Source organism: Brevibacillus sp. BC25 (assembly GCF_000282075.1).
Classification (GTDB): Bacteria; Bacillota; Bacilli; order Brevibacillales; family Brevibacillaceae; genus Brevibacillus.
The window spans coordinates 1-42,829 of the sequence record NZ_AKIX01000083.1 but is presented as its reverse complement, the minus strand read 5'-3'; the positions used below and the strand labels follow the sequence as shown (position 1 = coordinate 42,829).

Genomic DNA, 42,829 nt, shown 5'->3' with positions numbered 1-42,829 from the left:
GGCTACCACTTTTGCGTTTCCCCGCGAATCCCTTCGGAGCGGACAGTCTCATCCCTCAGCGGGACGGAGCCTGGAGCCTAGACTGGAAATATTCTTCTCTTCACCGCGGCCACATTCTATGTTGCACCTAAGTAAAAAAGCCATCCGCATAACGGATAGCTTTTATAATTAACATCTTTATTATTCTGGCATCGTGCCAATGTAATTGGATTGCGGGCGAATAATGCGGTTTTTGCCTGCCTGCTCCAGAATGTGCGCACTCCAACCGACCACACGGCTCACGGCAAATGTCGGTGTAAACAAATTGTCGTCCAAGCCCACCGCGCGCATGACAGCTGCGGCAAAAAACTCTACGTTTGTATTCAGCTTGCGGCCTGGTTTGTACTCTTCCAGTAGCTGCAAGCCTACTTTTTCTACATGTGTCGCCAGATCGAACCACGGATCGTTGGACGACAGCTCGGATGCAACAACACGCAGAGCAGTTGCACGCGGATCAATCGTTTTATAGACACGGTGTCCGAAGCCCATCAAACGTCCGCCGCTCTCCAGCTTGTTGCGCAGCCACGGCTCTGCATTTTCCTTCGTGCCGATAGCCTCGATCATCTCCGTCACTTCTGATGGTGCTCCGCCATGCAAAGGACCTTTCAGGGTTCCGATTGCCGCCGTAATGGAAGAAATCAGATCGGATTCAGTCGAGCTGACAACACGCCCGGAGAATGTGGATGCATTCATGCCATGCTCCTGCGTCAAAATCAGGTACGCATCCAGTGCACGTACGTGTGCCGCTTTCGGCTTTTCGCCCTTGAGCATATACAGATAGTTCGCTGTATGATCCAGCTCTGGATTTGGCGCCAACGGCTCGCGGCCCTCCAGACAAGCGAAGCGATACGCGACGATTGTCGGCATCTTGGCAGCCAGCGAAATCACTTCATCAATAGTCGGCGGGAAGCCGTGCGAGGAACTGCCCAGCGCCGAAACACCTGTACGCAGTACACTCATCATATCTACATCTGCCGGGATCAGCTTCAGGATTCCCTTTACATGCTCCGGTAGCTCACGGTTTGCTTTGAACTTATCTTTCAAATCAGTCAACTCCTGCTCGCTAGGCAAATGTCCGAACCATAGCAGGTGTGCCACTTCCTCAAATGTGTGGTGAATAGCCAAATCACGTGCCCAATGACCGCGATACACCAGCAGTCCATTAATTCCATCCACCAAACTAAGGTCTGTTTCTGCTACGGCGATACCATCCAAGCCGATAGCCAAAGGATGTTGTTTTGTCATCATCACCACTCCATTTTCATCTCTTTTCTCTCCAGTATATCGATTCATAATCGCGAAGGGAAATAAAAGAAAAGCGGGGTATTGATCACATTTTACAATCAGTTAGCAGCAGCTGGAACCATCTTCTTTTTACGTCCGTACGTCAGGAAACGCCACAGCTTTTCCATCGGCCCTCGATTAAAACGCTTCAGCCACAGCCAGCTTACGAGTAATTGAAACGCATAGATTGGCAACGCGAGCAAAAACCAAGAAGAGAGCGGCATTGCTGTAATACCGAACAAAGGAATCAGAATGGTCATGATGACTGTCTGACCCAAATAAGTCGTTAACCCCATTTGACCCGTGTAAGCAAACGGCTGGAGAATTTTCCTTGCCGGCTCACGATCCAGTAACAGAAACAAGCTGGCGATAAAGCACAGCGCCATAGGCAGCGTACTCAGATCAACCAATATTTTATTCACCTGTTCAAGTTTTAGACCAAAGACAACACCGCTCGCCCACACAATCCCTGCTGCGATCGGAAGACTGATTACAAGAGTAGTAGCAGCGATTCGTTTCAACAACGGCTTATGCTCGCGAATTTGAGCAATCAAACCTCGTTTTCCCGCATACAAACCAAACAGGAACATCACAAAGATCGGTATCAGTGTTGTCTGGAGTGATGCTACAAACGAATAGACTTCTTGACCATTGAGTGTCTGTACAAGTGCCACGCCTTGAGTGAGCATGTACACTCCTCCCAGACTGGCTGCCCATGCTAGAATCGTAGAAGACTTTCTTCTATAAAAAGGCATCAGTAAAAAGCCGAGGAGTGCGTACACCGTCAAAATATCTCCAAACCACAAAATGACGTGAATCACACCAATGAAAAACATCGCGAACAACCGTCTGCTGAAGAGACGAAATACTTTTTGTCCACGCTGTTCAGCCCGTGACATGAAAATGTAAAAACCTAAGCCAAACAGAAACGAAAAGATCCCAAAAAATTTCGTCTGAATAAATAAATCATAGCTCAAGCGAATCCATGCATCGATCCCTGCCTCTATTGGCATACGAACGTCTTCCGAATACATGATGAAGCTTGGTAAGTTCACCAGCAAAATCCCGAACAATGCCAATCCCCTTACAATATCAATAGAATAAATCCGATCCTTCTGTGTGATTGGTTCAGCCTGCATATTCGTCATTCCCTCCTGCTGTCTCTAAGCAGGGTTCAGTGTAGCATACATATGCTCATCAAAATTATCGATTCACCTTACCTCTACCTTACAGGCTTGTTATCTTCTATGTCCGTCCCCCTGATAGAACAAGCGGCATCGGTGGATACAAGGAATGTAAGATTTCCATAAAATGCTGCGCTGGCTCGCTAATTCCAGCTTTAGGTACCAGCAAATAAGAAGCGACCTTCGGCAAAACAAGTCCAGGTGTGGGCAGTTCAATAAAGCGGTTTTCAAACAAATCCCGATCGACAGCCGTCCGAGGCAAAAAGGAAACGCCTAATCCATCCTCGATGAATCGCTTTGTAATGTCTACCTGCGAAACAGCCATCGTACGCAAGGAAAGCCCCCTCTGACGCAAAAGCAACAGCACCTCATCCCAGTAACCCGGGTGGTTGTGGGTCAACAAACGGTTTGCTTGCACCTCTTGCTCCCAATCAGGCAAGGGCGCCTCCATATCTCCGCCACTGTGAGGGACTGCAAAAACGACAGGATCTTCGTACAAAAGATAAGTAGACAACTGGAATTCTCCCGGCACCATCCGGGTTAAGCCCAGATCAGCTTGTCCATTTTGAACCAGCGGGCCAATTTCCACGGAGTCGACAATTTTAATCGAGATATCTACATCGGGATAGAGCTTGGTGTAACGATGCAACAAATGGGAAAAACGAGCACGGGCAATAATCGGTGAAACAGCTAGTTGCAGCTTTTCCCGATAGCCCTGTCTCCAAGCCTGCAAATCCTCCATACTGTTATGCCACTGTTGAAGGAGTCCTTTTGCATGTGGCAAGTAACGTTTGCCCGCAGCCGTTAACCGAACACGTTTGCCAACCCGTTCAAACAGCTTGATCCCCAATTCCTTTTCCAATTGTCGTATATGTTGGCTGACAGTAGGCTGCGCAATGAACAACGCTTCTGCTGTCTGATGAAAATTTTCTGTCGTGGCCGCCACCATAAACGTTTGCAGCACGCGAAAATCCACGTGATCTCCCCCCTGCTGTCGCTTTTTCTTTGTTCTATATGCATACAAAAGTAGGAAGAATGCAACTTTTTGGGTCTTTCTTCCTCTTTTTTGAAGAAATTTACTGGAAATCGTTCCCCTTCATTCTCCTTATGGTACAATACAAAATCGAGTGCGCAAAATCATTACGCACATGGTAATAACCAAAGAGAGAGAGCAAAAAGGGGAGAGAACAGATGGAAACTGCAACAAACGTGAACCCACCGCGCAAAAGCAAGAAAAAAGTATGGTTGATCGCGGGGGCAGCGGCTGTCGTTGTGCTGGGTGGTTTAGGAACCGCCTATGCCAAGTACGATTTGTTTAAGAGCGCAAAAACGATTTACCTGCAAGCGGAAGCGGAGAGCATGATGAAATTTTCTAGCGACGTTTCCAAAGCTTACGGGGAATACCAAGACTACATGAAGCCATACCTGGAAAAACCAGTTCACTCCACCACTGAGTTGAGTGAGATTGCCCTAGATGCAACGATCCCAGACCCGCAAGCACAAAAAATTCTCGACATGCTGGGCAAAGCGAAGCTCGTGATGCAAAGCAACATCGATGAACAGAAAAATCAACAATCAGGGAACCTGGAAGTTCACCTACAAGATAAAAAGCTGGCTACTCTTGAGTACTTCATGAATGATTCCGTGATGGGCTTCAAGCTGCCAGAGTTTTACTCCAAATACGCTTATATGGACCTGAAAGATCGCGATGCACTTAAGCAAAAGCTGGGCGAGGAACTGCCGAAGCGCTTCGTAAGCTATAGCGATTTGCATGAAGCGATCAATTTTAACCAAGATGAACTCAAAACAGTAATGACTCCGTATGCCCTGCTGTACGCTGACAGCATCAAAGACAGCCAGGTAAGCATCAAGAAAGACGTCTCCTTCTCCGAAGAAGGACTCAAGGCAGATGCACGTGAGATCACGATTACTTTTAACGACGCAGAAGGCGCGGCTCTGACGAAGCAAATTGCAGAGAAGGCAAAAGCAGACCAAAAGCTGTTTGACCTGATCTACAGCCGCTACCACAATGTAGCTACGCTGATGCTCGACAGCGGCTACAAAGTAGAAGAAATCAGCAAAGAAGAATTCAAGAAAAATTACGAGCAAGCCTTCGATGACATCATCAAGGATACAGAAGATACAGACGCCAAATCAACTGACCAATTGAGAATGGTCGTGCTCGTGGATAGCGATCATCAAATCTTGTCCCGCAAGCTCTTGATCGATGAAAAAGAGAAAAAAGATCAGCTGGTCTACAGCAGTGTTTCCTATGATAAAGGTGCAGAATCGTACTACCGTTACTCCCTGCACAACCTGTCTGATCAGAAAAATGGCGAAATGTCCTTCACCTACAAAGCGACAGAAGAAAAAGACAAGACAAAGGGCAAGTTCAGCATCCTGATGAAAGAGACCGACCAGCCAATTCTGGACCTCTCGACTACTTTCGAGACAACCAAGCAAGACAAGAAAACAACCGGGAACTATGACTTTGCACTCGTAGTGGCAGACGAATATTCCTCCAACCCTGTTGCTCTGACCGGTAATGTTTCCGTGAACGAGACGAAGACGGACAATGGTGTAGATTCTGACGGCACGGTAAAAGTGAACTTCTCGAACCCTACTCCAGATATGCCAAAAGGCTTTAGCTTCAAGCTGAAGTCCAAAGCAGAATTCGGCAAAGCACTGGAAATTCCAGCTATGACTGCTGACAACTCCATCAATTTCGCTACAGTGACTGACCAACAAATGATGGAAGCGCAACAAGAAGTCATGCAAAACGCAGATAAGTTCATGACTGAAAACGCTGAACTCGTGCAACAGTTCATGATGCCTTAATTGTTTCGTGATAAGAAGAATCCGCTCATAAAAGTTACTAGTAAGCTGACATCGGCATAAACCGGTGTCAGCTTTTTTATTAAAATCACGATTTGTTCCAAATATTCAGATTCCGTTCAATAGGGGGACCTCCTGAGGGGAGGTCCTTTCTCAATGTCCCATTCCTTTTACTGATAACCTTTGATCACAATATACACAATCGCTACATAAAACACGATTCGATCTACAGTCCGATACATCGACTTGGACACCCGAATGCCGAGCCATCCCACTCGCAACGGCCACAATAACTGAATGCGTCCCACCAGCATATCGCTGATCAGATGGGACAAAATCCCCCACAGCGCTGCCATTGCAGCCGGAGAATCACCGAATAGCAGAAATGGAAGGAACAATATTACCCATGAATGTGTCACTGTACGATGACCGAATCCTTTTTGCAGCAATTTGGATACAGGTCCCATCAAGTTTCCGAGCTTGCTATTTGCTTGATCGATATCAGGTACGAGTGCCATCGTCGCGCCAATGACGCTCCCCTTCCATGACGGATAGGCGCAGTAGCCTGCGATGGCACCGAGTGCCATATGTGTTTTCCAATTCATTCGCCTTTCACACCGTCTTTCTGGGATAGTCTAATGAGCTTATGTACGGTTGGTGGAATGGCAAACCCATCATACATACAAATACTAGGTCTCCAACAAGGACATAAAGCTCTCCGGATCGAGTCCATCGCCTTCGATCACGATTGCCGTCATTCCGGTTTCACTGCCTGATTCGTGCCCTTCTCCTGTGATCCAGAATGCCGCCTGACCACTCTGAATCGGGATGCGCTCTGTACCTTCACCGCGTACCCAGCCTTCACCGCTCACGACAAGGAAGAGTTGGGGACAAGTTGCCGGATGATAGCCAACTATCCCACCAGCCTCCAAATGGATACACCCAATCGTAACCGAATCAGGTGTGCGTATAACACGAGAAATCGTCGCATGGACAGAATTATAGCGATCAATCGTTTTGCCTACTTGCTGATCAAATCGGAATCGTTTCATAATTTCCCCTCCGCCTTTTGACGAGTAAGCCTTATATAGCCCAACTAGAGGCGCTGTGACAGACTCATCTTCCACGATTACGGCCAAAACCAAATATTTTTGTAGTCGACAAGACCAAGCGCATTCAATGAGACACCGGCCAGATCCGAATGGTAAGCAGAATGCTGACACCTCTACCGAAGAGCTTTGGCAGCTTGATCTGGTTACTTGAACCGCTTTATGGTAGGATAACTTCTGCTCGTTAGTTTGTAGGTTTTGTTCCAGCGTGCAAGAAATTAATTGAACACAAATCGACTACACCCCAATGTTTTCGAGATGAGTACGGCTTGCTCCTGATTTTTACGGAACATCGCGATTCACCTCCCCACAAGAACAGTTTACCACAACAAGAACGTACGTTCTAAAAAAATATTGAGAAATAAACACCCCTCAGAATCTTTCTGTCGATTCTAAGGGGTGTTTCTTGTGGCGAAGCTTTATACCTTGAAATGGCCTATCAGTTTTTCCAAATCATCCGCGAGACTCGCCAGCGATGCAGCCGAGGAGTAGATCTCTTCCATCGAAGCAAGCTGTTCTTCTGTAGCAGACGAGACTCCCACCGAGTGAGAGACAGCCGATTGCGCTACAGTGGCAATCATCTGCATCGATTGTCCGACCCTGCCTGTACTTTCCGTAAGGGTATGTGCAGCAATCGATACTTCTTGAATTTCATTCGTCACGCCCACAACAGCATCGCGAATTTGAGAGAACGCTTCTCCTGCTCTTGCGACGCCTCCCATTCCATCTGATACTTCTTGAGATCCTTTTTCCATCGTGAGGACCGCTTCATTCGTCTCCATCTGGATCGACGCTACCAGCTGGGAAATTTCTTGTGCCGATGCTGATGCCTGCTCCGCCAGCTTTCGCACTTCATCCGCCACGACAGCAAAGCCTCTGCCATGCTCGCCCGCCCTCGCCGCTTCGATGGCGGCATTCAATGCTAATAGATTTGTCTGACCTGAAATTTGCGTAATGACTTCGACGATTTGACCGATTTGCTCGGAGCGTTTTCCCAAGCCACCTACCAGTGCAGTCAAATTCTCCATCGTTTCTCCGATCCCGTTCATCTGGGAAACCGACTGCTGGATGGTTCGATCCCCCTCTGTCGCCAGCTCTGAGGTACTGGCAGCCGCAGCAGACACGCTTTCCGCACGTGCCGCAATTTTTTCTATTCCTGCTGATATTTCTTCGACTTCCTGCTGACTCTCCTCTACGTTTTGGGATTGCCTGTCCGTTCCTTCCGTCATTTCCTGGACCGTGATCGCGATCTGTTCCGTAGCTTGGCTCGTTTGCTTCGAGCTCGCTGTCAGTTGTTCAGCTGCGGCTGCAACCTGCTGGGCATGCCCGCGAACCTGAGAAATCAGCTCTCGTAAATTGGCTAGCATCCTGTTGAATGAGCCTGCCAACTGTCCAATCTCGTCTTTTGAAAAGACGGTCAACTCTTGAGTTAAATCCCCTTTTCCTTCTGCGATATCATGAAGCTGTTTGTTCACCCGATGCAGCGGTGCCACAATCGAGCGAATCAGAAGACCGCCAACCACAATCGCGACGAGAATTCCCACTGCATTAAAAAACAACTGGATTATGGACGAAATTCCTTCGTTCTCCGCCAACTCCTGTTGATCTACTTCGATTTCATTGCGCACCTCTTCGACCAATCCACTCACAACCGAATCCAGTTCTATTCTCGATTGCCGCTCCTTGCCGAAATGATGCGCGATGGCTTCTTCATGTAACCCATTATCCTGTGCCTCTACCGCTTTACCACTCGACTCCAGAAAGGACTTGTACAGTCCCATTGCCTCCTCCATTTTTTCACGATGGTGAGAAGACTCTAGAGAGCTGTTCATTTTGGCAAACAGGCTGTCCACCTTTGCTGCCTTTCCCTTCAATTCCTTCCGAAATTCTTCATCGCCTGTTAATAAGTAGGCTCGTTCGTCATTATTTCGACCTGTCATGATAAACTGCATTTCACGCAGGTCCGTCAATAATTTTTCCTCTTCGATAATCTGGGTATAGGATGCCTTCATTGCTAGCATTTGCAGGTGCATATACGTACCTGAACCGAACATGACAGCCAATATGACACCAAAAGCCAGGATGATTTTTGTTCTGATTTTCACAAGATGTGCCTCCCGTCATCTGATACTTTTGTTCATACCCGACTCCTCCTTCCTTCAAACACTTTGATGTGCAAACAAAAAACCGCCAGATTAAATTCAGTTAATTTTGGTATTTTTCAAAAAATATATTGAACAAACAATCAAGAAATAGCAGAATGCAAGCGAAGTATATACCATAATCAGGGACATGAGTTAATGTTAGGTAATTTGTCTAAGATAATTACACCTCTTGCACTTTCAATGTCATTGCTCACTGTTCCAAGTATGGCTTTTGCTGAAAAAGTTGATGCAAAATACGAGAAAGCAGTAAAACAAGAAAAGCTTGAAAAACTTAACGAAAAATTAGATTACTTACGAGAGCAAGTAAGAAAAACGAAAGATTTTGATAAGGCAATGAAAATAACAATAGAAAAATACAGTAATTTGAAGGTATAAATTCAGATGGTGAAAATGGAAAACCGATCAAGGCATTATCTAACGAGGAAGGCTGGATTACGTTTACTGATAGAATTGTTTACGATGATGAAAGTGATCAATATGTGTTTGTTGGATATTGGGAGTGGGATGAAAATGAAGGTTTTGTCGGACGTGATCCATACGATTTCGTAGGTGTTTATACAGATAATAAAAGAAGTATGCCAATTGACGTAGATGGGGTTGTCATCCAAGGTTGGAATGGCTTGGGTGATGAAGAAGCTTACTTCGATACAAGAACTGATAAAAAACGTGGTAAGGTGGCGTTAGCAAAACGTGCTACGGACGCAGGTGTTGGCTTTTGGATTAATGATCGATATGTTACAAATGGCACGATAACCGCTGTACTAGAAAAAGTTACAACAAACAAAAATGAGCGAGTCTATTTACAATATGACCATTCTTGGACAAGCACTTCAATTACTGGGATAGGTGGTAACGTATCAGGTGGCGGTGGAGGTTTTAATATAACTTGGAACACGGGTGTGAAGTATTTAAATCCACTCACCTCTACAGGTGAATATTGGAAAGGGTAATGTTAAAATTTAGGTGTCCCCCTTTATGGTGGGCACCTGTTTTCTTGGTGAAGTAAGAAAATTCAGCATTTATTATATAATTAAATGAAAGGGCGGTAATAATGAAAAAGATACTAATCATGCTATCCTTGATTCTAGTGTTGACCTCTGGATGCAATAAGGATGCAGCCGATATCAGTGAAGATGAAATCCGAATGCTTGCATACACCTACTCAGAAAATGTATTTAATAACTACAGATACGTAGGATCTATTAGTGATTTTTTAGGTAATGCTAATGGAAAAGAAATCACATTGGAATCACTTCAAATGTATGTTAGTGGGTATAAACAAGGGAATAGCAGGATGAAAATTTATGAAAGTGTAGAAAATATCATCTCGCTCTATCTTGCAAAACACTACAATGAACAAACCATCGCAAAATTATTTGACGCGAATCGCAAATTCTCCCAACTAACAAGGCAGCTTAATGATTTGTTGACAGAAGAACATATAGCGGCAAAACTTACCGCAAATGAAATCATTGAGCTAAGAGAACGAATTGACGATCTACTCATCTATGTATACCCTGAGCAAGAGCAGGATGAGACAGGTATAAATCTATACACATTAATTACGAAACCTGAGAAATTACTTGAAAAGCATACCGTTACGGATATCGATATCTTTTTTATGAATGTTAACAACGCTATGGAGCAATTGAACAACTTCCTGGAACAAATCGATAAAACTTAATCCTTAAAACACGTTCGTGTGCAGAAAAAAACGTCAGGCAAACTCCCTGACGGTTTAAACATTCGGTACGCTAAACTCCGAGCTTCGCAGCCACTTTATCCTCTATGCTGTAGTCAATTCCTTGCAAAATGTTCTCGGGAGGATGATCAATCTCCCATGCAATCGTACGTCGCATAGACTCCTCTGCGGTAGCTTGCTCGGTATACCCCAGCTCACGCCTGATTTTTGCAGAATCCAGCTGAATATGCTGCTTCGATTCGATCTGCGGGACCCACTCATTTGGCAACTCAGTAGAAGGCCCTGTAATCACTATGCCATTCCAACCGTAAACGCTGCCGATTCGTTCAATCCACTCTCGCATCGTCAAGCATTGCTCTTCTGCTACGTGGTAAATCTGATTTTTTGCTCGATCGTCGGTAGCCACCAGACAAATGGCATGCGCGATGTCTTCTACGTAGCCGCGTGCCCACCGCCAAGAAGCAAAGCCTTCTTCGAGCAAAATTAACGGACGCCCGTCACGCATCTGCTGAAGGTACGGATAGACGCGATGCTGGTAATCATGCGGGCCATACACCATCGGCAGGCGCAAAATCGTGCCTGGCAGACTCTGCTGCCCCATCACGACTCCCTCCACGAGTACCTTGTCATAATATTCGCGATCTGGTCTGGCCCCGCGGAACGGATAGCGATTCTCGCAAAGCGGAGACTGCTCCGTAAGCGGCTCGGTCGTAATCGGACCGGATTCAATCTTGTTCACCCGTCCGAACGCCTGGTACACGTCACAACTGCTGATCGCCACGACACGACTTGCTATATCCTGAAACGTTTCTATCAGCAGGCGGGCATCTGCTTCTGTGTACGGAAACAGATCAATAACGACATCCGGTGCAAAGGAGCGAAAAGTCTCTCGGTATTCACCCAGGCGGGCACGATCTCCCGTAATAGAGACGACACCTTGTGGAAGAGAGGCTGCGCCGAGGGAAAGCCCCCTATTAAATACAGCAACCTCATGACCTGCTTCTGCCAAGCGCTTCACTGCATGTGGACCGATAAAACGCGTTCCCCCCAAAAATAGGATCTTCACCCCGGCACCCCCAGCTCTACAATTTTTCGATCACTTTATCAATCAAACCGTATTCGAGCGCCTCTGCGGCGGTAAGGAAATAGTCGCGGTCTGCATCTTTTTCGATTTGCTCGACTGTCTTTCCCGTACGCTCCGCGATGATCGTATACAGCATGTTGCGATGTCGCATAATACGGTCTGCTGCGATCTTGATATCGCTCGCCTGTCCTTGACTGCCTCCCCATGGCTGGTGGAGCATGACTTCTGCATTGGGCAGCGCGTACCTTTTGCCCGGCGCTCCTGCTACAAGAAGCATCGCTCCCATGGACGCTGCCATCCCCGTGCAGATCGTGGACACATCAGGCGCAATGAAACTCATCGTATCAATAATCGCCATCCCTGCGGTGACAGAGCCTCCGGGCGAATTGATATAAAGGTGAATGTCTTTTTTCGGGTCCTCTGCTGCCAGGAACAGCAACTGAGCTACGACCGCATTGGCTACCTGATCATCGATGGCACTCCCGAGAAAAATGATGCGATCCTTCAACAACCGGGAGTAAATGTCATAGGACCTCTCTCCATAACTCGTTTGCTCGACTACTACCGGAATGAGATTCATGAAAAACCCTCCTTCGCTTGTTTACGCTCGACTTTTTACGCGGCCATACGCATGCTGGTTGCTTGTGGTACTGCCACTGATTTTTTGTTAAATCCAGATGAAACCTGCGTCACGACTGCCGGATTACTCGCCGGACCCACTGACCATGTCTGAACAGCTGCTTCTCTTTCGACCGCAACTCCATTTCCGTTTCGAGCTGGCATGGCAATGATCTGATCAGAATGTGGCTGGATACGATTTTCCCAAACGATTACGGGTTTGGACTTGTTTGACTCCACAGCTTGTGCCTTCATGCCTCGTCTCCTCCTTGTTTTGGATAAACCGCGAGAACCACCTGATACGTTTCTTGTCCCTTTTCTTTTGGCTGATACTTCGCCACAAGCTGATTCACCAGTTGGACGTATTCCTCTACAAAAGCACTGCGCTGTTCCGCACTGGCAAGCTGAATACTCGCATTCAGTGAGGCGCTCGGAACCTCCACCTCTTGATCGGAGCGCTCCAGCAAGAGCATGGCATCCCGCTTGATTCGTTCTGCTGTCTGGACCAGATGAGACAACGATCCTTGATCCTTCATTTGCTGAACAGTATCGTTGCCCCAGTTCAGTCCTTCCGAGAGCACATACGTCCGCGCAATCGCCAAATAAAGCACCTCGACGAGATTACGTACCTGTCGACTCCCAACCCGCCTGACCAATCCGACCTTTTCCAAGGCCTTCAAGTGATAATTGACACGCTGCGGGATTTCATTGATACCACGTGCGACTTCTGCTGCTGAAGCAGGCTCTGCCAAACGGCTTAATATCTCGGCACGGAGCGGGTTCAATAGTGCCATCGCCTGTTCCGGCTTCTCGACTACATATGTTTCCAGTTGTTCGTGCGCCACAACAACACCTCATGACATTAATCATTTACGTAAAAATAGTTTATTACGTTCATTTTTGTTTGTCAAATGATGGATAAGCCCTTTTTTCGACAACGTCAAAAAGCCCCGCTATCCTGCGGAGCTTTGTTTTTCATTACTATTCAGTTCACTCATGAAAAAGAGATGATTTCGCCATCCTTCGGAACATGCACGCGACCGGACAACTTTACCTCCTCCAAACATTCATTCAATTCCAGGCGACTGAGCAAGCAATGGTTCCATGTCTCCATATGAGCTACGAGGATACGGCTGTCGGGCGCGGCATTTGCGACATGGACGATATCCTCCTTCGTCATCGTGATCGGGTCTCCCGTCAAGAACCGGGCCGCACCTGCGAAAACGACGATCGCATCTGGACGATACGCTGCAACAGCCTGCTCCATTTCCTCACACCAAATCGTATCCCCCGCCACATACAACGTCGGCTCACCAGCTTGCTTCAAGACAAAGCCAGATACGGGCCCCATCTGCTGTCCGATTTCCCCTGTTCCGTGCTGACCACCTGTCCGATACAGGTGAACCCCTTGCCATGTATACTCCGCTTCGATGGCAACGACTTGTTCGAAGCCATGCTGCACCAGCTTATCCAGATCCGGTGGCTGGCAAAATACAGGCAAATGCTTCGGGAGAAGGCGTATGGCCGCTTCATCCAGATGATCGAAATGGGTATGCGTCACCAAGAGAGCGTCCACGCCAGCGAGTACCTCCTCCACGGATATGGGCAATTCTACTCCTGGATTCGGGCGCTGATTCGGCGTATTTGGTACTGCTGGCATTTCACCCTTGGAGCTAAACATCGGATCAACCAAAAACGTCAGCCCTGCATATTCCACACGCAAGGTAGCATGTCGTACAAGCTGAATCTGCATGTCATTTCTTCCTTTCCTCGTTATCGTTATAATGGATGTACATTTATTGTATAAGGTCCTGAACGGTTGCCGCGAAACGATTGTTGGCTACCGACTTTCGCCGTGAAAGGAGATACACATGCTAGACCAAATTGATCTCTCCATCCTTGCCTTGCTACGCAAAAACAGCCGATTGCAGTGGAAGGACATTGGCGAACAGGTCCATCTAAGCGGTCAAGCCGTCGGAAACCGCATTAGACGAATGGAGGAGCAAGGCATTATTCAAGGCTATACAACACTCATTGATGAAGCCAAAATCGCCCCAGTCCTCACTGCTCTGGTTACCATGTTCATGACCACTACTGATCATTCTCTCTTCACTCGTTTTATCAAAAGTCGCAGCGAGATCGTCGAGGCGCACCGCATCAGCGGAGAAGGCTGCTATACCATGGTGGTACATGTTCCAGATCAAGAGGCTCTCAATCATTTTTTAGATGCCCTGCTTCCTTTTGGGAACTACCGTGTCAACCTATCGATTAACAAATTGAAATAATTGGAGGTTTGGCAATGTATCCGTTCTCATGATTTTTCGGGGTTGCACGATTTTGTGAACAAAAGTAGAATGATGAATACGAAGGGAGGAGAGTCGCCATGGAAGATATGCTATTGCTGCTGTTTTCGCTGGAGGATTTCTTCGCCTTGGTCGCGCTTTTTGTAGGATGCTTCACTTCTGCTTTTTGTCTCAGACAGTGTTGCCTGCAAAACCGGGCTCTACATCAGAACGTCACAGATACGTACCGACCTTCCATTAACACGTTGTTGGTTGAAACTTATCCTATGGCGGCAAGGCAACCGCAGCGCCTTCGCTTATTCAGGCGCATACAGCATACAGACGGCGAAATGGATACATATGATTCCTTTGTTTTGGATCGCGTAGCGTAACGAATATCCAAAAGGAGGTTGATCATATGATCGCCAAATATATCGGAGAAGCTTTGTTGTTTGTTGTGGGTCTGCCTATTTTCGCTTATCAAACATTCGAAGGAATGCACGCATTGGCAGATATCTTCGCACAAATGTCCGATTTCACCAATTTCAAATAAGCTTGACGCAAATAAAAGCCTGACCGCTTCTTTTGACGGTCAGGCTTTCTTTAATCTGCTTGGATGCGGTCTCCTCTTGTTGTCGGCTGTGAGATCACAAGAAACTCCACATCCTCTGCTCCCTCGTTTTTCATCTGATGTTTGACTCCTGGAGGCACTTCTACCCCTTCCTGCCTGCCCAACACATGACGAACGCCATCCACTTCCAGCATAGCCTGTCCTGATAGCACGAAGAAAAACTGACGCGACCGCTCGTGATAGTGGCGCACTTCTGCGGTATTTCCGGGCATCCGCTCATGAATGACGCTGAGCTCTTGGCCTTTGACCAGATGCCAGCCATCGCATTGATCGCCCCAATGATAATGCTCTGCATTCTCTTTGCTGATTTTCGCCATGCCTGCTCCTCCTCCGATTTTTGCCCTATTTTCACACGCTGCGGAGCATTTGTCACCAAGTGTTTACTTTTTCTACCCCGTATGTTAAAATATTTGTGTATTGTAAGTGAATATTTGATTCGTTACTGGAGGAGCCTGTCATCATAGGGTTCTTTTTGTCTTTTTTTAGCCGACAAAAAGAACTCTGTGATCGCGGGCTCTTTTTTATTTCGTAAAAAGGGGGAAACCACATGCTTATTTTTCAGCTGGCTGTCATTTTGATCGCCTCCAAAATCGCTGGTGACATCAGCGTGCGGCTGGGACAGCCATCCGTTTTGGGGAAACTGCTCATCGGTATCGTTTTAGGCCCTACCGTTCTCGGGCTGGTCACAGACACAGAAATCCTCAAGGAAATTAGCCAAATCGGGGTTATCCTGCTCATGTTTATCGCGGGCTTGGAGACCGATATTGATGAGTTCAAACGCACCGCCAAGTCTTCAACCAGCGTAGGGGTCGCTGGGATTGTCATGCCCCTTGCACTCGGTTATGGTGCCGGGATTGCGATTGGTCTCTCCAACATCGAATCGATCTTCCTGGGCCTGTTGCTCTCTGCTACCAGCGTGAGTATTTCCGTACAAACGTTGAAGGAATTGGGCAAGTTAAAGTCAAGAGAAGGCGCAACGATCATGGGAGCCGCTGTTATTGATGACGTTTTGGTCATCTTGGCGCTCGCTTTCTTGATGAGCTTTGCTGGCGGCGACGTAAATCTCGGCATGGTGGTTTTGAAAAAGGTCGCGTTTTTTGCCATCGTCATCGTTCTCTCCTGGAAGGTTGTCCCGTGGATTTTGAAAAAATTCGCTCCGTTGCAGGTTACAGAATCGGTTATTTCCGCAGCACTCATTATCTGTTTCCTGTTCGCTTATTTTGCTGAATATACAGGGGTGGCCGCGATCATCGGTTCCTACATCGCCGGTGTTGCCATCAGCTTGACCAATTACAAGCAAGAAGTGACGCACAAGGTCGAGACCATCAGCTACGCGGTTTTCGTACCAGTCTTCTTCACCTCGATCGGAGTAACGGCACAGTTCTCTGGCATCTTGGAAAACCTCGGACTGATTGTGCTCCTGAGCGTTATCGCGGTTGTTTCCAAGCTCATCGGTGGTGCTTTTGGTGCAAAAATCACAGGCTTCCCGTGGAAAAACTCGATGGCCATTGGTGCAGCGATGGTATCCCGTGGGGAAGTGGCACTCATTATCGCCGCCATTGGTCTGGAGAACAATTTGCTCACTCAAGACATGTTTGCCGTCCTGATTGTCGTCGTACTCTTAACCACCATCGTCACTCCACCAATGATGAAATGGTTCTTCTCGAAAACGGCACAGCCAGAAGAAATGGCTTTGAAAAAGAACGCCTAATACAACCAAGACTGTTTCTCGCCTAGACGCGGGGGACAGTCTTTTTTATTATGGAAAAAATACCCTCTTTCCTGATAGGAGGAACACCGTCATGAAAATTGTAATCGCTCCGGACTCTTTTAAAGGTAGTCTAACTGCCAAACAAGTAGGCGAAGCCATTCGCTCAGGGATTCAACGCGCAATCCCGCAAAGTGAGCTCATCGTGAAACCGATGGCTGACGGCGGTGAAGGTACCATGCAATGCCTGGTCGATGCCACAGATGGCAAAATACTGACCACCACCGTAAAAAACCCGCTCGGACAGGACATTTCTGCTGAATTCGGCATTTTGGGTGACGGTGTAACCTGTGTGATCGAAATGGCTACTGCCTCTGGTCTTTACTTGATTTCTGCCATAGATCGCAACCCGCTTGTCACGACGACCTATGGCTTTGGTCAATTGATTACGGCCGGACTGGATCAAGGCTGCCGCAAGTTCATTCTGGGACTGGGTGGCAGTGCTACCAATGACGGAGGCGCTGGCATGCTCCAAGCTCTCGGATATGTGCTTCTCGATCAAGACGATCAGCCACTCTCTTTTGGAGGTGGTGAATTATCACGACTGAGCCATATTGATACGGGACAGGTTGATAAGCGGTTGGCTGACTGTCACTTCGTCATTGCGTGTGATGTTACCAATCCATTTGTTGGACCCAATGGCGCTTCTCACGTTTTCGGCCCACAAAAAGGAGCCACACCGGAAATGGTGCGGCAATTGGATGATCATTTGCGCCATTTCGCTGACTTGATCGAAAAGACCCGCGGCATCGCCATTCACGATTTGCCTGGGACAGGTGCTGCGGGTGGTATCGCTGGTGCCCTTCTCGCTTTTTTAAATGGTCAGTTGCGTTCCGGAATTGAGATTGTGATCGAGACGACCGGACTCACGGAAGCCATGGACAAAGCCAATCTTGTGATCACAGGTGAGGGACAAGTCGACTTCCAGACGGCCCAAGGAAAGACGCCATGTGGAGTTGCCCAAGTCGCACAACGATACAGCATTCCCGTCATCGTCCTCGCTGGTTCCATTGGAAATGGCATCGACGCCCTTTATGAAAAAGGCGTTTCTGCCGTTATCAGCATCACCAACAAACCGATGACGCTGGATCAATCGATGCGCGAAGCTGCCTCGCTCTTGGAGCAGACAGCCGAACAAGTTATGCGGATTTATAGCCTGAAATCCTGATCGGCCACTTCCTTTATTATTGTGCTACTACTCCTCATCAGCATTGTGATGACCGTATATGAGTGCATCGACAAGCCTTTGATACCCAATATCAGAGAAGAACTCGAAAGTGACTTCGGCGGGATCGTCACTCCCATCGGACTCGTCATCATTTTCGGTACGCAGATCGGCAAGATTTTGGAAATCTCGAGTGCTAAAACAGCTCAACCCAGATCGACTGCCGCTCTCTTCATTACCTTCCCCATTGTCAGGCCCCTCTTGCCGTCGCTCGGGCTGAACGCCAGGCTGGGTACCGTGCCGATCTGGCAAATCTTGATGGTCAGGGCTATCGGCAACGTTGCAATGGTCGTCAATCATGTTAACGCCACGTATTTCGGGGTTGTATCCCACTTCTCCACCATGAACTTGACCACCGCGTATCGTGTCCAGAAATTGGCCTAACTTGTGGAAGGTATAGTTGTGGTTGCCTTTTTGGGGCTCCTCCTGTTGTAAAGCTTTTTCAGACTCGTAAATCTGGTTAAGTCTAGCAGCTGTGGCACTCCAACTAAACTTTTCCAAGGCAATTTCACGAGCTTCTTGCTTCATTTTCAAATACAGGGGCTTATTCATGATCAGTGAACAAATCGCATCGGCGAAGGCTTGCGGATTTTTATATTGTTTGATCAGCAATCCAGAACGGCCATGCTCAATGATTTCTTTTATGCCACCGTTTTTCGAGGCTACGACTGGCAATCCGGAGGACATCGCTTCGACGTTAACAAGGCCGAACGATTCATGTTTTTGCGAAGGACAAATAAACAGATCGGCTTTTCTAAAAACGCGGTGGATACTACGATGGGGGACCGTACCTAGAAATTCGGCATGTACGCCAAATTTACGAGAGAGCGACTGCAATTGCCTTGCATATTTGCTTGTTGGTGATCCTCCTGCAATCATTACTTTGACAGGTTGGGCTATCTGCCTTTTCACAAGCTTAGCTGCTTGAAGCAATACGGGAATGCCTTTACGTGGAATAAGCCTGCCCGCGAACAATAAGGTGAAGGCACGGGGATGAGAGGTTTTTTGAATAGGGGAAAAGCGAGATGTATCGACGCCAAGCCATGCAACCCGGATTTTTCTCGACATGCTAGGAAAACGAGCAGAAAGCCGACTTTCAAGCGATGAACTGTTGGTGATAATCAAGTCCGCTTTTCGTAATCCGGCCAAGGTCTCTGCCCGGCTGGTATGGGGAGAATTGACAAAAGTCAGCGAGTGAAGATACAAGGATACGGTCGCTTTCGGAAACATCGATTTAATCTGCCTAACGAACTCCGGTCGATTATCGATTTGCAAAACGTCAAATCGGCGTTTTATTAGGATTTTTTTCACATGGGTCAAATATTTCGCAGAACTGCCGGTAGGAACGCGATAAATGTGCACCCCATCTATAAAAGAATACTTCGGATAACGAGGATGCGCTCTGCTGATAATCGAGACCGAATGCCATTTACTCAATTCCTTGGCAATCGCCAGAATCGTAATCTCGACGGACCCCCCAAGAATGGGGGGGACGGGGATTTGCTCGGGGGCGATGATGACGATTTTCATACCGAACACTCTCCTGTTTAAGAGCTATGACTGGCAGCGTACTCATCAAGTTCCTGCAAAAAAGGGCCGATTCTCCTCTCTGAATCAAGTGCCCATCGTAACCGCTTCATGGTAAACGGGATTCTTTTGAATGGGGACAGTACTAAAAATGTCGAGAACGGAAATCGCAGCCAGGCACAAATCAGTTTATATTCGCTTTTGTTTAGTGTGGTAACCTGACGATAACCATCCAGAATAGCTTTGGCAATGGAAAAATCCCATTGATAATCTTTGCATGAATTATAAATGATGCGATATAAATCATAAGCTCGCAGATCGACATGCAAGGTTTCAAAGTCGATCAAGTAGGTACCTTCATCATTGAGAATAAAATTGCTCGGTCCCCCATCACCATGACATAGGACTCCATGTTTACGCGGATTGCGACGGCAATTGTTATATTCGCTGCTATTCAATAATGCTTCCGCTTGTCTGGAGTAACGCATGATTTCCACCCGGTGCTTTTTGAGAAAACGGTTAATAGGCAGGCTAAAGCCATTTCTCTTCGCTTTTGCCATCTTGTTCTGTATATATCGGTGCCTGTTACGTAAAGTGGCGTACCATGTCCCAATCTGACTGTAAGCAAAATTCCCAATGAGAGCTGTACGTCCAGCCTCATGAAAACGTGCCAACGCGGCACCGCATCCCCTCATATCCGCTAAATTGCGCGGCGAGGGTTTCCTCCCCAAAATCCAGGGAGTTAGTACAAAAACCTCTCCTTTTCTCGAGAGTTGATAGGTATTGCGGCCCTCTGGCATCTTGGGGTTGCGCCACGCCAAAAGCGATCCTTCCCGCCGGACCTGTATCAGCATCCGGTCAACCCACTGTATTCGAGCCACTCCTTTTGGCATCCGCTTTAAGCTGAACGAACGGCCCCCTGGCGTTACAATCCGATAGATTCCTCCTCGAATTTTCTTTTGTTGGCGTACCCGAACCCCAAACTGTTTGGCTATACCGGTAATGGCTTGTTTGCTCATTGTCATTCCGCCTTGTTCAGGTTTGTAAACAATGATTGATATTGAAGCGCAATCGAAGACCAATTATATCGTGCGGCAGTTGACTGGGCATTGCGTACTCTATTTTCCGCTAGGTCAGGATTTTTCCAAAATGCTTTAACGGCTCGAGCTATCCTGGTGCTATTGACTGTGGAAATAATTTGGGCATTTTGATCGTTTACAAATTCCTTTAATCCTCCCGACAAGGTCGAAATAAGTGGTACACCATTTGCCATCGCTTCCAATGCAACCAAGCAAAACGATTCTTTTTTACTTGGAACAATAACGGCACCGTAAGAAGCGTACATCTGTTGCACGGCTCCGTATTTGCTCTGTTTGACCCAGCGAATTCTCTTTGTAACGCCAACTCGTCTTGTAAGGGCTTTGAGTTTTCTTTGATAGCTGGCATTTCCGCTTCCTACAATGGTCAAATGTACCCGTTTATGTTCTCGTGACAGGAGGCCAATGGCTTTTATTAAGGCATCGATCCCTTTGGAAGGAATCAGTCTACCTACGTACAGCAATTTAGTCGGGGCAGATTTTGACTGCTTGGTTATCGGTTTCACACCGTGCGGGATAACAGAAAATTTATGGATAGTTGTACGAGGATAACGTCTCCTTGTTGCACCTATTAGCCACCTGCTCGGCACAATGATTTGACTTGCACTCTGAATCAATTTTGTCTGGTTTTTCCCAAACGGCGAATAGATACCTTGAGAGGCTAGAGAGTGGCATGAATAGACAACTGGAACATGGAACCGGGCTTTGGCTATTTTGGAAGTATCCGCAAATTCCGTACTATGCACATGAATGATATCAGGTTTGACATATCCCGCTTTGGACATCGCGTACAAGACGGATTTCGCTTTGAAAGATTGTTTTGTGCGATTAAAGTAACGAGGAGCTTTTGGAAATCGAAGAATGCACAAATTTTCGTTCGGCTTTGATATCGTCAATCGATTGGATTTTCCGGTGCATAGAACCGTTACCTCCACATCATTCCTACTCAATGCTCTAGACAAGTGAGTAGCGACGATCCCTAGCCCTCCGATTATTTTGGGCAGATACTCATTCGTCATGACCAACACTTTCAGCTTGTTTTCGTTCTCCAAATAGTACCCTCCTCGTATACTCGCTCTTAACGCATCGCGCATCCGGGAAGAATTCATCATTCGATAGACACAAATATATTTTATGTCCGGTTGATAATAAGGTGTTGGGCACGGTACCTATGGTCTTCAGACATTTTTTGAAATCACTTTGTTTCCCTATGAAGGGTATAGCGCTTTAGGCGCGGGGAGTATTTTTTTAGTTCCAATCGCTCGGGATGATTCCGCTTATTTTTGGATGTGATATAGTTGCGATCTCCTGTTTCAGTGCATTGCAGGGTAACGTTCACACGCATGGATGTCAGCCTCCTCTTTTGTGGTTACACTGTCGTCTCGATTACAGCATCTGCTGTCGGGAGTGGGTCGGGCAGCTTACTCCAGTCCGCCTCGTATTCCTCATCGTTCAGGAGACATGCATCGAGATGCTTCACGATTTGCTCCTGGTTCAGATCAATACCGATAAAGACGAGCTCTGTAGTTCGATCCCCATGTACGGGATGCCATGTTTGCTGCCAGTCCGGCTCTTCTACCAGAATGGCTTGTTGCTCTTCTGCCGATAACGCTGCTGTCCAATAGCCAGCTGTTCCGATTTCGATGGATGGCCCTGCCTGACTGAGTGACATCGCCACGTCATTTCGTGTCGCCAACCAGAAAAACCCTTTAGCACGCACGACCTCCTCTGGCCAATCCTCCAACCACTTTTCAAAACGAGCTGGATGAAACGGCCTGCGACCGCGATAAACGAAGGAGGAAATTCCGTACTCGTCCGTCTCAGGTGTATGCACTTCCTTTTGCAGCTCAGCAATCCATCCCGCTGATTGACTGGCAGTCTCGAAGTCGAACAAATTGGTATTCAAAATTTCTTGCGGGTCTACCTGCCCACGAACAGCGCGGATGAAGCGAGCATTTGGCTGTAGCTTGCGCAGAACGGCTTCCAGCTGTATCAAATCATCTGGAGCGACACGATCGCATTTGTTCAGAATCAACACATCACAGAATTCAATCTGGTCGATCAAAAGATCCGCGACCTCACGGGTATCCTCTTCGCCAACTGCCTGCCCTCTGTCCAAAAGGTTTTCCCCGGACGAAAAGTCATGCCAGAAGCGGTATGCATCCACTACGGTCACCATCGTGTCCAAGCGGCACAACGCCGATAAATTGATGCCATTTTCTTCGTCTACGTATGTGAAAGTCTGGGCGACAGGAACCGGCTCACCTACTCCCGTCGATTCAATCAGTATGTAGTCATACCGTCCTTCCAAAGCCAGACGCTCTACCTCCGTCAGCAAATCCTCTCGCAAGGTGCAGCAAATGCAGCCATTCGACAGCTCCACGACCTTTTCGTCCACGTGTGAAAGACCACTGCCCGAGAGAATAAGAGAGGCGTCTACGTTTACTTCGCTCAAGTCGTTCACGATTACGGCGACTCTTAGCCCTTCCCGATTGTTCAGGACATGGTTCAGTAGCGTCGTTTTGCCCGCTCCCAAGTACCCGCTCAGGACTGTGACGGGGATTTTATTTTCGATCATGTTCATGCTAGGTTCTCCTTTTCGGTTTTCTCAAAACGTAATAATTACGATTTGTTGGTTATCATAACGTATCGAAATATCCAAAGTCAATATAAAACGTAATTATTACGATTTAACAAACTGAAGAAAATCAGCCAGATTTCACTCTGACTGATTTCCTCCACGTCTGCTCCACTATTGTTTTTTCGCCTTGTTCATTCCAACCGCTTCACCATAAACCCCAATGACTGGTTGGTACGCCTGACGATCATTCAATTTCCCCTGCTCGACCACGGGCTGCGGGCGATTTTCTTTCCACGTAAGCTGACTGTACACATGACCTGTCGCAGTCGGCATTGTGACGAGAATATCTTTTACCTGATCGGCATTGCCATCCGTGATAGCGAGCTTCGGAAGAATACCACTGTCGCGTTTACCTACAGAGATAAACGTCTGCTGATTATCCTTCCCTTCGCGAACCACGACACGCAGGTTATGGGCCGTCTGATTCATCGATACGCCCATCTTATCGCCTACAAGCAAAATAAGATCCTTGATGTTGTCTCCGGTCACGTCTGCATACTTCGTATCAAGGACAAAGGTACTATCGCTGTCCATACTGAAGCCACTATTGATCGTCACATCTGGTGACGGCATATTGTCCCAGTCTGCTTTTTGAACCGTTACCTGTAAAAGCTGCGGCTGTTTATTGACGACGTTCCACACACTGGTCGCCACCGCCAGGCGATCCTGCGTATTCAGCCCATACAAGGTTTGCTTGCCCATGTAACTCAGATTGCCTTTCGCATCCCGGAATGGTACCAACTCCACCAGCTTTTGCGTATATCCATTGGTTGCCTTTTGCAGCTTTCCATTGGCATGATAAATTCCTTGCTTCACGTACGTAGCCTTATTGTCCGATATATCTACTGTACTCGTCGCTTTTGTCTTTGTATTCGTTACTTTTGCCACAAATCCATCGACAAATTGTATCATAAACGGGATATTTTGCTCTGGTTGTAATAAGACTACCGGCGCGTACGCTTGCGATTGGGTGCTGTTCGCTTGAACCGAGTCAGCCCCAACGCTCGAAGCCATGAGAACTGCGCCGCTGCAAAGAACTGCCGCCATCGTTTTGTGCCATGCTTTCATCCTTTTCTCCTCCTTCGTATAGATAACATCCAACTCCTATCCTACATTTTTAAACGAAATTGCTAGGCCAATTGTTGCTAGTAAAATATGCCCTGTTCTCTCGCACTTTTTTCCTGTATAAGGAAGCTTAGAACACGTTCGCTTGTTCTTGAAAAGCTCGAAAACGGGTTTTTTTACCGTTTTGCAACAATTTTGCGGGATGGGCAAGCTACAATATAGTCAAATGGATGCAGCAACAGAAAGGAACATTTGAAATGAAAAAGGCTTGGCTCGTAACGACAGCACTCTGCGCCTCGCTTGTTAGCGGTTGCGGACTCACAGATACACCCAATGAATTGATGCGCGCCCCATCAGCAGACGGCGATCAAAAATCGATCAATCAGGCCGTCATGCAATTTTTGCCGGCTGGGTCACAATTATCTGTTCCTCTTCATCCCGCAGAAGCCAGTGCCGTCTCCCTACAGGATCTAAACGGGGATGGGGTTGCAGAGGTCGTCGCTTTTTACAAAACCGAAAAAACCGATTATGAAATCGGTGTGCTTGTGCTTACCCAAAAGCAAGGAAACTGGGAAAAGCTCTCCTCCTTTACTGGTGTCGGCAGCGAATTGGATTACGTCTCCTTTCAAGATCTCACTGGGGACAAAATTCCGGAAATGCTGATTGGAATGGGGGGCGGCGAAGATTTGAACAAGGAGCTCTCCGTTTATTCGCTAGCGAACAATATGACCCAGGAATTGATGAAGCAGCCCTATTCCATTATGGCAGTAGGCGATTTGACAGGAGATGATCACGCGGATCTCGCTCTCGTTGTTCTCGATAAAAATAACTTCACATCCAAAGCCGAGCTGTATGGGGCAGGGAACGGCACAATCGCAAAAAAGACGGAGATAGCCCTTGACGGATATGTGAATGGTTACTATCAGGCTATCATCGGAAAAGCATCGCCAACCCGAAACGGACTATTTATTGATGCTGGATTAGGGGCTCACTCTGCTTCCACTGAACTACTCCTCTGGGACAATGGACAACTGTCCAACCCTTTGGCAAAAATAGAAGGAGAGATGGACCTGACCTTCAAGCCGTATTCTTTGGAAAGTGAAGATATCAATGGTGATGGCATCATCGAGATCGGTACGAAGATACAACCCGCTGGGACAGAGGATTTAGCCATGGCAGAAATCCCTTGGGTCTCCTCCTACTTCCAATGGGACGGGAAAACGGGCTTGAAACATATCGAAGATCATTATCAAAATTACACACAAGGCTTTGACCTCAAGATTCCGGCAAAATGGGGCGAAAAATACACCATCTCCATCAACCATGATACGAATCCACTCCTAGTCCGATTCCATTATTACGGTGCGAATGGAAAAAATAAGGCAGAATTACTAACGCTGCAAAGCATTCCACAAAACGAATGGATCAAATTTGAAAGCGGATTGAAGCAAAAGCAAGTTCCCTACATTTTGCTGAAGGAAGAGGGAAAACAAGTCTTGATCGCCATTTTACCGCAAACGACACCTACCCTTGGAAAAGCTGCTCTCGCGGAATATCGATCAATGCAGCTTACCGCAGAGGAGGTTCGTCAGCTCTACAAACCGATGACGAACCGGGAATAAAGTGAAATAGTAAATCCTTATCAAGGAGATTTGCCCTATGAAGGTTCTATTACTGGAAGATGAGAAATCCATCCGAGATTTTGTGCGCATCAATCTCAAGCGCGAAGGTTATGAGGTAATTGAGGCTGGGACCGGAGAAGAGGCACTTGATCTCGCAGATCAACAATCGGACATCGTCATTGCGATTCTCGACGTCATGCTCCCCGGCATTGATGGCTTCGAAGTATGCGGGCAGCTGCGAAAAAAATATCCGCGCCTCGGGATCATTATGTTGACGGCCAAAAGCCAGGAGCTGGACAAAGTCATGGGTCTCGAATTCGGAGCAGACGATTACGTCTCCAAGCCGTTTAGCCCTGCGGAACTGTTGGCCCGTGTCAAAGCGTTGCACCGGAGATTGACACCCATTCCTGAGGCTGAAGACAAAAATGAAATTAACATTGCCCCCTTCACGCTGTTGCTCGATGAACGCAAGCTGATTCGGGTGGATCAAGAAATTGACCTCACGCCAAAAGAATTTGCCATCATCAAATTACTCGCTGAAAATGCGAACAAAGCCATCAGTCGGGACGAGATTTTGACAGCAGTTTGGGGTCAATTTTTTATCGGGGACTTAAAAATTGTTGATGTGAATATCCGCCGAATAAGGCAAAAAATCGAGGACGATCCGGCTCATCCAGCTTTCTTGGAGACCGTCTGGGGGTATGGCTACCTGTGGCGAAAGGACGTCCCAGATGAAAGGCATTAAGAGTAGGCTGGTTCTTCATTTCGGCCTAATCCTCCTTCTGATCGTACTGCTCTTGGAAGGACTGTTTTACTGGGCCGTTCATACGTATTATATCGGGACTGCGACCGAAGCTTTAGTGACCCGCAGCACGACCTTCACCAATTTTATTAACAAGTACGCCACTGGCTATCGGTTAAAAGACAAAGCACGCTACATTTTGGAGAATGTTTCGAATCAGGAATACGCCAAAATTGAGGTCTTGGACCCAGGAGGAAAAGTCATTCTCAACTCCTATGGCTTTCAGACCAGCGAGATCATCAATACACCTGACGTCATGGATGCTATCAAAGGGCAAAGTGGTTTGTACATCGGGAAAAGTCCACAGTCGCGGGAGCGTGTCATCGCGGTGTCCAACCCGCTTACGTACAGTGGAGAATTTGTTGGCGTTCTGCGGTACACGATCTCCGCTGAACCGCTCTATCAAGCAGTAAATCGCATTGCCTTGTACGGGGCTGGCGTTGGGACAGGCGTAGTCGTCCTTGCTTTTGCTCTCAGCCTGCTCATGGCAAAACGAATCGTCGACCCTATCGAAGATTTAACGAATGCGGCCAAACAAATGGCGGAAGGAAATTTTGCTGTCCGGGCGCCAAAACGATTCGATGATGAGGTAGGAACCCTCGCAGATACTTTCAATTACATGGCAGCGGAGATCGGGAAAAACGAAAAGCTGAAAAATGACTTCATCTCCTCTGTCTCCCATGAGTTGCGTACCCCACTTACGTCGATTAAGGGATGGGGCGAAACGCTCATTTCGGGTGGTCTGGAAGAGCCTGAAGAGACGCTGCTTGGTCTGGAAGTCATCTCCAAGGAGACAGATCGTTTGATCGGGCTCGTCGAGGAATTGCTCGATTTCTCGAAGTTTCAATCTGGTGAGATGAAATTGTCTCGCGAACGCATGGATGTCCGGGATCTTCTCCATGATTTGCACCTTCAATTTTCAGTACGTGCCAATGCGAAACAAATCGAGTTAAAGCTGGAGACTCCCCCTACCCCACTCATGGTTATGGGAGACCCGAATCGTCTGAAGCAAGTATTTGTGAATCTATTAGACAACGCATTGAAATTCACGCCACAAAACGGCTCGATCGTCATCGCAGCTTCCTTGTCAGGCGATAGGCTCCTTATCACCGTAACGGATACAGGTGAAGGCATTAACCCGGAAGACCTGCCGCATGTCACAGAAAAGTTTTTCAAGGGACGCTCCAAGCTCTCCGGCAGTGGTCTGGGATTGGCGATCTGCAAAGAGATCATTCAACTCCATGCCGGGCGGTTTTCGGTTAGCAGCGCCCTTGGTCAAGGAACATCGATTATGGTAGATTTACCGTTGTTGGCGAATCAATAAGGCAGGAAGAGCGAATAGCTCTCCTGGAGAAGAAATTACAAAAAAACTCACCCTTGCCGCATTAATATGAGGCGTGGATGAGTTTTTTGCTGTTGGAACACGATATTAGAAGCTGTTTTGAATGACCAATTCATCCAGACCAAAACGGGAAGTCGAATAGGCTTGCACGCTTGCTTTCCCCAAAGTCAGCATGAGTGTTGGCAAATAGCGGGATGGGATGTTCAGCTCTTTAATGAGCGCATCACGGTTGTAGCCACCCATCGGGCACGTGTCGTATCCTTTTGCTTTTGCCGCCAGCATGAGTTGCATCGCTGCATAGGACGAGTTACGGATTGCTTCATCACGCGCGATTTCCGGGTTGTTATTGTAAGCCCCTTCGATTTGCGCGATCATGGTCTCACGTACTTGCTCTGTAACGTAACCTTTTGCCATTGCTTCATCATAAACAGGGCGAGCAGACTTATAAGCCTCCAGATCGCCGAGAATGATGATGGTAGCGTAAGCATCCACTACCTGCTGCTGATTGTATGCGATTGGGAGCAGTTTTTCTTTGATAGCAGGATCGGTCACGACGAGAAAACGCCAATGCTGCAAATTCCAGGACGATGGAGCACTTGCTGCAAGACGCAGGATTTCGTTCAGCTCGCCTTGTGGAATTTTTTCATTCGGATCGTATTTACGCACGCTGTGACGGGCTTCCATTACCTGTTCAGCGGTAATTTTCAGTTCTGTATTCATGGTTGAATCTCCTCCATACTGTATAGTACGCTGTTAAAAGATACTACTTACTTTATTATCGTTACAAACATTTTGCAATTACTTTTTACATTTCGCTTCATACCCTATTGTTTGGAGGCACTCTCGATGAAATACACGGATAACATTGTCATCGTCACTGGCGGTGGCCAAGGCATCGGACGGGCTGTTGCCACCATGTATGCTGCCGAAGGAGCACATGTCGTCATCGCCGAGTACAATCGCGCAGCGGGAGAAGAAACGGCATCGCTAATCAACACGACAGAAGCTGTGAAAGGCACAGCACACTTCGAGCACATCGACGTCAGCGTGCCAGCGCAGATCGAACAATTGATGAGAACCGTCGATGAACGCTGGGGGCGGCTCGATGTTTTGATCAACAACGCGGGCTTGTCCGAATGGGAATCTCCCTATGAACTGACCGTCGAAGCGTGGGACCATATCTTGAACACGAATTTGCGCAGTGTCTTTCTCGCATCGAGAGAAGCAGCCAAAATCATGCGTCGCCACGGGGGAGGCGCTATCCTTAATCTTTGTTCGACGCGGGCGCACATGTCCGAGCCACACTCAGAGGCATACGCGGCTTCCAAAGGAGGCATTTTATCCTTAACACATGCGCTTGGTGTCTCACTCGGCCCCGATGGGATTCGAGTCAACGCGATCTCTCCCGGCTGGATTGAACACCGCGATTATGCCGCTCTTCGTCCCGGGGATCATTCCCAGCATCCGGCAGGTCGCGTAGGTACACCCGATGATATTGCCCGTGCCTGCCTATTTTTGACGCAAAAAGACAATGATTTCATCACAGGTACTGAGCTAATTGTAGATGGTGGTATGACCCGCAAGATGATATACGAGCCATAAGCTAAACCAATGTCCTCCCTCTTGAATATGTTGTGCTAACAAGAGAAAAAGGAGGAGTTGTATGCCATTTGAAGAGGAAGACCTCAGAATTCTCGCCCTATGGCTTTTGGCAATCGGGTATCTGATTCTTGCCTTTACCGAATTGGCAGCGCTAGATTTATTTTAAAAAAGGAGAGCCGCTCGCTTCCAAACGGAATGAGCGGCTTTTTTCGTACGTATCGTCTTACCAAGTCACAAAAGGCGGCGAGCCTGGTGCCTGGTGCTGAATTTGTTGCAAAATCGGATAACCGTAGGCGAGAATAATCAGGAAGGCGACCAATCCGATCCAAACTGGCCAGCGTTCCAAAATTTTTGGAACTTCTTGCGTCGTTTCTGTTTCGGCAATCGGATATTCCGTATTTCCCTTTGGTGCGTAGAAAGTGAGATACAGCAAGATGGCGATCAAGAGAATCGCGGATACGAACAGCAGTCCGCCACCAAACGCCATTACACGTTGATAATCCATCCAGCCCAAAGCTAACGGGTGGTCCATATACGTCGTGTAATCTGTGCGGCGCGGAGCCCCTTGCAAGCCCATTGCGTGCATGGCGAGCGACATCAGAAACATTCCTACTGCCCAGAATACCGTTTGTACCATTCCCATGCGATTCGCAGTCTTGGTCAACTGACGTCCAGTCAATGCAGGTATCAGCCAAAAACTGACGCCGAAGAAAGTGAGCGCCACCGCAGCTCCTACGGTGATGTGGAAGTGACCCGTAACCCAAATCGTATTGTGAACGACCGCGTTAATCTGGTTACTTGCGTTAATAATTCCCCCAGCTCCGCCAGGAATGAAGAACAGCATCCCAACAAATGGAGCGAAAAAGCGTACATCTGTCCACGGCAGTTTTTTCAACCATCCGAAAAGACCAACACCACCTCTTTTACGTCCGGTCGTTTCAAAAACCGCAAACATCGAGAAGGCTGTCATCAACGACGGGATAACGACGATCAGCGTCAATGTCACGTGTATCATTTTCCATGCTGGCGAAATTCCTGGCTCCATCAATTGATGGTGGAACCCGACTGGGATGGAGAACAAGAGCAAGCAGAGAAAGGCAAGTCGACTGAGCGAATCACTGAAGACGTGACCGCCAATGATTCTTGGTAAGCATACATACCACGCCATATAAGCAGGCAGTAGCCAGAAATAAACGAGTGGATGACCGAAAAACCAGAACAGCGTACGGCTGAGCATGACGTTAATCGTTGGAACCAGCCCGAGTGACCACGGGATAAGTTGGAACAGAACCTCAATCGCTACAGGAATTGTCGCTGTAATCCACAAGACATAGGTAGTTACACCCATGAAGACGAACAACGGGGACATTTTCCCTTTATTTTCGCGTTTCCATTTGCGATAGCTGGCAAAAACCCCGAATCCCGCTAGCCAGCTACCTACTACGAGCAAGGCAGAACCAATGTAAAAGTACGGAGATGCTTTCAGTGGTGCGTAAAACGTATAAAGGACAGAGGCTTCATTCAGCAGAATGGTGACAACAGCCATCAATGTCCCTACCGTCATGAGAATCCAGCCTGCCCATCCAAATTTCAGAGCGGCTCCGTGCAAGGAACCGCCTGTCGTGCGGGCGACTCCTGAGAAAATAAATCCGACGATGAAGTACGTGGTAAAAATAAGTGCCATCAACACGCCATGGGCGGTCAAAATTTGATAGTAATTTGTCCAGCTCGGTAGCTCCATGATTCCACCGCGAACCATGCCCTGTACCATCCCTGCCACAGCTGCCAATCCGAATGCAATATAAGCTACCCACACATAGGCCAAACTAAGCCTTGCCGCAGAACGCTGAACCGGAACATGGGGGAGTGTATCGTCGATCTTCCGTGCGATTACCATAGGATTCACCTACCTTTATTTCACAATAATCGTGGTCGCCATTACCTGATGACCTGCGCCACAGTATTCGTTACAAAGGATCAAATACTCGCCTGGCTCGTCAAACGTGTGTGTCGCCGAGCTGATGTGTCCAGGCAGAACCATGAAGTTAATGTTGGTCTCTGGAATCTGGAATCCGTGAATAACGTCTGGACTCGTGACGTGGAAATTCACCGTTGCGCCAACTGGTATTTCCATCTTGGTTGGAGCGAAGCCGAACGCAAAAGCTGTCATGTAAGCGTCGTATTCGTTGTCTCCTACCTGTTTCAAACCTGGTTTATCAAAAGGAGGCGTCTCCGTAACCTTCTCCGGATCAATCATTTCCATATTACTTGGCGGAGCCATCCCCATGGCAAACGCATTGACGCACAACAATACAATAAATAAGGCCAAACCTCCTGCGCCAAGCATCAACCAGATTTTTTCATATCGATGCAAATGCATAAGTACCCTCCTTTACTTCCTTATTACGCCCTATCCAGGAAAAGCCCGAATACACCCAACCAACCGACTAGAATGATACCTCCGACGATCAGAACCGCGACAAACGTTCCCTTCAAGTCTTCCTGGCCCGTTTGCAGCTTGCTGGATTTTGATTTCTTGTCTTTCGCCGCTTTGTCTACTTGCGTCTCCATCGCGCTCTTCTCCTTTCCTACGTGCCTCAAGGGCGCGGTGTAGTTTTCACGCCTTCATTCTACCGCTGGAACCCCTTGGAAGTAATTCGGGGAAATCCCCTAAAATGTTCCGGGAAACCCCTGATTTCGACCGTTTTATGACCATTTTCGGTCACAAGTTCGACACAAAAAAAGACGACCCCGTATTGGGATCGTCCTTACTCAAAATCCAGCCAGCCCTTCTTAATCGCATACCGCACCAAATCAGGCCGCGTACGCAGGTGGAGCTTTTCCATAATATGCGCTTTATGCGATTCTACCGTCTTGACGGAAACAGTGAGCTGCTCGGCAATTTCCTTGTTGCTAAAGCCCTTGGCAATCAAGACCAGCACTTCTTTTTCCCGATCAGTCAGGATGTCGTACTTGGCCTGCTCCTCACCGTTCTTGACCATTTGCAGAAATTCCTCGATCAGAGATTTCGTCGCAGATGGATACAAATAGGCCATGCCCTGATTGACCGAACGGATCGCCGTGATCAAATCGAGGTCAGGGGCGCTTTTTAAAATATAGCCGGCAGCACCTGCTTGCAGTACCCGAAACAAGTATTCCTCGTCATCATGCATCGTAAGCACAAGCACCTGAATGTCTGGTGCCGTTTCCTTCAGTCTGGCAGTTGCCGTCAAGCCGTTTTCCCCAGGCGGCATGCTCAAATCCATCAGGACGACGTTGGGCCGGACTTCCCATGCTTTTTCACATGCCTCTTTTCCGTCAGCTGCATAACCGACGACTTCCATGTCCTCCTGGGCGTTGATCAGCATCCCCAGCCCAGAGCGTACAATCGCATGATCATCAGCGATCAAGACGCGAATGGTCATCCTCTACCCCCTCCTTCGGCACCGGAATTCGGACGATCACCGTCGTTCCTTCCTCGGGTGCGGAGCGAATATCAACGGTACCACCAAGCAGCTGGGCACGCTCCTTCATGCCAAACACACCGAGACCTTTGCCGATTTTCAATGTTTTCTCTACTTCAAACCCTACGCCGTCATCCACAATCGTGACGACAATTTCCTTCTCCCTATTCTCGAACATGATTCCCAGATGGCTCGCCTTTGCGTATTTTGCCGTATTGGTCATGGCTTCCTGTACAATCCGGTACAGTGCTGTTTCCATCGCAGCGGAGTATCTGCGTTTTTCCCCCTGAACATGCAGCTCCACCTGGATATGAAACGTCTTTTCCACTCGTTTCATCAACGAACGTAACGCAGGCAGTAAACCGAGATCATCCAGTGCAGACGGACGTAGCTCCAGCGCCATGCGCTTTACTTCCTCCATCGCCTTGGAAGTCATATTCACCAATTCCGTGACATGCTGCATAACCGGCTCGCTCAACTCTCGTTGTCTGACTACGTTTAGTCCCACTAAAATACTATAAAGCGCCTGCCCTACGCCATCATGCAGCTCCCGGGCGATGCGCTTTCGTTCTTCTTCTTGTGCTTGGATCGCAAAATTCGTCAGCTTGTACTGGTAGCGCTCTTTTTCCACTCGCTGTTGCGCAGACATATCACGCATAATCATGACCAGCTTCCCCTGCGATTCCTCCTCTAGTCTCGCAGAGCTGGCAGCGACAGGGTAATCCACACCTGATTTCGTTCGTAGCCTCATCTCGAATGAAGGCATTTGCACGCGCTTAAAAAAGCAATCCGTGCAGCTCGTTTCTTCCATACACGTTGCCATTCCGAGACACAGCTCGCAAATATGTTTATCTCGAATCAGCTCTTCTTCTGTCCAGCCCGTCATCTGCTCCAACGCAGCATTGGCCTTTACGATTCGTCCCTCCTGATCAATTACCAGGATCGCATCACTGACGTTGGCAAAGATGGACTGCATTAGGGAAAGCACTTCACTCGACGTACCCATGCGCTCCTCCTTTTGAGACAATCATTCTAACGTTATTGTAAAGTTTCCATAAAAGAAAGTGTATCAGGGAATTCCCTTATCATCATGCAGATTGACTTTTTATAAAATTAGAATATCATCTAATTAGATTAATGACAAATTCATTGAAAGGAGCTTTTGACATGCCCAGCACTACTCCCTTCCCAGCCCATAGCGCTCGATTGGTTTTTCATCCCGTCACGGAACACGATTTCCCTGAACTGCTAGCGGTGTACAATTCAAACCCCGATTATATGGAGTTTGCCTTTGGACAACGGGTCGTCACTTTGCAGACAGTAGCTGATGACCATCAAGATAATCTGGCGTTTGCGGACTCCTACAGCTTTTCGATAAGAGAAGTACACGGTGCCGAGATCATCGGGATCGCCCAGTTCATTTTGCGTAATCCGCGAGATGGCCACCCTTGGCTCGGCCTCATCATGCTGCACAGCGCTTACCAGAGTCACGGGTACGCTAGAGAATTCCTGGATACGTTAATCGCCTGGTACCGGGAAAACGGCTACACCTCTCTGCATCTGGCCGTTTTGGAGAAGAATAGCCGGGTCGTGCCTTTTTACGAAAAATATGGTTTTGTTCTCTACGAGGAAAGAGAGACGGAAAAACACGGTCGCGTCATCTGTATGAAATACACAATCTAGTCATGAACGCAAAAAACGGGACAGCAAATGCCATCCCGTTCTTTCTCTTACTCTACTACGATTTTCTCAGCAGTACCGATAGGCGGCAGGCTTTTCGTCATCATTGGGCCGTAGAAGGCAACGACTTGCATATCCTCTTTCAGCTCAGCTGGCGAGAGTACTTTGTTGTCTCGCGCATTGATGATCACCGTTTTCTCAGTAATGTTCAAGTTGATTTTTTCTTGGGAGGTTTTGGTAATGCCGCGACCCTCTACGAGCATTTTGTAGTTGCCATCTTTGTCAGCGGCGATGCTCGCTACTTTTCCCGCTGTTCCCAGGACGTCCTGAGTCTCCAGGCTGCCTTTTACCGTGATGCTGAGCACACTCGTTTGTGGCGGCATGCTCATCGCCATGAATTTTTCGGTTGTCGCATCTACGGCCATACCCAGCTTCAAGTCTTCTGGCTTCAGCACTTTACCAGCTTCATCCGTAATTTTGGTGTCTGCTGTCAGGTGCAGGATGATGCCAGACTCATAGATGTTCAGTGTAACCGAGTAGCCTTTATCGGATTTGTTGATGTTCGTAATAGTACCTGTGCGCATAGGAGCGATTTCGTCCTCCACTACTGTCACTGTATCATCGGTTACATTCACGTCTGCTTGCAGGATTTCGTCTACGAATTTAACTGGCACATAGGTACTGCCATTCAGTACGCGAGGCTCTGCTCCCAGCGTTTTGTACATTTTTGCGAAAGGATAGCGATCCTCTCCTTCTTTTGCGTAGCTGGTAATCGCGCCTCTTTGCACTTCTGCTGCTTTTTCCTTGTCGTTCCAGCTTACTTTGAAACCGAGGGCTTCAGCAACAGGACGAAGTGGAACCAGTACGGTTTGTTGACCTTTATCGAAGATCGCATCTTGTGCGATTGCTTGACCGTTTATGTTAACAGACAGTTCTTTTACTGGTTCGGAGGTTGCAGATACCACGCTAGTTCCCAAAACGGCCAGTGCCGCGATTGTCATCATACCTGTACGGATTGTTTTCATATTGTTTATGCCTCCAATGTTCTTGCTTGTTTTTGTGTGTCTCTATTCATTGGACGGCACCATTTCAGAAACGTTTCAAATAAATTTTCATAGATGTGTAAATCGTTTGCGTATAAGCGAAAAACATCACGGCTGGCTTGGGTTCGTGTTGCTTGGGACTTGGTTCGTTCGCGGCATCGGCACATCGGGCTTCCCGGATGGATTATCGTACAAATAGGTTGGCACTTTGCCGACGATCAGCGCCTCGGAGACCGGGATTTCCGTGGTGACTGTTTGCTGTTTGGTTGCAAACGGAATAATGACCCGCAGATCGACTTCCACATAAATGTAGACCGTCACCAGCACCATGTTGATTCCCGCTTGCTTTAGCTTCGTTTCCAGCTTGGTTTTGACCGCGCCAATCGGAACGAACGACACCGGAATATCAGGCCCAAAGTGCTCCAGAAAGACGTTTTTGGTAGCCAAGCCTAGTGGTATGGTTGTCTTGACGTGCTCCTGCTCGAATTCCTTCAAGCGATTTTGAATACGGGCTGTCGTTTCCCCCACAATCCGGGAATACTCTTTGAAATTAAAATTCACCGCTTTGATGCTGCCATTCTCGTCTTTCTCCATAATGACAACTTCGTTGACGTCGACACCCTGCTGGGACATGCGTTTGGTGACTGCATCGGTAATGGCGAGCTTGGCGATCTGCTCTGCCTTGGCCTGGGCGATCAACATCAACGTCGGCTCTACCCTGCGTTCCACGACGATAAACAAAACGATAAATACCACAATAATCAGTAGGAGCCCAGCGAAAATTCTCCTTCTACGTCTTTTCCATCCTCCCCTTCTCAAGCGCACGATGGCTCCCTCTCCCCTTTGGTGGCTCGATTAGTCAGGACGAACCGTACGCATAGCTGGACGTTTTTCTTTGCTTGTGCGCTGTCTGCCACTGGTAAGCACCCCACCGATTCCCGCGACAAACGTAGGAACTCCTGCCGCGACCAAAATTAATGCCCAATCGCGCAGATTCAGATCTGTTGTTTTGAAGATCGGCTGGAGTGTCTCCATGTATACGACACCGATCACGAGCACGATCGACGAAAGCACGGCCCAGACGAGGTACTTATTTTCAAAAACATTGCGGTGAAAAACGCTATATTGACTCCGGCAATCGAAAACGTGAATCAGCTGCGCCATAACCAACGTAACGAAAGCAACAGTCTGGGCATGCACCAAGTCATTCGGATTCTCTTTGAGCGTCAGCCAGAATGCCAAGAGGGTCATCGCCCCGATTAGGAAACCACGGCTAATAATTTTCCAGCCCAACCCTCGGCTGAATATGTTCTCTGCCTTGTTGCGCGGCTTCTGATACATCGTATCTTTCTCCGCCTGATCGACGCCCAGCGCCATGGCCGGTAAGCCATCCGTCACCAGATTGACCCACAAGATCTGGATCGGCACCAAAGGCAAAGGAAGCCCGAGGAGCATCGCAAAAAACATGACGAGAATCTCGCCTACGTTGGACGCGAGCAAATAACGGATGAATTTTCGAATGTTGTCATAGATGTTACGCCCTTCCTCGACGGCGGCGACAATCGTGGCAAAGTTATCGTCGCGCAGCACGAGATCGGCCGCTTCCTTCGTCACATCTGTACCGGTAATCCCCATCGCGATCCCAATGTCTGAGGTCTTGATCGCAGGAGCATCATTGACACCGTCTCCGGTCATAGCAACAACATGTCCTTGGCTTTGCAGGGCACGGACGATCCGCAGCTTGTGCTCAGGAGACACACGGGCATAGACGGTGACGCGCTCCGCATACTCTGCGAGCTGCTCATCTGACATGCCATCCAGCTCCCGCCCCTCCAATACTTCTCCGTAGCCACGCATCAAACCAATCTGCCGGGCGATTGCTTCTGCTGTTACCTTGTGGTCACCTGTAATCATGACCGTCTTGATTCCTGCTTGATGGCACAGATTGATCGCTGGACGCACCTCTTCACGCGGTGGATCGATCATCCCTGCCATTCCGACAAAGACAAGATTGTTTTCCAGGGAGCCGATTGGCTGTCCCGGGCGGTAGCCTTGCAGCGTCTTATACGCGAAGCCCAGGACGCGCAGCGCTTTGCCTGCCATCCGTTCCGTTTGCTCCAGTACTTGGTGACGAAGCGTCGCGGAGAGTGGAATGAGCTCTCCCTTCCACAAAATGTGCGTCGATCTCGCCAACAATGCCTCCGCCGCGCCTTTGGTCAGCAGGGAATATACACCGTCCGTTCCCTTTTCGACGACCGACATCATTTTGCGATCAGAATCAAAAGGGAGCTCCTCCACACGCTGTCCCTGATTCTTCTGGTTGCTACGCTCCGTATTGCCGCCCAATGCCTTTGCGGCAAGTACCTTGAGAGCACCTTCTGTCGGGTCGCCTACGACTTGCCAAAAGCGTGACGTCTTGCCCATCCCGAGTAGATTGCGCGTGCTTTGCTCCTCGCATGTCAAACGGGCGTTGTTGCATCTGTCTGCGATTCGGATCATTTGCGAGAGCGCTCCGTCACGGGCGGGAGATACCATTTTCCCTAGATAGTGAAAGGCTCCCTCTGGTGCATAGCCGCTGCCGCTCACCTCATACGTGGAATCGCTGTGCCACACTTGGGTAACGGTCATTTTATTTTGAGTCAGGGTCCCTGTTTTATCGGAGCAAATGACAGAGGCGCAGCCCAATGTCTCGACTGATGGGAGCTTGCGTACGATCGCATTACGCCGGATCATCCGCTGGACGCCAAGCGCTAGCGCGACAGTCACAATCGCCGGCAAGCCTTCCGGAATCGCTGCCACTGCGAGACTCACCCCGGCGAGGAACATCGTAAACAGCTCATGACCATGCCAGACACCAGCAGCAATGACCACAATCGTTAACAGCAGTGCGACGACCACGAGAATTTTGCCCATTTGCTCCAAGCGCAGCTGCAATGGGGTTTCTGCTTCTTCCGCTGTATTCATCAAGTGCGCGATTTTCCCGATTTCCGTGCTCATCCCTGTCGCTACGACGATGCCGCTCCCTGTTCCTCCGGTCACCATCGTGCCCATGAACGCGAGATTTTTTTGGTCGCCAAGCGGTACAGTAGATGCCTGGGCTGTCTCCAGTCTTTTCACGTTTTTTCCGACGGGGACAGACTCCCCTGTCAACGCCGACTCCTCTACCTCTAGCCGATTGGCTAAAAGCAACCGCAAATCTGCGGGAATACGGTCCCCGGCCTCCAATTGCACCAGATCACCAGGTACCAGCCGCGAAGCCGGTATCATGGAAATGTTCCCGCCCCGGATGACGCGCGCCATCGGGGATGCCAGCTCCTTTAGCGCTTGCAAGGATCGCTCAGCCTTGGCCTCCTGAATAAAACCGAGGATGCCGTTAATGAGGATAATCGCGATGATCGCAATCGCATCCAAGTACTCTCCGAGAAAGTACGAGATCAGTGTTGCGATGAACAGGATGAGCACCATAAAATCCTTGAACTGATCAACAAAGACCGAGTAGAGAGGCTTTCGCTTTTGTTCAGCCAACTGGTTGGCACCTTGTTTAGCCAGTCGCCGCTCCGCCTCCTGCTGAGTCAACCCTTGCGCAGCATCACTATGAAGGGCTTCGGTCACGTCGGCCGCCGCCAGCGTGTACCATTTTCGAATTGGCTGTGTATCCACCTACATCTCCTCCATCCACTTCTCACTCATTTTCATGTGTATGCAGACGAGCTAGAAAATAAAACAACCCGTCCATTTATCTGGACGGGTTGTCATTTTCGTGTAAGCTAGCCTACGATTTTCACCGCATTCTCTTTGATCTGTGAAATCAACTCGATAAATTTCTTTTGTTTTGCCCCATCAAAAAGCTTGATAAAGCTCGATGGCTTATCAAAAGGTGGCTTCATAAGTTCAGACACATTTTCAATATAGCCATTCGAAACGACATAATCGACAACTTTTTTTACAAAAACGATTTGCGCTTGGCTCAGCGATTGATCATTAATAAACGCAGAGAACACCTCAAGTGCTGCATCGTACTCCAGCTTCGCTATTTTGCGCACCAGTAACCCAAAAGGTGTGTCTTGAAATTCTCGCTCATAATCATCAACGGTACCAAGCTCGCCTGTAAAAATACTCTCCAAGCTATCATAATCAGAAGCCGTCAACGGAATATTATTGCGAAGCTTATGAATAGCCAGATGATCACGGTTGTTATCAATATAGCGATTAACTTTCAACTTATAATCTTCAAAATCATACGCCTGATACAAGACCTCCCCCTCTTTGACGGTAAGAATCTCATCCGCAAGGTTGGTGTAGACCGGGCTTTTTCCACCTTCATCGATGATCAATTTCATTAAACTCCGAAGTTCCAATCGTACGTTCTCGAAGGAATGAATATCTGGACTCTGCCAAAACTCATCGGTTCCAATCGTATGAATAAGCGCTAGCTTCGCTTTAATCTGAGGAATCGTAGCCCGCTTTAAAAGTTCAAAAGATACTTCCATAAGCTGCTTCTTCCCTTTTTTGTATTGGGGCATTCCCTCAATCTTGGCGATCATGATTCCATACATAAAATTATCAAAGCGCTTGGCATATTCATCACTATCATCCATATAAACAATCGGAGCCACATAGGTACTCAGGTTGTGCTTATCTGTATCTGACAGACAGATAAAGGCTTCTTTACTTTTATACTTTTCAATATATTGCAGTTGCATTTTCACCGATATGAGTTCTGTATTCAAGGCATTGATCTGGTGGTGTACCGTATCGATCATACCTGTTCGAATCACCTGATAGGAATCATCCACAAAAGTAGCATGCTGCATCTGATGGATCAAGCGCACTCGTTTTGAAAAAATAGCTTCTGACAAACTTTGCGTTTCGTTTCCCATCAACCCTTCCTGATTGGCACGGAAGAATTCGAAGTTTCCTAAGTAGTCAAAGATGACGAAGTGTGTTTTATCCTGCTCTTCTCCAAACAGATTTTTGCGTAGTCTCGTACCACGCCCGATCATTTGCCAGAACTTTGCTTTCGAACGAATACGCTTGAAAAATACGAGATTCACAATTTCCGGTACATCAATACCCGTATCCAGCATATCCACCGACACAGCAATATGAGGTTCTTTCTCGGGAACTTTAAAGTCTTCAATAATCGATTGTGCATACTTATCTTCAGAAATGATCAGTTGGGCAAAAGTCCCACGATACCGAGGGTACAGCTCGTTAAAACGCTTCTCTATGTATTTTGCATGCTTCTTATTTTGAGCAAAAATGATCGTTTTCCCCAGCCTATCACCACCAGCGACTCTGATCCCCTTGGTCATCAAATCCTCTAGTACCATATCCACTGTCGCTTGATTGAAAATGTACTCGTTAACGGCAGGAGAGGGGATAAATTCAGGCATCACGCCGTCTTCGTCACTAAAGTCTTCTTCATAGCGAGCTTTGTCTTCTGCCGATAAGTCCTCGTAAGCAATTCCTTGATCTAAAAACTTCGTGGTAATTTCGATGTTATGGTACGGGACTAACACACGGTCTATTTCTACAGCCGTTTCATAATCATACGCATACGTCGGCACGCCACTTGCCATCTTAAAGAAGTCATACGTATTCCTATCGACCTCGGTCTTGGGTGTCGCTGTTAGACCGACGAGAATTCCATCAAAATATTCAAAGATCGCGCGGTATTTCTTGAAAATACTCCTATGCGCTTCGTCGATCACGATTAAGTCAAAATGCGCTGGCGTAAACAATCGCTTTCCGTCCTCATTTTTCACTGAATCAATGGCATTGAGCATCGTAGGATACGTAGAAAATACGATTCGCGCTGTTTTATCATCCTTGTTAGACAAGAGATTACACAGAGACATGTCCGGCAAATATTTTTTAAAGTCTTCTTTTGCTTGTTTGACCAATGCTTTTCTGTCTGCCAAAAACAACATATTCGTCACATGTCCACCTCTGGAGAGGACGTCGGTTAAGCTCGAAGCGGTTCTCGTCTTACCCGTACCCGTCGCCATGACGAGCAAATTTCTACGATGACCCGTCTCGATCGATTCGCTTACGGCTCGAATCGCTTCCTTCTGGTAGTAGCGATCTGTGATCTTATCATCAATCTGCACATCGGAAAGTGTTTTGCGTTCGCTGCGGCGGTTCATCAGTTTTTGCAGGTCACCCTTGGAGAATATACCGCTGACCTGCCGCTGTGGAGAAGTGACATCATCCCATAGATGCGTCTCAAAGCCATTGGTGGTGAACATCATCGGACGTCTGCCTGTCATCTGTTCCAGGCAGTTCGCGTACAACACCGCCTGTGTTGTCCCAGCCTTTGGGTCTATGGAGGTTCGCTTCGCTTCGATGATCGCCAGAGGAAGCCCGTCTTTTCCGTACAGGACATAATCGGCGTACCCTTTTCCGTCAGGCATACCGTATAGCTCTACTTCTTCTCTGACATCGTCTCCAAATACCCACCCAAGGAGTTTTAGGTCTACATCTATATATTTTTTGCGCGTCTCATATTCCGAAAGTTCATCTGGTGTGAACTGACGCTCTTCTTTATGTTTCACCTTATCAGCAGTCAGGCGGTCGCTCATGGCGGAAATCTGCGCTCGGAGGGCCTCAATCTCTGAGTCCTTTTGCTCAATCAGACTGTCTTTCTCCTTGATTTTCGCTTCGTCCAGAACGACCTTTTCGGCAGGGATTTTTGCTTCATTAAAGTGCCGCTCGTCGTAGCTGGAGCCGTAGCAATAATCGATCCACTGTACGAATTCAAAAAGACCAGCCAGGGAGAGAATCGCATCACTCCGGCTTACTGTCCTATCTGTATGTACCGCCAAATTTCCCAGCCTGATAATATAGGGCAGTTTACCCCATGTCTGGTTTTCCATCGCAAATCGGAAAGAAGGCTCGTGAATTAATGACTGCAAATTATCCTTGTAGGGCATCGTGATCGTATTGTCTGCGGAGTACACCCATTTTACTGCCAGTTCCAACGCTTTACGGCTGCCTACTGCCGCCATAGCTGGGG

Annotated in this window: 43 protein-coding genes; 14 read left to right on the top strand and 29 right to left on the bottom strand. The window is 47.9% G+C overall.

Features of this window, described 5'->3' with window-relative positions:
* Positions 1 to 180: 180 nt before the first annotated feature.
* The 3 genes from PMI05_RS21460 to PMI05_RS21450 all read right to left on the bottom strand — a co-directional run bounded on the left by PMI05_RS21460 (position 181) and on the right by PMI05_RS21450 (position 3,483).
* Positions 181 to 1,284, bottom strand: a complete 1,104-nt coding sequence (locus PMI05_RS21460; protein WP_007726193.1) for a citrate synthase/methylcitrate synthase — start codon at positions 1,282 to 1,284, stop codon at positions 181 to 183.
* A 98-nt stretch (positions 1,285 to 1,382) separates the two neighbouring features.
* Complete coding sequence (locus PMI05_RS21455; protein ID WP_238543339.1) at positions 1,383 to 2,471, bottom strand: DUF418 domain-containing protein; 1,089 nt, start codon at positions 2,469 to 2,471, stop codon at positions 1,383 to 1,385.
* 97 nt (positions 2,472 to 2,568) lie between these two features.
* Positions 2,569 to 3,483, bottom strand: a complete 915-nt coding sequence (locus tag PMI05_RS21450; RefSeq protein ID WP_007726190.1) for a LysR family transcriptional regulator — start codon at positions 3,481 to 3,483, stop codon at positions 2,569 to 2,571.
* Between the two features lie 215 nt (positions 3,484 to 3,698).
* Here PMI05_RS21450 and PMI05_RS21445 point away from each other — a divergent pair, with 215 nt between their 5' ends.
* A complete protein-coding gene (locus PMI05_RS21445) occupies positions 3,699 to 5,345 on the top strand; it encodes a DUF6583 family protein (RefSeq protein ID WP_007726188.1) in 1,647 nt (548 codons plus the stop codon).
* Positions 5,346 to 5,512: 167 nt separating this feature from the next.
* Here PMI05_RS21445 and PMI05_RS21440 read toward each other — a convergent pair whose 3' ends face one another.
* The 4 genes from PMI05_RS21440 to PMI05_RS21430 all read right to left on the bottom strand — a co-directional run bounded on the left by PMI05_RS21440 (position 5,513) and on the right by PMI05_RS21430 (position 8,556).
* Complete coding sequence (locus tag PMI05_RS21440) at positions 5,513 to 5,947, bottom strand: metal-dependent hydrolase (protein ID WP_039961143.1); 435 nt, start codon at positions 5,945 to 5,947, stop codon at positions 5,513 to 5,515.
* An 84-nt stretch (positions 5,948 to 6,031) separates the two neighbouring features.
* Positions 6,032 to 6,394, bottom strand: a complete 363-nt coding sequence (locus tag PMI05_RS21435) for a hypothetical protein (protein ID WP_007726184.1) — start codon at positions 6,392 to 6,394, stop codon at positions 6,032 to 6,034.
* A gap of 275 nt (positions 6,395 to 6,669) precedes the next feature.
* Positions 6,670 to 6,744 carry a helix-turn-helix domain-containing protein gene (locus PMI05_RS30200; RefSeq protein WP_369751235.1) on the bottom strand — a complete coding sequence of 25 codons (75 nt, stop codon included), beginning with the start codon at positions 6,742 to 6,744 and terminating at the stop codon, positions 6,670 to 6,672.
* A gap of 126 nt (positions 6,745 to 6,870) precedes the next feature.
* Positions 6,871 to 8,556 (bottom strand): methyl-accepting chemotaxis protein, encoded by a 1,686-nt coding sequence (locus tag PMI05_RS21430; protein ID WP_007726182.1) that lies wholly within the window; start codon positions 8,554 to 8,556, stop codon positions 6,871 to 6,873.
* 195 nt (positions 8,557 to 8,751) lie between these two features.
* Here PMI05_RS21430 and PMI05_RS21425 point away from each other — a divergent pair, with 195 nt between their 5' ends.
* The 3 genes from PMI05_RS21425 (at position 8,752) to PMI05_RS21415 (ending at position 10,300) form a co-directional block, all read left to right on the top strand.
* Complete coding sequence (locus PMI05_RS21425) at positions 8,752 to 8,991, top strand: hypothetical protein (protein ID WP_007726180.1); 240 nt, start codon at positions 8,752 to 8,754, stop codon at positions 8,989 to 8,991.
* A gap of 104 nt (positions 8,992 to 9,095) precedes the next feature.
* Positions 9,096 to 9,566: a hypothetical protein gene (locus PMI05_RS21420; protein ID WP_007726178.1), complete on the top strand. Its 471-nt coding sequence runs from the start codon at positions 9,096 to 9,098 to the stop codon at positions 9,564 to 9,566.
* Between the two features lie 101 nt (positions 9,567 to 9,667).
* Positions 9,668 to 10,300 carry a hypothetical protein gene (locus PMI05_RS21415; protein WP_007726176.1) on the top strand — a complete coding sequence of 211 codons (633 nt, stop codon included), beginning with the start codon at positions 9,668 to 9,670 and terminating at the stop codon, positions 10,298 to 10,300.
* A 70-nt stretch (positions 10,301 to 10,370) separates the two neighbouring features.
* Here PMI05_RS21415 and PMI05_RS21410 read toward each other — a convergent pair whose 3' ends face one another.
* The 5 genes from PMI05_RS21410 to PMI05_RS21390 all read right to left on the bottom strand — a co-directional run bounded on the left by PMI05_RS21410 (position 10,371) and on the right by PMI05_RS21390 (position 13,773).
* Positions 10,371 to 11,384 (bottom strand): NAD-dependent epimerase/dehydratase family protein, encoded by a 1,014-nt coding sequence (locus PMI05_RS21410; protein ID WP_007726174.1) that lies wholly within the window; start codon positions 11,382 to 11,384, stop codon positions 10,371 to 10,373.
* A 16-nt stretch (positions 11,385 to 11,400) separates the two neighbouring features.
* Positions 11,401 to 11,982, bottom strand: coding sequence for an ATP-dependent Clp endopeptidase proteolytic subunit ClpP (gene clpP / locus PMI05_RS21405; protein ID WP_007726172.1), 582 nt, complete (start codon positions 11,980 to 11,982; stop codon positions 11,401 to 11,403).
* A 35-nt stretch (positions 11,983 to 12,017) separates the two neighbouring features.
* Positions 12,018 to 12,275, bottom strand: coding sequence for a hypothetical protein (locus PMI05_RS21400; protein ID WP_007726170.1), 258 nt, complete (start codon positions 12,273 to 12,275; stop codon positions 12,018 to 12,020).
* A complete protein-coding gene (locus tag PMI05_RS21395; protein WP_007726169.1) occupies positions 12,272 to 12,865 on the bottom strand; it encodes a helix-turn-helix domain-containing protein in 594 nt (197 codons plus the stop codon). Before PMI05_RS21395 ends, PMI05_RS21400 begins: the two co-directional genes overlap by 4 nt.
* Before the next feature lie 149 nt (positions 12,866 to 13,014).
* Positions 13,015 to 13,773: an MBL fold metallo-hydrolase gene (locus PMI05_RS21390; RefSeq protein ID WP_007726167.1), complete on the bottom strand. Its 759-nt coding sequence runs from the start codon at positions 13,771 to 13,773 to the stop codon at positions 13,015 to 13,017.
* 118 nt (positions 13,774 to 13,891) lie between these two features.
* On the opposite strand from PMI05_RS21390, the gene PMI05_RS21385 reads away from it, so the two are divergent.
* From PMI05_RS21385 to PMI05_RS31660, 3 genes are all read left to right on the top strand, one after another.
* Positions 13,892 to 14,305 carry an Lrp/AsnC family transcriptional regulator gene (locus tag PMI05_RS21385; protein ID WP_007726158.1) on the top strand — a complete coding sequence of 138 codons (414 nt, stop codon included), beginning with the start codon at positions 13,892 to 13,894 and terminating at the stop codon, positions 14,303 to 14,305.
* 98 nt (positions 14,306 to 14,403) lie between these two features.
* Positions 14,404 to 14,694 (top strand): hypothetical protein, encoded by a 291-nt coding sequence (locus PMI05_RS21380; protein ID WP_007726156.1) that lies wholly within the window; start codon positions 14,404 to 14,406, stop codon positions 14,692 to 14,694.
* Between the two features lie 26 nt (positions 14,695 to 14,720).
* Positions 14,721 to 14,855: a hypothetical protein gene (locus tag PMI05_RS31660; protein WP_007726154.1), complete on the top strand. Its 135-nt coding sequence runs from the start codon at positions 14,721 to 14,723 to the stop codon at positions 14,853 to 14,855.
* Between the two features lie 50 nt (positions 14,856 to 14,905).
* On the opposite strand, the gene PMI05_RS21375 is transcribed toward PMI05_RS31660, so the two are convergent.
* Positions 14,906 to 15,250: a cupin domain-containing protein gene (locus tag PMI05_RS21375; protein ID WP_007726152.1), complete on the bottom strand. Its 345-nt coding sequence runs from the start codon at positions 15,248 to 15,250 to the stop codon at positions 14,906 to 14,908.
* Positions 15,251 to 15,480: 230 nt separating this feature from the next.
* Here PMI05_RS21375 and PMI05_RS21370 point away from each other — a divergent pair, with 230 nt between their 5' ends.
* Both PMI05_RS21370 and PMI05_RS21365 read left to right on the top strand, forming a co-directional pair.
* Positions 15,481 to 16,644: a cation:proton antiporter gene (locus PMI05_RS21370; protein ID WP_007726150.1), complete on the top strand. Its 1,164-nt coding sequence runs from the start codon at positions 15,481 to 15,483 to the stop codon at positions 16,642 to 16,644.
* A 91-nt stretch (positions 16,645 to 16,735) separates the two neighbouring features.
* On the top strand, positions 16,736 to 17,869 hold the full coding sequence (locus PMI05_RS21365) for a glycerate kinase (RefSeq protein ID WP_007726148.1): 1,134 nt from the start codon (positions 16,736 to 16,738) through the stop codon (positions 17,867 to 17,869).
* Between the two features lie 27 nt (positions 17,870 to 17,896).
* On the opposite strand, the gene PMI05_RS21360 is transcribed toward PMI05_RS21365, so the two are convergent.
* The 6 genes from PMI05_RS21360 to PMI05_RS21335 form a co-directional block, all read right to left on the bottom strand.
* Positions 17,897 to 19,456, bottom strand: a complete 1,560-nt coding sequence (locus tag PMI05_RS21360) for a glycosyltransferase family 4 protein (RefSeq protein WP_007726147.1) — start codon at positions 19,454 to 19,456, stop codon at positions 17,897 to 17,899.
* Positions 19,457 to 19,473: 17 nt separating this feature from the next.
* Positions 19,474 to 20,472: a phosphotransferase gene (locus PMI05_RS21355; protein ID WP_007726144.1), complete on the bottom strand. Its 999-nt coding sequence runs from the start codon at positions 20,470 to 20,472 to the stop codon at positions 19,474 to 19,476.
* 2 nt (positions 20,473 to 20,474) lie between these two features.
* Positions 20,475 to 21,602 (bottom strand): glycosyltransferase family 4 protein, encoded by a 1,128-nt coding sequence (locus PMI05_RS21350; RefSeq protein WP_007726142.1) that lies wholly within the window; start codon positions 21,600 to 21,602, stop codon positions 20,475 to 20,477.
* A gap of 143 nt (positions 21,603 to 21,745) precedes the next feature.
* On the bottom strand, positions 21,746 to 21,895 hold the full coding sequence (gene rpmG / locus PMI05_RS21345; protein ID WP_007726139.1) for a 50S ribosomal protein L33: 150 nt from the start codon (positions 21,893 to 21,895) through the stop codon (positions 21,746 to 21,748).
* Positions 21,896 to 21,919: 24 nt separating this feature from the next.
* On the bottom strand, positions 21,920 to 23,134 hold the full coding sequence (locus PMI05_RS21340; protein WP_007726138.1) for a GTP-binding protein: 1,215 nt from the start codon (positions 23,132 to 23,134) through the stop codon (positions 21,920 to 21,922).
* Positions 23,135 to 23,302: 168 nt separating this feature from the next.
* A complete protein-coding gene (locus PMI05_RS21335) occupies positions 23,303 to 24,259 on the bottom strand; it encodes a hypothetical protein (RefSeq protein ID WP_007726137.1) in 957 nt (318 codons plus the stop codon).
* A 254-nt stretch (positions 24,260 to 24,513) separates the two neighbouring features.
* Between PMI05_RS21335 and PMI05_RS21330 the strand changes: the two genes are divergently transcribed.
* Genes PMI05_RS21330 through PMI05_RS21320 form a run of 3 tightly spaced genes read left to right on the top strand, consistent with a single transcriptional unit; the run spans position 24,514 to position 28,004 of the window.
* Positions 24,514 to 25,878 carry a hypothetical protein gene (locus tag PMI05_RS21330; protein WP_007726136.1) on the top strand — a complete coding sequence of 455 codons (1,365 nt, stop codon included), beginning with the start codon at positions 24,514 to 24,516 and terminating at the stop codon, positions 25,876 to 25,878.
* A 37-nt stretch (positions 25,879 to 25,915) separates the two neighbouring features.
* Positions 25,916 to 26,623, top strand: coding sequence for a response regulator transcription factor (locus tag PMI05_RS21325; protein WP_007726135.1), 708 nt, complete (start codon positions 25,916 to 25,918; stop codon positions 26,621 to 26,623).
* Entirely contained in the window at positions 26,610 to 28,004 is a 1,395-nt protein-coding gene (locus PMI05_RS21320; protein ID WP_007726133.1) for an ATP-binding protein, read from the top strand. Before PMI05_RS21325 ends, PMI05_RS21320 begins: the two co-directional genes overlap by 14 nt.
* Before the next feature lie 105 nt (positions 28,005 to 28,109).
* On the opposite strand, the gene PMI05_RS21315 is transcribed toward PMI05_RS21320, so the two are convergent.
* Positions 28,110 to 28,742, bottom strand: a complete 633-nt coding sequence (locus PMI05_RS21315; RefSeq protein ID WP_007726131.1) for a nitroreductase family protein — start codon at positions 28,740 to 28,742, stop codon at positions 28,110 to 28,112.
* 126 nt (positions 28,743 to 28,868) lie between these two features.
* On the opposite strand from PMI05_RS21315, the gene PMI05_RS21310 reads away from it, so the two are divergent.
* Positions 28,869 to 29,624, top strand: coding sequence for an SDR family NAD(P)-dependent oxidoreductase (locus PMI05_RS21310; protein WP_007726129.1), 756 nt, complete (start codon positions 28,869 to 28,871; stop codon positions 29,622 to 29,624).
* Between the two features lie 223 nt (positions 29,625 to 29,847).
* Here the strand turns inward: PMI05_RS21310 and PMI05_RS21305 are convergent, their stop codons facing one another.
* The 5 genes from PMI05_RS21305 to PMI05_RS21285 all read right to left on the bottom strand — a co-directional run bounded on the left by PMI05_RS21305 (position 29,848) and on the right by PMI05_RS21285 (position 34,094).
* Positions 29,848 to 31,521 (bottom strand): b(o/a)3-type cytochrome-c oxidase subunit 1, encoded by a 1,674-nt coding sequence (locus PMI05_RS21305; RefSeq protein WP_007726126.1) that lies wholly within the window; start codon positions 31,519 to 31,521, stop codon positions 29,848 to 29,850.
* Positions 31,522 to 31,536: 15 nt separating this feature from the next.
* The gene (locus PMI05_RS21300) at positions 31,537 to 32,004 is read right to left on the bottom strand and encodes a cytochrome c oxidase subunit II (protein ID WP_007726119.1); all 468 of its coding nucleotides are present in this window, start codon (positions 32,002 to 32,004) and stop codon (positions 31,537 to 31,539) included.
* A gap of 23 nt (positions 32,005 to 32,027) precedes the next feature.
* Complete coding sequence (locus tag PMI05_RS30565) at positions 32,028 to 32,195, bottom strand: hypothetical protein (RefSeq protein ID WP_007726118.1); 168 nt, start codon at positions 32,193 to 32,195, stop codon at positions 32,028 to 32,030.
* Positions 32,196 to 32,392: 197 nt separating this feature from the next.
* Positions 32,393 to 33,049, bottom strand: a complete 657-nt coding sequence (locus PMI05_RS21290; protein WP_007726116.1) for a response regulator transcription factor — start codon at positions 33,047 to 33,049, stop codon at positions 32,393 to 32,395.
* On the bottom strand, positions 33,024 to 34,094 hold the full coding sequence (locus PMI05_RS21285) for a PAS domain-containing sensor histidine kinase (protein WP_007726114.1): 1,071 nt from the start codon (positions 34,092 to 34,094) through the stop codon (positions 33,024 to 33,026). The genes PMI05_RS21290 and PMI05_RS21285 overlap by 26 nt, the downstream gene beginning before the upstream one ends.
* A 161-nt stretch (positions 34,095 to 34,255) precedes the next feature.
* On the opposite strand from PMI05_RS21285, the gene PMI05_RS21280 reads away from it, so the two are divergent.
* A complete protein-coding gene (locus PMI05_RS21280) occupies positions 34,256 to 34,771 on the top strand; it encodes a GNAT family N-acetyltransferase (protein WP_007726112.1) in 516 nt (171 codons plus the stop codon).
* 47 nt (positions 34,772 to 34,818) lie between these two features.
* On the opposite strand, the gene PMI05_RS21275 is transcribed toward PMI05_RS21280, so the two are convergent.
* The 4 genes from PMI05_RS21275 to PMI05_RS21260 all read right to left on the bottom strand — a co-directional run.
* On the bottom strand, positions 34,819 to 35,793 hold the full coding sequence (locus PMI05_RS21275; protein ID WP_007726110.1) for a copper amine oxidase N-terminal domain-containing protein: 975 nt from the start codon (positions 35,791 to 35,793) through the stop codon (positions 34,819 to 34,821).
* Positions 35,794 to 35,919: 126 nt separating this feature from the next.
* Entirely contained in the window at positions 35,920 to 36,636 is a 717-nt protein-coding gene (gene yunB / locus PMI05_RS21270; RefSeq protein WP_007726107.1) for a sporulation protein YunB, read from the bottom strand.
* 30 nt (positions 36,637 to 36,666) lie between these two features.
* On the bottom strand, positions 36,667 to 39,471 hold the full coding sequence (locus PMI05_RS21265; RefSeq protein WP_007726105.1) for a calcium-translocating P-type ATPase, SERCA-type: 2,805 nt from the start codon (positions 39,469 to 39,471) through the stop codon (positions 36,667 to 36,669).
* A 107-nt stretch (positions 39,472 to 39,578) separates the two neighbouring features.
* Positions 39,579 to 42,829: DEAD/DEAH box helicase family protein (locus PMI05_RS21260; RefSeq protein ID WP_007726103.1), on the bottom strand; the 3,251-nt coding region annotated here is incomplete at its 5' end.

Excerpts from the sequence above, each read along its gene's own strand:
- clpP (WP_007726172.1), bottom strand. The coding sequence starts at position 11,982 with ATGAATCTCATTCCGGTAGTAGTCGAGCAAACGAGTTATGGAGAGAGG.
- PMI05_RS21285 (WP_007726114.1), bottom strand. The coding sequence starts at position 34,094 with ATGGGTACGTCGAGTGAAGTGCTTTCCCTAATGCAGTCCATCTTTGCC.
- PMI05_RS21305 (WP_007726126.1), bottom strand. The coding sequence starts at position 31,521 with ATGGTAATCGCACGGAAGATCGACGATACACTCCCCCATGTTCCGGTT.
- PMI05_RS21440 (WP_039961143.1), bottom strand. The coding sequence starts at position 5,947 with ATGAATTGGAAAACACATATGGCACTCGGTGCCATCGCAGGCTACTGC.
- PMI05_RS21290 (WP_007726116.1), bottom strand. The coding sequence starts at position 33,049 with ATGACCATTCGCGTCTTGATCGCTGATGATCATGCGATTGTACGCTCT.
- PMI05_RS21275 (WP_007726110.1), bottom strand. The coding sequence starts at position 35,793 with ATGAAAACAATCCGTACAGGTATGATGACAATCGCGGCACTGGCCGTT.
- PMI05_RS30565 (WP_007726118.1), bottom strand. The coding sequence starts at position 32,195 with ATGGAGACGCAAGTAGACAAAGCGGCGAAAGACAAGAAATCAAAATCC.
- PMI05_RS21400 (WP_007726170.1), bottom strand. The coding sequence starts at position 12,275 with ATGAAGGCACAAGCTGTGGAGTCAAACAAGTCCAAACCCGTAATCGTT.
- PMI05_RS21315 (WP_007726131.1), bottom strand. The coding sequence starts at position 28,742 with ATGAATACAGAACTGAAAATTACCGCTGAACAGGTAATGGAAGCCCGT.
- PMI05_RS31660 (WP_007726154.1), top strand. The coding sequence starts at position 14,721 with ATGATCGCCAAATATATCGGAGAAGCTTTGTTGTTTGTTGTGGGTCTG.
- rpmG (WP_007726139.1), bottom strand. The coding sequence starts at position 21,895 with ATGCGTGTGAACGTTACCCTGCAATGCACTGAAACAGGAGATCGCAAC.
- PMI05_RS21325 (WP_007726135.1), top strand. The coding sequence starts at position 25,916 with ATGAAGGTTCTATTACTGGAAGATGAGAAATCCATCCGAGATTTTGTG.
- PMI05_RS21380 (WP_007726156.1), top strand. The coding sequence starts at position 14,404 with ATGGAAGATATGCTATTGCTGCTGTTTTCGCTGGAGGATTTCTTCGCC.
- PMI05_RS21390 (WP_007726167.1), bottom strand. The coding sequence starts at position 13,773 with ATGCAGATTCAGCTTGTACGACATGCTACCTTGCGTGTGGAATATGCA.
- PMI05_RS21385 (WP_007726158.1), top strand. The coding sequence starts at position 13,892 with ATGCTAGACCAAATTGATCTCTCCATCCTTGCCTTGCTACGCAAAAAC.
- PMI05_RS21340 (WP_007726138.1), bottom strand. The coding sequence starts at position 23,134 with ATGAACATGATCGAAAATAAAATCCCCGTCACAGTCCTGAGCGGGTAC.
- PMI05_RS21455 (WP_238543339.1), bottom strand. The coding sequence starts at position 2,471 with ATGACGAATATGCAGGCTGAACCAATCACACAGAAGGATCGGATTTAT.
- PMI05_RS21360 (WP_007726147.1), bottom strand. The coding sequence starts at position 19,456 with ATGAAAATCGTCATCATCGCCCCCGAGCAAATCCCCGTCCCCCCCATT.
- PMI05_RS21300 (WP_007726119.1), bottom strand. The coding sequence starts at position 32,004 with ATGCATTTGCATCGATATGAAAAAATCTGGTTGATGCTTGGCGCAGGA.
- PMI05_RS21370 (WP_007726150.1), top strand. The coding sequence starts at position 15,481 with ATGCTTATTTTTCAGCTGGCTGTCATTTTGATCGCCTCCAAAATCGCT.
- PMI05_RS21415 (WP_007726176.1), top strand. The coding sequence starts at position 9,668 with ATGAAAAAGATACTAATCATGCTATCCTTGATTCTAGTGTTGACCTCT.
- PMI05_RS21375 (WP_007726152.1), bottom strand. The coding sequence starts at position 15,250 with ATGGCGAAAATCAGCAAAGAGAATGCAGAGCATTATCATTGGGGCGAT.
- PMI05_RS21355 (WP_007726144.1), bottom strand. The coding sequence starts at position 20,472 with ATGAGCAAACAAGCCATTACCGGTATAGCCAAACAGTTTGGGGTTCGG.
- PMI05_RS21460 (WP_007726193.1), bottom strand. The coding sequence starts at position 1,284 with ATGACAAAACAACATCCTTTGGCTATCGGCTTGGATGGTATCGCCGTA.
- PMI05_RS21320 (WP_007726133.1), top strand. The coding sequence starts at position 26,610 with ATGAAAGGCATTAAGAGTAGGCTGGTTCTTCATTTCGGCCTAATCCTC.
- PMI05_RS21330 (WP_007726136.1), top strand. The coding sequence starts at position 24,514 with ATGAAAAAGGCTTGGCTCGTAACGACAGCACTCTGCGCCTCGCTTGTT.
- PMI05_RS21425 (WP_007726180.1), top strand. The coding sequence starts at position 8,752 with ATGTTAGGTAATTTGTCTAAGATAATTACACCTCTTGCACTTTCAATG.
- PMI05_RS21310 (WP_007726129.1), top strand. The coding sequence starts at position 28,869 with ATGAAATACACGGATAACATTGTCATCGTCACTGGCGGTGGCCAAGGC.
- PMI05_RS21280 (WP_007726112.1), top strand. The coding sequence starts at position 34,256 with ATGCCCAGCACTACTCCCTTCCCAGCCCATAGCGCTCGATTGGTTTTT.
- PMI05_RS21335 (WP_007726137.1), bottom strand. The coding sequence starts at position 24,259 with ATGAAAGCATGGCACAAAACGATGGCGGCAGTTCTTTGCAGCGGCGCA.
- PMI05_RS21365 (WP_007726148.1), top strand. The coding sequence starts at position 16,736 with ATGAAAATTGTAATCGCTCCGGACTCTTTTAAAGGTAGTCTAACTGCC.
- PMI05_RS21445 (WP_007726188.1), top strand. The coding sequence starts at position 3,699 with ATGGAAACTGCAACAAACGTGAACCCACCGCGCAAAAGCAAGAAAAAA.
- PMI05_RS21435 (WP_007726184.1), bottom strand. The coding sequence starts at position 6,394 with ATGAAACGATTCCGATTTGATCAGCAAGTAGGCAAAACGATTGATCGC.